At 36.6% G+C, this 57,671-nt stretch carries 57 protein-coding genes, 1 tRNA gene and 2 pseudogenes (2 of these 60 cut by a window edge); 27 read left to right on the forward strand and 33 right to left on the reverse strand.

Annotation, left to right across the window (positions count from 1 at the left end; translation table 11 throughout):
* Positions 1 to 3,014: the 5' portion of a magnesium chelatase subunit H gene (gene bchH, locus LPC15_RS06330; RefSeq protein WP_229234524.1), read on the reverse strand. The gene continues 814 nt to the left of window position 1, outside the view; 3,014 of the gene's 3,828 nt are visible here — the first part of the coding sequence; its start codon is at positions 3,012 to 3,014; its stop codon lies off the left edge, out of view.
* A 194-nt stretch (positions 3,015 to 3,208) separates the two neighbouring features.
* On the opposite strand from bchH (LPC15_RS06330), the gene LPC15_RS06335 reads away from it, so the two are divergent.
* The 5 genes from LPC15_RS06335 (at position 3,209) to LPC15_RS06355 (ending at position 8,346) form a co-directional block, all read left to right on the forward strand.
* On the forward strand, positions 3,209 to 3,370 hold the full coding sequence (locus LPC15_RS06335) for a hypothetical protein (protein WP_229234525.1): 162 nt from the start codon (positions 3,209 to 3,211) through the stop codon (positions 3,368 to 3,370).
* A 64-nt stretch (positions 3,371 to 3,434) separates the two neighbouring features.
* The gene (locus LPC15_RS06340; RefSeq protein WP_267496982.1) at positions 3,435 to 3,716 is read left to right on the forward strand and encodes an AMP-binding protein; all 282 of its coding nucleotides are present in this window, start codon (positions 3,435 to 3,437) and stop codon (positions 3,714 to 3,716) included.
* Positions 3,717 to 3,763: 47 nt separating this feature from the next.
* Positions 3,764 to 4,441 carry a class I adenylate-forming enzyme family protein gene (locus LPC15_RS06345; protein WP_229234527.1) on the forward strand — a complete coding sequence of 226 codons (678 nt, stop codon included), beginning with the start codon at positions 3,764 to 3,766 and terminating at the stop codon, positions 4,439 to 4,441.
* Between the two features lie 690 nt (positions 4,442 to 5,131).
* Positions 5,132 to 7,216, forward strand: coding sequence for an acetate--CoA ligase alpha subunit (acs, locus tag LPC15_RS06350; protein ID WP_229234528.1), 2,085 nt, complete (start codon positions 5,132 to 5,134; stop codon positions 7,214 to 7,216).
* Between the two features lie 65 nt (positions 7,217 to 7,281).
* On the forward strand, positions 7,282 to 8,346 hold the full coding sequence (locus tag LPC15_RS06355) for a DRTGG domain-containing protein (RefSeq protein ID WP_229234529.1): 1,065 nt from the start codon (positions 7,282 to 7,284) through the stop codon (positions 8,344 to 8,346).
* A 57-nt stretch (positions 8,347 to 8,403) separates the two neighbouring features.
* On the opposite strand, the gene LPC15_RS06360 is transcribed toward LPC15_RS06355, so the two are convergent.
* Positions 8,404 to 8,475 (reverse strand) — tRNA-Gly (locus LPC15_RS06360).
* Positions 8,476 to 8,702: 227 nt separating this feature from the next.
* Here LPC15_RS06360 and LPC15_RS06365 point away from each other — a divergent pair.
* On the forward strand, positions 8,703 to 9,152 hold the full coding sequence (locus LPC15_RS06365; protein WP_229234530.1) for an Hsp20/alpha crystallin family protein: 450 nt from the start codon (positions 8,703 to 8,705) through the stop codon (positions 9,150 to 9,152).
* Positions 9,153 to 9,307: 155 nt separating this feature from the next.
* On the forward strand, positions 9,308 to 11,884 hold the full coding sequence (gene clpB, locus LPC15_RS06370; protein ID WP_229234531.1) for an ATP-dependent chaperone ClpB: 2,577 nt from the start codon (positions 9,308 to 9,310) through the stop codon (positions 11,882 to 11,884).
* A gap of 63 nt (positions 11,885 to 11,947) precedes the next feature.
* On the opposite strand, the gene LPC15_RS06375 is transcribed toward clpB, so the two are convergent.
* Complete coding sequence (locus LPC15_RS06375; protein ID WP_229234532.1) at positions 11,948 to 12,334, reverse strand: hypothetical protein; 387 nt, start codon at positions 12,332 to 12,334, stop codon at positions 11,948 to 11,950.
* Positions 12,335 to 12,429: 95 nt separating this feature from the next.
* Between LPC15_RS06375 and LPC15_RS06380 the strand changes: the two genes are divergently transcribed.
* Positions 12,430 to 12,603: a serpin family protein gene (locus tag LPC15_RS06380; protein WP_229234533.1), complete on the forward strand. Its 174-nt coding sequence runs from the start codon at positions 12,430 to 12,432 to the stop codon at positions 12,601 to 12,603.
* A 28-nt stretch (positions 12,604 to 12,631) separates the two neighbouring features.
* Here LPC15_RS06380 and LPC15_RS07100 read toward each other — a convergent pair.
* Positions 12,632 to 12,751, reverse strand: a pseudogene (locus LPC15_RS07100) (hypothetical protein); the annotation flags it as partial.
* 221 nt (positions 12,752 to 12,972) lie between these two features.
* Between LPC15_RS07100 and LPC15_RS06385 the strand changes: the two are divergent.
* Entirely contained in the window at positions 12,973 to 14,235 is a 1,263-nt protein-coding gene (locus LPC15_RS06385; protein ID WP_229234534.1) for a dicarboxylate/amino acid:cation symporter, read from the forward strand.
* A gap of 9 nt (positions 14,236 to 14,244) precedes the next feature.
* Here the strand turns inward: LPC15_RS06385 and LPC15_RS07105 are convergent.
* The 7 genes and pseudogenes from LPC15_RS07105 to LPC15_RS06420 form a co-directional block, all read right to left on the reverse strand.
* A pseudogene (locus tag LPC15_RS07105) lies at positions 14,245 to 14,477 on the reverse strand (KamA family radical SAM protein); the annotation flags it as partial.
* Between the two features lie 45 nt (positions 14,478 to 14,522).
* Complete coding sequence (locus LPC15_RS06395; RefSeq protein WP_229234536.1) at positions 14,523 to 15,311, reverse strand: uroporphyrinogen-III synthase; 789 nt, start codon at positions 15,309 to 15,311, stop codon at positions 14,523 to 14,525.
* Positions 15,308 to 17,299, reverse strand: a complete 1,992-nt coding sequence (locus LPC15_RS06400; protein WP_229234537.1) for a magnesium chelatase subunit D family protein — start codon at positions 17,297 to 17,299, stop codon at positions 15,308 to 15,310. Before LPC15_RS06400 ends, LPC15_RS06395 begins: the two co-directional genes overlap by 4 nt.
* Positions 17,300 to 17,321: 22 nt before the next feature.
* A complete protein-coding gene (gene bchH / locus LPC15_RS06405) occupies positions 17,322 to 21,365 on the reverse strand; it encodes a magnesium chelatase subunit H (RefSeq protein ID WP_229234538.1) in 4,044 nt (1,347 codons plus the stop codon).
* Between the two features lie 77 nt (positions 21,366 to 21,442).
* Positions 21,443 to 22,291, reverse strand: coding sequence for an ABC transporter ATP-binding protein (locus tag LPC15_RS06410; protein WP_229234539.1), 849 nt, complete (start codon positions 22,289 to 22,291; stop codon positions 21,443 to 21,445).
* 2 nt (positions 22,292 to 22,293) lie between these two features.
* Positions 22,294 to 23,292, reverse strand: a complete 999-nt coding sequence (locus LPC15_RS06415; RefSeq protein ID WP_229234540.1) for a FecCD family ABC transporter permease — start codon at positions 23,290 to 23,292, stop codon at positions 22,294 to 22,296.
* A gap of 17 nt (positions 23,293 to 23,309) precedes the next feature.
* Complete coding sequence (locus tag LPC15_RS06420) at positions 23,310 to 24,566, reverse strand: ABC transporter substrate-binding protein (protein WP_229234541.1); 1,257 nt, start codon at positions 24,564 to 24,566, stop codon at positions 23,310 to 23,312.
* Between the two features lie 484 nt (positions 24,567 to 25,050).
* Here LPC15_RS06420 and LPC15_RS06425 point away from each other — a divergent pair, with 484 nt between their 5' ends.
* The 5 genes from LPC15_RS06425 (at position 25,051) to LPC15_RS06445 (ending at position 27,772) form a co-directional block, all read left to right on the forward strand.
* Positions 25,051 to 25,803 (forward strand): ABC transporter substrate-binding protein, encoded by a 753-nt coding sequence (locus LPC15_RS06425; protein ID WP_229234542.1) that lies wholly within the window; start codon positions 25,051 to 25,053, stop codon positions 25,801 to 25,803.
* A gap of 155 nt (positions 25,804 to 25,958) precedes the next feature.
* Positions 25,959 to 26,159, forward strand: a complete 201-nt coding sequence (locus tag LPC15_RS06430) for a hypothetical protein (protein WP_229234543.1) — start codon at positions 25,959 to 25,961, stop codon at positions 26,157 to 26,159.
* Between the two features lie 210 nt (positions 26,160 to 26,369).
* Positions 26,370 to 26,537, forward strand: coding sequence for a hypothetical protein (locus LPC15_RS06435; RefSeq protein ID WP_229234544.1), 168 nt, complete (start codon positions 26,370 to 26,372; stop codon positions 26,535 to 26,537).
* 239 nt (positions 26,538 to 26,776) lie between these two features.
* Positions 26,777 to 27,157: a hypothetical protein gene (locus LPC15_RS06440; RefSeq protein WP_229234545.1), complete on the forward strand. Its 381-nt coding sequence runs from the start codon at positions 26,777 to 26,779 to the stop codon at positions 27,155 to 27,157.
* Positions 27,158 to 27,430: 273 nt separating this feature from the next.
* On the forward strand, positions 27,431 to 27,772 hold the full coding sequence (locus LPC15_RS06445; RefSeq protein WP_229234546.1) for a hypothetical protein: 342 nt from the start codon (positions 27,431 to 27,433) through the stop codon (positions 27,770 to 27,772).
* A 304-nt stretch (positions 27,773 to 28,076) separates the two neighbouring features.
* On the opposite strand, the gene LPC15_RS06450 is transcribed toward LPC15_RS06445, so the two are convergent.
* From LPC15_RS06450 to purN, 12 genes are read right to left on the reverse strand one after another with little or no spacing between them, the layout of a single operon-like run.
* Positions 28,077 to 29,294: a 2,3-bisphosphoglycerate-independent phosphoglycerate mutase gene (locus tag LPC15_RS06450; RefSeq protein WP_229234547.1), complete on the reverse strand. Its 1,218-nt coding sequence runs from the start codon at positions 29,292 to 29,294 to the stop codon at positions 28,077 to 28,079.
* A 3-nt stretch (positions 29,295 to 29,297) separates the two neighbouring features.
* A complete protein-coding gene (locus LPC15_RS06455; RefSeq protein WP_229234549.1) occupies positions 29,298 to 29,933 on the reverse strand; it encodes a 30S ribosomal protein S3ae in 636 nt (211 codons plus the stop codon).
* 4 nt (positions 29,934 to 29,937) lie between these two features.
* Complete coding sequence (locus tag LPC15_RS06460; protein WP_229234550.1) at positions 29,938 to 31,491, reverse strand: serine--tRNA ligase; 1,554 nt, start codon at positions 31,489 to 31,491, stop codon at positions 29,938 to 29,940.
* Positions 31,492 to 31,507: 16 nt separating this feature from the next.
* A complete protein-coding gene (locus tag LPC15_RS06465; protein WP_229234552.1) occupies positions 31,508 to 31,735 on the reverse strand; it encodes a KEOPS complex subunit Pcc1 in 228 nt (75 codons plus the stop codon).
* Between the two features lies 1 nt (position 31,736).
* A complete protein-coding gene (locus LPC15_RS06470) occupies positions 31,737 to 33,101 on the reverse strand; it encodes a single-stranded-DNA-specific exonuclease RecJ (RefSeq protein WP_229234554.1) in 1,365 nt (454 codons plus the stop codon).
* Positions 33,102 to 33,144: 43 nt separating this feature from the next.
* Positions 33,145 to 33,603, reverse strand: a complete 459-nt coding sequence (locus LPC15_RS06475; protein WP_229234555.1) for a 30S ribosomal protein S15 — start codon at positions 33,601 to 33,603, stop codon at positions 33,145 to 33,147.
* Between the two features lie 2 nt (positions 33,604 to 33,605).
* Positions 33,606 to 34,166, reverse strand: a complete 561-nt coding sequence (locus LPC15_RS06480; protein ID WP_229234557.1) for an XTP/dITP diphosphatase — start codon at positions 34,164 to 34,166, stop codon at positions 33,606 to 33,608.
* Complete coding sequence (locus LPC15_RS06485) at positions 34,159 to 34,743, reverse strand: Kae1-associated kinase Bud32 (protein ID WP_229234559.1); 585 nt, start codon at positions 34,741 to 34,743, stop codon at positions 34,159 to 34,161. The genes LPC15_RS06480 and LPC15_RS06485 overlap by 8 nt, the downstream gene beginning before the upstream one ends.
* Positions 34,737 to 35,717 (reverse strand): bifunctional N(6)-L-threonylcarbamoyladenine synthase/serine/threonine protein kinase, encoded by a 981-nt coding sequence (locus LPC15_RS06490; protein ID WP_229234560.1) that lies wholly within the window; start codon positions 35,715 to 35,717, stop codon positions 34,737 to 34,739. Before LPC15_RS06490 ends, LPC15_RS06485 begins: the two co-directional genes overlap by 7 nt.
* Positions 35,718 to 35,725: 8 nt before the next feature.
* Positions 35,726 to 36,670 carry a dihydropteroate synthase gene (gene folP / locus LPC15_RS06495; protein WP_229234562.1) on the reverse strand — a complete coding sequence of 315 codons (945 nt, stop codon included), beginning with the start codon at positions 36,668 to 36,670 and terminating at the stop codon, positions 35,726 to 35,728.
* A complete protein-coding gene (locus tag LPC15_RS06500; protein WP_229234564.1) occupies positions 36,577 to 37,866 on the reverse strand; it encodes a bifunctional folylpolyglutamate synthase/dihydrofolate synthase in 1,290 nt (429 codons plus the stop codon). Before LPC15_RS06500 ends, folP begins: the two co-directional genes overlap by 94 nt.
* Positions 37,838 to 38,506, reverse strand: a complete 669-nt coding sequence (gene purN / locus LPC15_RS06505; RefSeq protein ID WP_229234566.1) for a phosphoribosylglycinamide formyltransferase — start codon at positions 38,504 to 38,506, stop codon at positions 37,838 to 37,840. Before purN ends, LPC15_RS06500 begins: the two co-directional genes overlap by 29 nt.
* A gap of 460 nt (positions 38,507 to 38,966) precedes the next feature.
* On the opposite strand from purN, the gene LPC15_RS06510 reads away from it, so the two are divergent.
* From LPC15_RS06510 to LPC15_RS06555, 10 genes are all read left to right on the forward strand, one after another.
* Positions 38,967 to 39,173, forward strand: a complete 207-nt coding sequence (locus LPC15_RS06510) for a hypothetical protein (RefSeq protein WP_229234572.1) — start codon at positions 38,967 to 38,969, stop codon at positions 39,171 to 39,173.
* 22 nt (positions 39,174 to 39,195) lie between these two features.
* Positions 39,196 to 40,440, forward strand: a complete 1,245-nt coding sequence (locus LPC15_RS06515; protein WP_229234573.1) for an acyl-CoA dehydrogenase family protein — start codon at positions 39,196 to 39,198, stop codon at positions 40,438 to 40,440.
* 7 nt (positions 40,441 to 40,447) lie between these two features.
* On the forward strand, positions 40,448 to 41,722 hold the full coding sequence (locus LPC15_RS06520; RefSeq protein ID WP_229234575.1) for an acyl-CoA dehydrogenase family protein: 1,275 nt from the start codon (positions 40,448 to 40,450) through the stop codon (positions 41,720 to 41,722).
* 9 nt (positions 41,723 to 41,731) lie between these two features.
* Entirely contained in the window at positions 41,732 to 42,436 is a 705-nt protein-coding gene (locus LPC15_RS06525; RefSeq protein ID WP_229234577.1) for a hypothetical protein, read from the forward strand.
* A 15-nt stretch (positions 42,437 to 42,451) separates the two neighbouring features.
* Positions 42,452 to 42,646, forward strand: coding sequence for a hypothetical protein (locus LPC15_RS06530; protein WP_229234579.1), 195 nt, complete (start codon positions 42,452 to 42,454; stop codon positions 42,644 to 42,646).
* Positions 42,647 to 42,698: 52 nt separating this feature from the next.
* Positions 42,699 to 44,207, forward strand: a complete 1,509-nt coding sequence (locus LPC15_RS06535) for an aldehyde dehydrogenase family protein (RefSeq protein WP_229234580.1) — start codon at positions 42,699 to 42,701, stop codon at positions 44,205 to 44,207.
* A 10-nt stretch (positions 44,208 to 44,217) separates the two neighbouring features.
* Positions 44,218 to 44,505: a hypothetical protein gene (locus LPC15_RS06540; RefSeq protein ID WP_229234581.1), complete on the forward strand. Its 288-nt coding sequence runs from the start codon at positions 44,218 to 44,220 to the stop codon at positions 44,503 to 44,505.
* Positions 44,506 to 44,840: 335 nt separating this feature from the next.
* Positions 44,841 to 45,776, forward strand: coding sequence for an SDR family oxidoreductase (locus tag LPC15_RS06545; RefSeq protein WP_229234582.1), 936 nt, complete (start codon positions 44,841 to 44,843; stop codon positions 45,774 to 45,776).
* A gap of 50 nt (positions 45,777 to 45,826) precedes the next feature.
* Entirely contained in the window at positions 45,827 to 46,654 is an 828-nt protein-coding gene (locus LPC15_RS06550) for a MaoC/PaaZ C-terminal domain-containing protein (RefSeq protein ID WP_229234583.1), read from the forward strand.
* A 196-nt stretch (positions 46,655 to 46,850) separates the two neighbouring features.
* Positions 46,851 to 47,138, forward strand: coding sequence for a hypothetical protein (locus LPC15_RS06555; protein WP_229234584.1), 288 nt, complete (start codon positions 46,851 to 46,853; stop codon positions 47,136 to 47,138).
* A 117-nt stretch (positions 47,139 to 47,255) separates the two neighbouring features.
* Here the strand turns inward: LPC15_RS06555 and speB are convergent, their stop codons facing one another.
* The 9 genes from speB to LPC15_RS06600 all read right to left on the reverse strand — a co-directional run bounded on the left by speB (position 47,256) and on the right by LPC15_RS06600 (position 54,719).
* Positions 47,256 to 48,107, reverse strand: a complete 852-nt coding sequence (gene speB, locus LPC15_RS06560; RefSeq protein ID WP_229234586.1) for an agmatinase — start codon at positions 48,105 to 48,107, stop codon at positions 47,256 to 47,258.
* Positions 48,108 to 48,117: 10 nt separating this feature from the next.
* Positions 48,118 to 48,504 carry a translation initiation factor IF-5A gene (locus LPC15_RS06565; protein WP_229234587.1) on the reverse strand — a complete coding sequence of 129 codons (387 nt, stop codon included), beginning with the start codon at positions 48,502 to 48,504 and terminating at the stop codon, positions 48,118 to 48,120.
* Between the two features lie 21 nt (positions 48,505 to 48,525).
* Positions 48,526 to 49,125: a DUF2119 family protein gene (locus LPC15_RS06570; RefSeq protein ID WP_229234589.1), complete on the reverse strand. Its 600-nt coding sequence runs from the start codon at positions 49,123 to 49,125 to the stop codon at positions 48,526 to 48,528.
* Complete coding sequence (locus LPC15_RS06575) at positions 49,113 to 49,916, reverse strand: ROK family protein (RefSeq protein ID WP_229234592.1); 804 nt, start codon at positions 49,914 to 49,916, stop codon at positions 49,113 to 49,115. The genes LPC15_RS06570 and LPC15_RS06575 overlap by 13 nt, the downstream gene beginning before the upstream one ends.
* A 25-nt stretch (positions 49,917 to 49,941) precedes the next feature.
* Positions 49,942 to 51,027: a histone deacetylase gene (locus tag LPC15_RS06580; RefSeq protein WP_229234594.1), complete on the reverse strand. Its 1,086-nt coding sequence runs from the start codon at positions 51,025 to 51,027 to the stop codon at positions 49,942 to 49,944.
* Positions 51,024 to 52,529: a hydantoinase/oxoprolinase family protein gene (locus tag LPC15_RS06585; protein WP_229234599.1), complete on the reverse strand. Its 1,506-nt coding sequence runs from the start codon at positions 52,527 to 52,529 to the stop codon at positions 51,024 to 51,026. Before LPC15_RS06585 ends, LPC15_RS06580 begins: the two co-directional genes overlap by 4 nt.
* Positions 52,530 to 52,619: 90 nt before the next feature.
* The gene (locus LPC15_RS06590) at positions 52,620 to 53,147 is read right to left on the reverse strand and encodes a rubrerythrin family protein (protein WP_229234600.1); all 528 of its coding nucleotides are present in this window, start codon (positions 53,145 to 53,147) and stop codon (positions 52,620 to 52,622) included.
* A gap of 67 nt (positions 53,148 to 53,214) precedes the next feature.
* Positions 53,215 to 54,030: a 4Fe-4S binding protein gene (locus LPC15_RS06595; RefSeq protein ID WP_229234602.1), complete on the reverse strand. Its 816-nt coding sequence runs from the start codon at positions 54,028 to 54,030 to the stop codon at positions 53,215 to 53,217.
* Positions 54,031 to 54,260: 230 nt separating this feature from the next.
* A complete protein-coding gene (locus tag LPC15_RS06600) occupies positions 54,261 to 54,719 on the reverse strand; it encodes a thioredoxin family protein (RefSeq protein ID WP_229234603.1) in 459 nt (152 codons plus the stop codon).
* A gap of 265 nt (positions 54,720 to 54,984) precedes the next feature.
* Here LPC15_RS06600 and LPC15_RS06605 point away from each other — a divergent pair, with 265 nt between their 5' ends.
* Positions 54,985 to 55,443 carry a metallophosphoesterase family protein gene (locus tag LPC15_RS06605; protein WP_229234604.1) on the forward strand — a complete coding sequence of 153 codons (459 nt, stop codon included), beginning with the start codon at positions 54,985 to 54,987 and terminating at the stop codon, positions 55,441 to 55,443.
* Entirely contained in the window at positions 55,440 to 56,246 is an 807-nt protein-coding gene (locus tag LPC15_RS06610) for an SIR2 family NAD-dependent protein deacylase (RefSeq protein ID WP_229234606.1), read from the forward strand. Before LPC15_RS06605 ends, LPC15_RS06610 begins: the two co-directional genes overlap by 4 nt.
* A gap of 14 nt (positions 56,247 to 56,260) precedes the next feature.
* Here LPC15_RS06610 and LPC15_RS06615 read toward each other — a convergent pair whose 3' ends face one another.
* A complete protein-coding gene (locus LPC15_RS06615; protein WP_229234608.1) occupies positions 56,261 to 57,250 on the reverse strand; it encodes a PHP domain-containing protein in 990 nt (329 codons plus the stop codon).
* A gap of 363 nt (positions 57,251 to 57,613) precedes the next feature.
* Here LPC15_RS06615 and LPC15_RS06620 point away from each other — a divergent pair, with 363 nt between their 5' ends.
* Positions 57,614 to 57,671, forward strand: the 5' end (the start) of a protein-coding gene (locus tag LPC15_RS06620; RefSeq protein ID WP_229234609.1) for an FAD:protein FMN transferase. The gene runs 935 nt beyond the window's last position; the window shows 58 of its 993 coding nt (coding positions 1–58); it begins with the start codon at positions 57,614 to 57,616; its stop codon lies off the right edge, out of view.

Genomic DNA, 57,671 nt, shown 5'->3' on the forward strand with positions numbered 1-57,671 from the left:
AGAGGCTCATTCTGCGAAGATACAAGCTTAAATGCGTCATCCAACAGTTTGATTACATTTGGAAACGTATCCCTAAAGAAACCACATATGTTTACTACCACATCTATCCTAGGTCTTCCCAGCTTTTCTAATGGGATTAATCTTAGACTCACGTCCCATGGGTTTTTTCTAACAAGATCCACCCCTATATATCTCAATATCTGTCCTATCGTCTCTCCTTTGGTATTCATCGTTTCAAATCCCCAAAGAATCAGACCAACGCTCTGAGGATAGGAATTATGCATCTGCTTGTAGTGTTTCAGTGTTTCATCGGCTATCTTTGCCCCTCGCATGTATGCAGCATCGCTCGGTACTAATCGTGGATCAAATTGATAGATATTTGATCCTGTAGGAAAGACTTCTGGAGACCTAATAGGATCCCCTCCTATATTTGGAATTATGTATCTACCAGAGAGAGCCTTAAGAAGACTTTCTATTTCGTCGCTTTTTTTAAGATTAGAGGCTATTTCAAGACCAAAAGTTAAACTTTTCTCCAGATCATCTATTGATTCTTGATTCTCCTTTTTGAAAATCTTAAGATGTTTTATGGCCTCTTCTATACCATCCTTTATCAAGATAGATACAGTCTTCTTTGAGATATCTTCAATTTCTACTATCACCTCTGCGTAGGGCTTATTATCTATTGTATTTCCCTGTTCTTGCATCATCCTGTCATAATCAATCCCTTTTAAAGATGCTAACAACCTATGTAGCGATTTTATCTCTCCTCTGTCATAACGAAGGACGAAAGTAATGAAATCGACTAAAGATTCGTATTCATAAGTTTCACCAAATGTATGAAGCCCTTTTGGGATGATCGATCTCTTAATAGCAAAAAGTTCATCGTATATCTTATCTATATCCTTCTCTTCAATATTAGCCTCTTTGGATTTCTCCAAGATTTGATCGCGGACGATCTTTGCTCGGTTCGGATCCTGCAATCTTGCCTCGTTATACTCGTGAATAAGTTCTTCGAGTTCAGCCAACTCATCATAAAGACCCGAATCTGTAAAAATTGGTGGAAGATGGCTTATCATCGTGGCATAACTCCTTCTCTTGGCTATACTTGCCTCAGACGGATTTGATACCATATAAACGTAGATATTGGGAATATCACCGATTAAGATATCTGGAAAGCATTCTCTGGACATACCTACCTCTTTTCCTTTGGTGAATTCTAACGTACCATGAGTGCCAAGATGGACGATTGCGTCTGCTTTAAACTCCTCCTGAATCCATTTGTAGAACGCAAGGTACTGATGATGTGGTGGAATTGTCTTATCATGGTATAACTCAAGGGATCTTTTAATATCTTGATAATCTCCTCCATGAGAAGGTTGAAGTCCGATGAATACGTTTCCTAATACAATACCTGGAATGATGATCCTTCCCTCATAAGTTAATATGTCTCCGGGAGGATTACCCCATCTTTCCAATAACTCTTCTTTAGCACGTTCTGGTAAAGATTCCAGCCATTTTAAATAATCGTCATTCTCTATTAAAATGGAATTTTTGGCGGTTACATCTTTAGAAAGCCAAGTTCCAGCGTTTAAAATACCTTTGTCGATAAATAGATTATCTAAGTTTTGTAAATCATCTGTGGTATATCCCTCATCTTTTAATGTCCTTAAAACCTTTTCAACACTTTTTATAGTATTCAAACAACCAGCGGCTCCTATCCCACTCTCGTCTGGAGGATAGTTGTAAAGGATTATTGCTACCCGCTTCTCGGCGTTCTTCTTTCTTCTAAGCCTCAACCATCCTTCAACCCGACCTGCTATCCTATCTAACCTATCTGGAATCGGCGTCATAGCTTTTAAATTTCCGCCTATATTCGGATCAAATCCAGAGTTTGCATATCCGCAAGATGGAATTGGTTCTATACATCCATCGAGTTCTGGGAGTATAACTTGCATAATTACTTCAATAGGAGAGAGTCCTCTCTCTGATTCTTGCCATCTCTGTGTCTCTTCCAAATACATCGGTGATGCGTTGATGACAGGAACATCCAGTTTCTTCAGGACATCTAACGTTAATTTTGGATCTCCGCCTATTGGACCGCCATTCATCCTGAAGAGAAGAAAACTAACTACTGTATCCACGATCGGTTTCCCATCAAGGAAGAAGAAGTCTTGTATTGCTTCTGGATATCTAAAATTTTGAGAATAGATCGGAATAAAATTCACCTCATCTTCTAATCTTCTCATAATCTCGCTCGCTCCGACAATAGAATCTTCCAAGTTAGAGCCTCCAAGAAGAAGCAATCCTACCGTCTGTTCTTTTGTCTTTCCATATCTTTCTAAATAATTTTTTAACGATGAAAAAGTCTCTCTAGTGATTGGATGATATATACCGGACTCGAAATACTCTTGTGGAGGCTTTAGCCTAACTTTTTGCCCTCCATATTCTTTAACAAGGTAAAGCAGTAAATTTTTGGTATTTTCCTTTCCTCCATACAGCCAATATTCCATCACAGTTGTTCTACGACTTATCTCTTTAAAGAATTTAAATGGAATCTTACCTATAATACCAGTTATTTTCATCATTATTTTCATCATTCCCTGCATCTTTGACATATCAAAATCTTTCTCGTTCCAACCTGCCATATCCTCCATTCGTTTGCGCATCCAGCTAATTATTCTTTGTTGAGATGGAGATTGCTCCCGATCGAGCCATATTGGTCCAATTCCAAAGATATTACCCATACTAAATCCAAGAACAATATTATCCGCGTTTGATAATACATTCTTTATAAGTTCTACGTTGGAAACATCGTTTCTTATATCTAACCACACAATTTCAAAATTTTTAAGAGAAACGACATCTTCTATAACCATATCATCAACGTAATATAACTTTAAATCGATAATATTACCATATTCTTTCTTTATCTCATCCATTGCCATAGAAAAAGATTTTGCACCGGTTATAGAGGTAACTATTGCAATATTAGTAGGTTTTGATTGAGATAGCATTTTATCCTCTTAAATATTTCTGATTTTTTTTAAAGTTTATCTTATTACTATAAAAATTTTGCTATATTCTATATATAAAAATAAAACATTACAAAATCAACCTTAAAAAAGCACAAGATATTATTGATAAAATATCCACTATACAAAATAGATAAACAAAAAAGTTAAATAGAGCTTTATTAATAATTATATTAGTGCTAGAAATAGAGGAAAATAAATATTTAGATAGATCTTGGATGAAGATATGGCAACTGACATGTCAGCCAGAGACGATGGAGCCTTATCCAGAAGATGTAACATATACCGTATTCCATCTTGACGAACCAGCAAAAAATGGCCCGATACTATGGCTTTAATCCAGTTTGATTACGAGATGAAATATAAAGAGCTTAAAAATCACGTAGATCGTTTTGCTACTGCATTGGCAGATTTAGGTGTCAAGAAGGGGATGTGGTCGCGACTTTCCTACCTACTTCTATACAATTCGTCATATGTGATATGGCGATTCCAAAGATAGGGGCAATACATCTCCCTGGGACGATGTTAGATTCTGCAGATGCTATCGTAGATAAACTAGAGAGATCAAACTGCAAAAGGGTGATATCCGTACATACGAATGTGAAAGATAGAGATATAATCGATATGATAAAGGATGTTGCAAAGGTGGAAGAGAAACAGCATCCAAGATCTTTCATCTTTTAGACAAGATCTTAGATACACCCAGTATCATCCCACTCTTAAGAATGGGGATGAATTTGATAGGTCGTAGAAATTTAGGCACGATAGTAAATAGATTGCTACCATTTATCTCTTCTATTATGCCATCTGCAACAGAAAAAAAGAGGGAGCTTACCACATCGGTTGGCTATCCAATTGTGGACGAAGATACGGGAGAGATGATACCGATATCGCGGGTAGTAAAAGAAGGATTAAGAGGTGAGGCGTGCATAAAAGGTCCTCATACAATGCCGGGTTATTGGCCAGAACCTGGATCTGGGCTTGATGAAGAAGGATATGTACATACTGGAGATGTCATAAAGATAGATAAGGATGGAAGGGTCTATATCGTGGACCGTACGAAGGATATGATTAATGTCTCTGGGTACAAGGTCTATTTGGTAGAGATCGACGATCTATTGTACGAGTATCCAGGAGTCTATGAGGCTGCTACAATTGGTGTTCCTGATCCAGAAAGGCCTGGTTCAGAAAGAGTAAAGGTATTCGTTGCATTATATCCAGAATATAAAGGAAAGGTAAAGGAAGAAGATATAATAAACTATCTAAAGGAGAGGGTCGAAAAATGGGCGATTCCAAAATCCGTGGAAATCAGGGATGAACTTCCAAAATCTCCTGTGGAGAAGATATTTAAGAGAAAACTGAGAGATGAAGAGATAGAAAAGATGAAGAAGCAGGGTTTGTTGAGGTAGTTATTATATCGATGCTCTCTATATTATGGAGGTTTTTGTTATGCGTAGGTATACATTCTGTGAATTTTCTTTTAAATGTAGAGAGATATAAGCCAAAGAATAGATGTTTCTCGATGATAAACTTTTTTCCTTTTTATTTAAATAGCTTAATAATCACATCATTTTTATATTAAGCTTGTATCGGAATCAAACACTCAATATATAAAAATATAAAAATTAAATCAAGAATCATGGCAGTATTATTTTACATATAGAAATAATCTGTAAACTCATAAACCAATATGTTCTATATATAGGATAACAGATAAATATCATGCAAAATAATTATTAAAAATATCAGAAAGAATAAAACGATTAAGCATTTTTTGAATGGTGAAGTACCTTTTTTTGGAGTTCCAGTAGAAATATAACCCTCTCTCTCTCAGGGGTTACTTTTATATATTAGATTCTCTTGTTTAAACTAAAATAAGTTTACTTTTAAAGAAATAAACAACAAATGTTTTACTAAATGGTTTCCAGTGGAGAAGTATAATTGCAAGTGGAAAAGTTATCCAGTAATCCAGATCAAAAATAGAATCATTGTTGTAATTACGAAAACCATACAGTTTAATAATAATCTTTTAATAATATAGTATTAATTTTTAACGTTATAAATAACTCTTAAATAGTGAAACAATCTATCTTTGTCTTATGTTAGATAAATTTTTTTATCCAAAATCTATTACTGTTATTGGTGCATCTAACAAACCTTACAAGGTTGGAAAGATTATTATTGATAATTTGACAATGTCTTATCCAGGCAAGATATATCCAGTTAATCCCAATGAAGATGAGATCAATGATTTAAAAGCCTACAAAACAGTGTTAGATATTCCAGATACGGTAGATTTGGCTATAATAGTTATTCCCAATATTGCTGTACCAAAGATCATCGAAGAATGTGGTAAAAAAGGTGTTAAATTTTGTATAATCATATCAAGTGGTTTTAAGGAGACTGGAGTAGAGGGTGCAAAATTAGAAAGAGAGATCGCAGAAATAGCAAAGAAATATAGAATAAGGTTGCTTGGGCCAAACTGTTTTGGAGTGATAAATACTGACAATAATCTCAATACAACCTTTTCACCTATAATGCCTATTGTTGGAAATATTGCGGTATTTTCCCAATCGGGTGCGTTATGTTCTACTCTTTTGGATTGGGCATACAAGGAGCGGATTGGTTTTTCAAAATTTATCAGTCTTGGTAACAAGGTAGATCTGAATGAGAACGATTTTTTAGAGTATTTTGTCAATGATAAACAGACAAACATAGTTTTGGGTTATTTAGAAGGGATTACAGATGGAGAAACTTTTATCAAAGAAGCAAAAAGATTAACCAAGAATAAGGCATTGGTTCTTATAAAATCAGGAAGTACAAGCGCGGGTGCAAGGGCAGCCTCATCTCATACAGGAACTTTGGCAGGGACAGAAGAGGCATACACAACAGCATTTAAAAAATGTGGCGCAATAAGGGCAAAATCTATAGATGACTGGCTCGATATTGCGCGTGTATTTTCTAACCAGCCATTGCCTAAAGGAGATAAGATAGCGATTATAACAAATGCAGGAGGGCCCGGTATCATAGCAGCAGATTCTTGTGAAGAACTGGGAATCTCTTTATCAGATCTATCCTCTACCACGATCGAGAAATTGCGTAAAAAATTACCAAGTAGTGCAAGTATATATAATCCTATAGATGTACTGGGGGATGCTGATCCGAGTAGATATTCTTTTACATTAAAGACGGTACTTAACGATGATAACGTTTATGGTTGTATCGTCATTTTGACGCCCCAAGCTATGTCACGACCGTTTGAGACGGCAAGAGAGATAATAAAAGTTAGTGAGACTATAAATAAACCAATATTGGCATGTTTTATGGGTGGTATTCTTGTAGAAAGTGGCATCAAATATCTTGAAGAGAATGGAGTACCTAACTATCTAGATCCAAAGAAAGCAACAATTTCTATGGCCAGCCTTATTAAACAGTATTATAATACATTGAGGAAAGAAGAAAATCCAATCGTTTTTGAGGATATTAATAAAGAACAAGTTAAGGAGATTTTATCAAAGAATGATGCTTTAAGTTTAGATTTTATAGATTGTATGAAGATATTGGAAGCATATAACATCCCAATCGCAAAATATGGAATATCAAAAACTGCTGATGGTTGTATCAAGATTGCAAATAATATAAATTATCCAGTGGCATTGAAAATTGTATCTTCAGATATTTCTCATAAAACCGAGTTAGGTGGTGTAAGATTAAACGTTAAGAACGATGAAGAAGTTGTTGCTGTTTACAATGAGATAATGACATGTGTTAAGAAGTATAATCCTAATGCAGTCGTCAATGGGATCTGTGTTCAAGAGATGATTAAAACTTCTGATAAAAAAGAAGTGATAATAGGGGTTAATAAGGATCCACAGTTTGGTCATCTTATTATGTTTGGTATGGGTGGGATATATGTAGAAATATTGAAGGATGTCTCATTCAGATTGAGTCCGTTGACGCGTAGCGATGCTTATGATATGATACATGAGATAAAGATGTATCCGTTATTAAGAGGTGTTCGTGGGGAAAAACCGGTTGATATAGATAAAATAGCAAACGTATTGATGCGTGTATCTTCGCTTGTATCAGATTTCAAGAATATTGTTGAGATGGATATCAATCCTTTGATATGCCTTGAAGATAGCTGTAAAGTGGTAGATGCAAGGATAACTATTAAAAGATAATACTTATTATGTATATATAAAAATAAATATTAAAAATTATATAAGATCAAGAGGAGTGATTAAATATGCATAACATTTGTGTGGCATCAACTATAAATCAAGGTGGTAAAACATTTTTCTGTGTGGGTATAGGGCAGATTTTGAGGGAAAAAGGATACAATATAGGTTTTATGAAGCCTATTGGTGGGAATGTTGTAAATATAGAAGGTAAATCGATAGAAAATGATGTGAAAAAATTTAAAGAGCTTTTTAATCTTAAAGATGATTATGATGAGATGAATCCTGTTTTGATTACTGAAACAGATTTTATCAATATTCTCAAAGGGGGGGATATAAAACTTACAGAAAAGATTAAGGGATCCTTTGATCGAATAAAAAATGATAAAGATATAGTGATTATAGAAGGATTCGAAGATATATTCTCTATTTTGCTCTTTGGTATACGCCCTGAAAAGTTAGCAGAGATTACAGATTCTAAGATTATTCTTCTAGTGAATTATAATCAATACGTAGCCGGAAAGATCCTTGAATTTTCTTCACGTATAGATGATGATAAATTAATTGGTATAGTGATAAACAACGTACCGATAAGTTTAGTAGATATGGTAAAACAACTCATGATTCCTTTTTTAAAAAGAAAAAATGCAAAAATTCTTGGTTTTATTCCACGAACAGAGTTGTTAAGATATGTTACTCCATTAGAAATAGCTGAAAATTTTGGAGGAAAGATAATTTGTGGCGAAACCAATGCAGATGAACCGATATACAACTTTATTATTGGAGCAATGACTTATGAGAACGCATTAAAATATTTCAGAAGAGTTAAGGATAAGGCCGTGATTACTGGTGGTGATAGAGCAGAAATTCAGATAGCTGCATTGGAAACTCCTACTAAAGCGCTGTTACTTACTGGAAATTTATACCCAGGTCCAGGAGTTATTTCAAGAGCCGAAGAAAGGAAGATCCCTATTATTATCTTACCTGATGATACTATCACAGTCGTTGATAAGATAGAAGAGATGATGGATATTTCTGTTAATTTGATGGATAGAAGACGAATAGAAAACCTAAAACGTCTTTTAGAAGAAAATATCGATCTGGATACAATTTATAAAGCGATCCAAGTATGATACCTCTTTAGTTTTAATTCAAACTGAAAACGTATACATATAAATAATAAACCAAAATGCGGCAACCGGGGATCGAACCCGGGTTTTGGGCTTGGGAAGCCCAAGTCTTAACCACTGGACCATTGCCGCAACTTAATAATTAAGTTCTCAACTATAAAGATAAAAACTTTTTCTTTGTTAAGATAGTGTGTATCTTATAAAAATTTTTTTATCAAAATTACTAAAATAATCGTTATATAAATACCTTGCCAAATTTATCTCAGATATATATTTTCTTTATCATCCTCTTAACAATACCAAATAATCGAAAACTTTATATATAAGTACTACTAACCTATTGATAGGAGGTGAAAAATATGGCAATAAGAAGATGGGGAATAGGGTTACCAGATGAAATAAAAAGAATAAGAGACGAGATGGATAGAATATTTGAAGATTTTTTACAGCCATTTTCTAGCACTTTAACACCCTCAATAACGGAGGCAGCGATGCCGTTAATGGATGTTATAGATGCTGGTGATAAATTTATAATTAAGGCGGATATACCCGGCGTTGATAAAGAGGATGTCTCAGTATCGTTAGAAGGAGATACATTAGAAATTAAAGCAGAGAAGAAAGAAGAGAAAGAAGAGGATAAGGCTGGATTCTTAAGAAGAGAAAGGGTATTCAAAAGTTATTACCGATCTTTAATTCTACCCGAATCTGTTGATGCAGAAAAAGTAAACGCAATCTTTAACAATGGCGTGTTAAACATCGAATTACCCAAAAAAGAGAAGAAAGAAGGAAAGAAGATCGAAATTAAATAAACAGGTATAGTTCCCAAGTTTAATTTTTTAAGCCTTGTTGAACATTTATATTTTTATAAATTTTATTTTTATGTGTTTTACTTTTTTTAAAGACTTGATTATTTTAATTTTTATCAGATAAGAATTTATAACAATCAAAAGGAGGAGTATTATTTATGTCATCAAGTTTGAGCGAAGAACGCTTCACTGAAAAGGTGCAAGAGGCCTTGATAAATGCAAAGTCTATTGCATCACGATATAATCATCAAAATTTAGATGTAGAGCATTTATTACTTGCATTTCTAGAACAAAAAGATGGATTGGCTCCCAAAATTTTAAAAGAGATGAATATACCTACCGATGTACTTAAAAATGAGATAGAAAGAGAATTATCTAGTTTTCCCAGAGTGAGTGGTGTAGACCAGATTTACATAACTATAAGATTAAAAAATCTTATAGAATCTGCTTCACACGAAGCAGAAATGATGAAAGATGAATATATAAGTGTAGAACATTTTTTACTGGCGATGGTAGATGATACAGGTAACGTAGGAAGACTTTTTGGAAATGCTGGTATAACTAAAGATCGGATAACAAAAGCGCTTCTTAAAATACGAGGAAATCAAAGAATAACATCAGCAAATCCCGAAGAAACATACGAAGCGTTAGAAAAATATAGTAAAGATTTAACTAGATTGGCAAAAGAGGGAAAGTTAGACCCTGTTATTGGAAGAGATGAAGAGATACGACGAGTGATCCAGATTCTCGTAAGAAGAACAAAGAATAACCCGGCACTTATTGGAGATCCTGGCGTTGGAAAAACCGCCATTGTAGAGGGATTAGCTCAAAGAGTAGCAAGAGGAGATGTACCAGAAGGATTAAAAAACTCAAGAGTTATCGCTCTTGATATGGGCTCGTTGCTTGCTGGGGCAAAGTATCGTGGAGAGTTTGAAGAACGATTAAAAGCTGTCTTGAACGAGATTAAATCGGCAGGAAATATAATCTTGTTTATTGATGAGATGCATACTATAGTAGGGGCTGGTGCGGCGGAAGGAGCTGTGGATGCAAGCAACATTTTGAAACCGATGTTAGCAAGAGGAGAGTTACATTGTATAGGTGCTACTACCTTGAATGAGTATAGAAAGTATATAGAGAAAGATCCTGCACTCGAACGGAGATTTCAGCCGGTTTTTATCGATGAGCCGTCTGTTGAGGAGACAATATCAATCTTACGAGGTTTGAAAGAGAGATACGAGGTTCATCATGGTGTTAGAATAAAAGATTCTGCATTAGTTGCTGCAGCTGTTTTAAGTAACAGGTACATAAGTGACAGATATCTCCCTGACAAGGCAATAGATCTAATCGATGAGGCAGCAGCTATGATTAGGACAGAGATAGATAGTATGCCGGCAGAATTAGATGAGGTTAAAAGGAAAAGAATGCAACTGGAGATTGAAAGAGAGGCGCTGAAAAAAGAGAAAGATCCCGCATCTATGGAACGATTAGAAAGATTAGAAGAGGAGCTTGTGCAGACCATAGAAAAAGAAAAAGAGCTCGAAAGTGAGTGGAAAAAAGAGAAAGATGCTGTAGAACGATTAAGAAAGATAAAAAAAGAAATTGATGATACAAAAAAAGAAATAGAGGTTGCAGAGAGAGAATATAATTTAGATAAAGCTGCAGAATTAAAATATGGAACTTTATTCGAACTTGAAAAGATGTTAAAAGAGGCTGAAGAAGAGGTAAAGAATAATATTCTTTTAAAGGAGGAAGTTGACGAGGAGGATACCGCCAAAGTAGTAAGCAGGTGGACAAGGATTCCAGTAAGCAAGCTTTTAGAAGGAGAACGAGAGAAGATTTTAAAATTAGAAGAAAAATTGCACGAAAGAGTTGTCGGTCAGGATGAGGCGGTTAAAGCGGTATCCAATGCGGTCATACGGGCTAGATCTGGTATAAAAGATCCAAATAGGCCAATAGGAAGTTTTATCTTTTTAGGACCGACCGGTGTTGGTAAGACTGAACTTGCCCGTGCACTTGCCGAAGCACTCTTTGATGATGAAAACAACATGATACGGATTGATATGTCCGAATACATGGAGAAACATACCGTTTCACGTCTAATTGGTGCACCACCAGGATATGTTGGTTACGAAGAGGGGGGTCAGCTTACAGAGGCTGTCAGACGGAGGCCATACTCTGTAATCTTACTTGATGAGATAGAAAAGGCGCATCATGATGTATTTAACATACTATTGCAGATTCTAGATGACGGAAGATTAACAGATTCTCACGGTAGAACGGTAGATTTTAAAAATACGGTGATAATTATGACATCTAACATAGGAGGAGAATATATAACGAGTGATAGCGATTATAACGTTAAAGTAACGGAGGCGCTCAGGTTTCATTTCAGGCCCGAATTTTTGAACAGGGTGGACGAAATAATTATATTCCGTTCTCTTACAAAGGATGATCTGAAGAAGATAGTTGATATCCAAATTAAAAGGCTTAAAGAGCGATTAAAGGATCAGAAAATATCTATAAAGCTGACCGACAGTGCAAAAGAGTATCTTATTACTAAAGGATACAACCCGACATATGGTGCTAGACCGCTAAAAAGAGTCATACAAAACGAGATTGAGACGAGGTTGGCAAGAATGATACTAGCAGGCGAGGTTAAAGAGGGTTCTTCTGTATTATTTTCTGCAAAGGATGGAGAGCTTGTGATCGAGGTTATGGATGAGGTAAAAAATTAATATAAAAATTAAAAAAGAATAAGAAAAAACTGGTATTACATAATAAATAAGTATCTTAATCTTTTATTTGAGAGACACTATCTGAGAGAAGACGGGAATAGGTTTGTAAGACCTGAGATTTAAGAATAAATGAGATGGAAATCGTTCCCCCTCCTTCTTTATTCTTTTATTCCTTGAGTAATGGGATATAAGAAAAGGTGCGTCCCGATAGTATAGATCGAGCCTTTTTAATCCCTCCTCAGCCTTCTCCTTTGGCATAATTCCCTTCTCTTTCTCTTCCTCTATTATTTTCTTACAGTCTATTATACGGTATAGATAGATTCCATCTTCGAACTCATCGACCAATCTCGGAATTTCATCTTTGGTCTTTATCCAAGAGCCAACCGTGTTGGGACTTATCCCTAACTCTTTTGCTATTTTGATACGACCCCATCCTTTGTATCTTCTCATGTTAGCTTAAGAATATAAATGCTTAGCATCTATAATAATAATCTGGGAAGCGATCTATCATAATCTCATTGTTTGTGGTGTTCCTCTTTCTCAGCATGATCATTTGTCCATATGCTGGAGCAGATGATTCTGGATGGGCACCAGAAGGGACTGATAGAGTGGTAGATGCAAACAATCTTTTTGCTTTAGACCTCTTCTCTCAGTTAAAGAATAAAAGTAACATCTTCTTTTTACCATACAGCATCTCTGTAGCCCTCACAATGACCTAAATATTATGTAGGGTATAAGAAATGCTCATCCACCATAACGATAAGCGAGATATGGAAAACGCCAGAGATTGCCCAGACCTATGGCTGAACCTATTGCAGCAAAGATGAAAGCACTCCTTGAAGTCCACCTCTCTCTTTCCCTATCCATAGATCAATGGTAGATTTTTGTTATTTTAATAGTTTTTTCTGAGAAAAGTTTACATATATAGTCCCGAAAAAATTTCCTATCTGGAACTCTGATTCCAAAAATGTGAAACTAACAGAAAAGAAGATGAGGTAGTTGATAAGAAAAAAAGAAGAAGGAGAGGATCTAAGATGGAAAATAGTAATAAGAATGGAGTATATATATAAAATGATATAGGAGTTTAGATGCAAGGAGAGAAGGGCCTTTTCACAAAATACTTAGAATTCCCAGTTATATACAAAATTGCTATAGGTTTTGTTCTAGGAATAATAGCTGCCGTAATACTTCAAGAATCTATCTCTTTTATCAAACCTTTAGGTGACATATTTATAAGGCTTTTAAAGATGCTTGCAATGCCCATAATTTTCTTTACTCTGGTATTGGGGAGCTCGAATTTAAATATTAAAAAACTCGGCAAGATGGGGGGAGAGGTAATTGTGTTCTATTTAATTACCTCTTTTTTCGCAGCAGCTATAGGTATTATAATGGGTTTGATAATAAGTCCTGGAGTTGGACTCTCTTTGGAAGGGGCGACTTTTACACCAACTACACCCCTAAACCTAAGTGACACAATAGTTTCGTGGATTCCTGCAAACCCATTTGCGGCATTGGCAGATCCCGAACTTAAGCAAATAGTTCCAACTATAATCTTTGCTCTGATGTTCGGGCTAGCTCTATCCTATCTAAAATCTTCAGAAAAGGAGCATGATAGAAAAATTGCTTCCACTTTAGTGGATGTGTTCGATGCTTGCTCTGAGATTATGTTTAAAATTGTTAGATTTGTTCTCGAGGTCGCTCCATATGGGGTCTTTGCGCTGATAGCTGTAAATATCGGAGGGAAGGGTTTAGGGATATTCGCTCAGTATGGGAAACTTATAGCTGCCGATTATATTGGATGTGCTTTACAGATATTACTGGTTTATTTTACTCTTTTGATGATATTTAAGATTAATCCAGTGAAATTTTTATGGAGAGTAAAAGATGCAATGATAACTGCTTATGTAACCAGAACCTCTGCGGGAACTCTGCCAGTCACCATGAGATGTGCAGATGAAAACCTCGGTATAGACAAACAACTTTACTCTTTCTCCCTTCCTATAGGTGCTACAATTAATATGGATGGAAGTTGTTTACATATAATAATCGTAGCCATTATGGCTGCAAATATTGTCGGTCACCAACTCATAGGAGCAGAGCTTCTGGTTCTGGTAGTGACGACAATTATGGCATCTATTGGGACTGCTGCGTTACCCAGTGCAACCCTGATAATGCTGACAGGGGTTCTTGCCTCGGTTGGCCTTCCTCTGGAGGTCATTGGTCTGATTGCGGGAGTGGATGTAATCTTAGATATGATGAGGGCAACGACTAATGTGACTGGAGACCTTGTATGCACAACGGTAGTAGCTAAAGTAAATGGATTTATGGACGAAGCTAAAGGAAAATGGTAAAACTACTGGTTAGTAGTAGTACCATATACTTTCGTAATCTTCCATCTCTTTTAGATAGTTGTAGATGGGTGTGTCGGTGTACATCCAAAGATCTACCGGAGCAACGCCCTTTTCCCAAGGATGAATATAGTAGACACGGCTGCCATCTGGTTTTATGGCTATAACCTCTCTATCCTGCCAAGCCTAAGTACATTGAATACAGGCTCATCTGTACGGAATATCCCTGGTAAAAGTCTTACTTCGCAGGATGTGAAAAGTTTGACAGAAGAGATAAAGAAAGAGATGGTTTAATACATAAATTTATCCCTTATCTCCCTGATCACATCATCGAATGTGAATCTTTCTGGCATTATATACTCTCTAATATTGAGCCTTTTTAATGATTTAGCAGTCTCTCTTCCTATTACTGCAACTATAACCTTATTATGCCTAAACAGATCGATAATATCTTCTTTGACGCCCATATCCTCGGCTATGCTAAAAAAATTATCGGCGATCATTCTACTTGTAAAGGTAACAGCATCTATTCTCCTTTTTAATATCAAACCAACCAATTCTTCGGCTCTTTCTCGATCAGCCCCTTTAGGTAGATCTGCTGTGTATATGTTGATATCATTGACGATAGCGCCACAATCCTTCAACTCTTTATTCAATCTTAAATTTCCTTTACTGCTTCTTAAAAGCTCTAAATCCTTGCCTTGCACAGAATCTTTCAACAGATCAATAATACCTTCTGAACTAAACTCATGAGAGATTATTATATTAGATACGCCGATCTCTCTCAAGGCTCTCGCCGTTTTTGGTCCGATAGCAACAATATTTGTCCTCTTCAATCTTTTAATAAAATCTAACTCTTCATTTTTTGCCAACTCTAACGTATATTTAACACCGTTTGCGCTTGTAAACACTATATAATCTACCATATCGCTGTAAAGACGATCGATAAAATATTGAAAATCAATCGTCTTAACAGGATGCAACGAGATCATCGGGGCAAAGAATGGTTCGAATCCGTAGGATCTTACTATTTTGGCAGAATCTTCAAGATACTCCTTAGGTCGGGTTATTCCTATCATCGTAAAATCTTGCTAAGTTCCATCTTAACTACATTCTCGACGCTATGCGGTGTCAGATCATCCAATTTATAGTACGTACCTTTGCTCGTCTCTGTAATAATCTTGTTATATCCAAGTCTTCCACTAAACTCATTAGTAACGATCTCTGTATCGATAATCACTAGACGAACTCCTTCACGGTTTATCCTGCTCGATAATTCTATAAGTTCTTCTTTTATCCCATCTCCTCTAAAAGGGACGTTGCTCCGACCATCACTTATTAACACCATCATCGAGACAAGATCAGGATTTCTTCTCTTCTCATTTCTAATAAGGTCTAATCCTTTAGATATACCGGCGGCAAGAGGAGTTTTACCACCAGTAGGTAGATCTCTTAGATGATTTACTGCTTTATCAATACTGGAAGATGGTGGCAGGAGAACAGATGCATCGTTGCCTCTAAATGATACGAGTGCAACTTTGTCTCTTCTTTGATACGAATTTAATAATAAAGAGAATATTGCCCCTTTTGCACTCTCCATTCTTTTATTATTACCCATAGACCCGCTTGCATCGACCACGAATACAGATAGAGTAGAGACTTCTTTCATCCGTACCTTATCTCTTATATCTTGTTTAAGTATTATTAACCCTGAGTCTTTTTCCGCATCTTTTCTTCTCTCTTTTTGATATGCTGCTGCTGCTCTTATAGTCGCATCTATAGCAAGATCATAAGATCTATCTTTAGGTATCCTATATCCTATATACCTCCCTCTCGTCTGATTTAATGAGTTAGAACCTCTCCCTGAAGAGTTACTCGTATATTTCTTTATCTTTTTATTATCCATTAAAACAGACGGATCGATAGAGCTACCTATATCGAAACGTTCCTCTTTAGGCTTCTGGTCTTTTTTATCATTCTTCGCCGGATTATCTTCTTTTTTATCTATATCATAATCTTTTTTTTTATCGTTTTTAGATTTGATACTCTCTTCGATCTTCTCTTTTTCTAATATAGGCTGATCAAACGGCATAACTCTCATTCTATGCGGCAAAACAAACTCCATCGCCTCTTTGATATCGTCTAAACATACATTTTTCCTCCCATCAAAGGCAGAAATAGTCTTTGCAGTCCTGACCACCGTTATCTCTGCCCGATGTGACCTAACGTTAAATTTAATACAAGTCTCTGCTACAACCCTGAGTAGATCTTCGTCTATCTCCACGTAAGGCAGAATCTCTTTTGCTTTAAGAATCTTATCCTTTAATTCTTGCTGTTTAGGTTCGTATCGTCTTATAAAAGAGACAGGATCCTCCTCAAAATCTTCCGCCGTTTTTATTATCTCTATTCTCTTATCTACGTCATTTATACTTTCTACTTCTACATGTAGTCCAAATCTATCTAACAGTTGTGGCCTTATTTCTCCCTCTTCAGGATTCATCGTTCCTACTAGTATAAACTTAGCGGGATGTACAACAGAGACCCCTTCTCTCTCTACCACGTTCACACCCATTGCGGCAGCATCTAAAAGAACGTTTGCAATAAAATCGTCCAACAGGTTGACCTCATCAATATACAATATTCCCCTGTTAGCATCCGCAAGTATCCCCGGCTCTAAAGCTTTTATTCCTTCTTTTATCGCTTTTTCAACGTTTAAAGATCCCACTACTCTATCTTCTGTAGCTCCTAATGGAAGATCTTTAACTATCACTTTTCGCCGCACAACTTCCAATTTTTCGTTATTCTTAACCTTACTATAACATATGTCGCACATCTCGCGCTCATTGTACGGATTACAGTTAAATGGGCATCCTTTAACCACGTCTATATCTGGTAACAATTCTGATAGTGCTCTAACTGCAGTAGATTTAGCAGTTCCTTTTTCTCCTCTAATCAAGACACCACCAATCTTAGGGTTGATTGCATTCAATATCAACGTCTTTTTCATCTCTTCTTGTCCAACAATGGCAGCAAAAGGTAGTATATTCCTTTTTATGTGATGTGTCATCTCAATCACCTCAATATTTTTCTTATTTTAAAAGCCTTGATTTTTTATCCAAATACTCTCTTAATAACCTTGATCTTTCTTTCTCTCCCAACTCAAACGATTTTTCCTCCACTCTATCTTCTCTCTCCTCCACCCAACTTTCGATCTCCAAATATGCTTCTTTGAGTTTTTCTATCTGTTCATCCGTCGCATCCCAGTATCCTCTACTATTTGCCTCAAAAAGACGATCTATTATATCTTTCATTGCCCAAGGGTTGGATTCCTCCATCCTTTCTCTTGTCTCTTCGTTGAATACATATCGATCACATACCTCGTCCCATATCCAATTTGCTACTTTACCAGTGGTTGCTGCAAACCCCATCAGGTTATCTACCCTATCAGAAATGTTCAAAGCTCCATCGTAACCATGTTTCAGCATCTCGTCTATCCACTTTGGGTTCAAAGTTCTGGTTCTCGACCCACGCTCGATCGCATCTTTTACATCCTCCGTCTTTATAATCTCCTTTGTCGTATCTGTGATATACATCTCTGGCATCTTACCTGAAATCTTCCTAACCGCCTGAGCAAAACCGCCTGTGAACTCATAATAGTGATCCAAGTCGGTTATCTCAAAATCAGTAAAATCTCTGATCTGCGAGACTACCTCCACTCTCGAGGCATGAAACTCGAGCATCTTTTTTAAATCTTTTGCGTGGATATTCTTGCCATATGCATACTTCATAGCATATATATATTCATTAGCAAGATCATCTTCCGATCTCCATTCGGATGAATCGATGAGAGCTGGGAGTATCGTTCCGTAATTCCCTGCGTCTGGACCAAACGTTCTTATATGCGCAAGATCAGGATCGATTCCTATCTCATCCGATAATTCTTTTGTATGTTTTGCAACAAGATTTTTATCATGGAGCTCATCGAGCTCCGATACCATCTTGAAAGCCTTGTCTAATAATTCCAAAAGATGAGGAAACATATCCCTGAACATTCCACAGATGTTTATCGTAACGTCTATCCTAGGCCGCCCTAATTCTTCAAGTGGGATAACTCTGAGATCCGAGAAGTAACCCCAACCAGATCTCTTATCGGTTAACGAAGAGACAACTTCCACTCCTATTAACCTCAATATCTCGCCTATCGTCTCACCCTCCGTATTAGAGGTCTCAAACCCCCATAAAACGATGCCTATACTTTCAGGATACCTTCCATTCTTATCCAAGTATCTCTGCACCACTTCTTCAGCGATCTGGACACCTCTCTCATAAGCAGCAGCGGTTGGGACCTTCGTTGCATCAAACTGATAGATGTTTCTTCCTGTCGGAAGAACTTCCGGCGATCTAACCATATCCCCTCCTTTACATGGAAGGATGAATCCGGCATCTAGAGCTTTTAAGATGTTGTTAATCTCATCAGATGTATCTAATCTTTCTATTAGATCTAAAATCGTCTTTTTCATATCTTTTTCCACAGAACCAAGAATCGAAGAATATTCATCTAATCCCTTATTTTTAAGAATATCTCGTACTATCTCTTTAACACCCTTCTCTATCTCATCCAAAATCTGAGAATAAGGCTTATTAGATCCGTTTGGTCTTTTTGTCGGATTCTTAAGCATTATCTCGTAATCGTATCCTCTACTTTCGGCAAAAATCCTGTGCATTGATTTTACGTTCTCTCTATCGTATCTTAATACGAGAGTTATATATTCTATAACCTCATCTTCGTCTAAGTTTCTACCAAGTATATGTAACCCTTTAGGAATGATGCTCCTCTTCATATCGAAAATCTTCTCATGAATATCCTCCACAGATCCTTCAAGATGGACCTCTTCTGCATTCTCCATAATCTTATCATAGACAATCTCTGCCCTCTTTGGATCGCTTGTTTTAGATCTATAATATTCGTTGATAAGATCTTCAAGCTCAGCATACTCATCATATACACCTGATACTGTATAAGCAGGAGATGCATGGCTGATCATCAATGCATAGCTCCTTCTCTTCGCAACGGTAGCCTCAGCGGCATCATCTACCATATAAAGATATATGTGTGGTATGTCTCCGATCAATACGTCTGGAAAACAATTTTTAGACATACCAACCTCCTTTCCCTCTCTAAATTCAAGAAGCCCATGAGTTCCCCAATGAATGACGGCATCGAACTCTTCGTCTATCCATTTATAAAATGCTAAAAACTGGTGATGCGGTGCGGTCTTCTTATCGTGATACGCTTTTACCATCTCTTCTATCTGGTTTGGTGGTACTATCGATGGTTGCGGACCGATAAAGACGTTACCAAGTCTTACACCCGGTATAAGTAGCTTCTCATTATATACCATAACATCGCCTGGAGGGTTTCCTGAAGAATTAATGATCTTCTCTCTCGGTTTTTCAGGTATACCGTTCAACCAGGACTGATATCTTTCTATTGACACATTCGTAGCATGCTTGGCAGTCTCCTCTATTTGATCTGTGGTATTGACCTGTACGTTATCTAAAAATAGATTAAGAAGATCCTCTTTAGTTTCAGGTAAGTCTACTGTATAACCTGCACTCTTCATCTCTTTAAGCAGCTTTAGCAGACTCTCGAATACGTCAAGGTATCCAGCACCTCCCCCTAAACTCCCTTCACCGGGAGGATAATTATATATCACTATAGCAACCTTTTTATCCTTGTTATCCTTCTTTTTTAGATTAATCCATCTCACTGCTCTTCTACAGACTTTTAGACATCTTTCCTCGATAGGTACTGCTCTTGAATATTTAATACCCAGATCTATGTCTTGGCTCTTTTTTAATGCCATTATTGGTATAGGTTCGATTGCACCATCAAGTTCTGGAGCCATAACTGCACAGGTTATATCTATAGGTGCAATAAGGTCCGATCTCTCCCAAGTGTCAAATGGTGTGAATGCCATCGAAAAAGGTGCCAAAACAGGGACGTTTAATCTCTCAAGAACCTTAAAAAGTTTGTCAGGCCCGCCCCATAACGGACCCCCTGTCATACGATGGTATGCTCCTGGCCAAATGAAGAGATCTATCAATGGTTTATCTCGAATCTTCGATTCGAGGTTCGCAAATCTTTGATTTGCGATATCTCCTCTCAAGAAAAATCTATTCATTATATCATGAAAAGCAAGAGATCTGTTCATAACAACACAAATCACGTTTGCAAATCTTTCAAGTTCTCTTATCAAAAGATCAACAGTCGGACGGTACATTTCGTAGAATTGAGTACCATAGAAGATCATACCGATTGTAGAATCTTTGTCCATTCGCTTCCATCTTGCATAATCATCGATGCTATAAAAGTACCGTTCTGCATCAGGATGATATATCGCATCATCTTCCATCAATCTCGGTGGCTCGATCCTGACACCCATTGTAAGGTTTCCGTATTCTTTGGATAAGAGCAACAAGAAATTTTTCATATTCTCTTTAGATGCAGACCAGAAATAATAATTTATCAAGAACATATTTTTATAATCTCTAAAAATCCCTTTTTTTGGCAAATAATCAACCAAAGGACTTATCTTCCAGATTATATTCATAAACTTTTGCGGATCTTTTATAGACGTCATATCAAACCTGTCGAGTATCGCATCGATATCTATATCTTTATCAAAAAACTTGATAAGGATTTTTAATATACTTCTGAAAAATTTAGAATTTAATAATTTTTTAATTGTGGTATCGGTCCCAAATTTTCTAACAAGGTCCTTAGATCTGATAGATCCCATCCTTATAAGTATTCCATCAAGAGAAGAGGCGTAATAAGTACCGAAATTCATAGATGGAGGGATTGTCAAGACCGTATTATCCGTCTGAGATAGAGTTTCTTTGAGTATCTGGCTCAATCTATCTCCTCCTCTACCATCTATGAAGACGATATGGCTGGTAGTTATATCATCTTTAAAGTCTTCGATTACAGACCCCTCTTCTATCTCGGTTGTACTATATACTTTTAAATCGATAATCCTACCATAATCTCTGTTTATCTCTTTAACCGCATCTATCAGTTCAGAAAAACCCAAAAACGAGACATAAGTTATTTTTGTAATCTCATTCATTTTATATCATTGCAGAACTACGTTCCTGCACCTCCTTGTGAAGAACATCACAAATCTTTGATTCGTAACATTTGTTTTCATGCAGAACTACGTTCCTGCACCTCCTTGAGCAGTCCAGCCTTGTGCTGTTTTGTTTTCGGAGAGACGTATAATCCTCCGTTATGACTAATCAGTTCTACCTCAACCTCGAAGACTTCTTCTATAATTTCAGGTGTCAATACAGAGGCAGTCTCGCCGATTTTATATATAGTCCCATCTTTCATCATTGCAATCTTATCAGCATACTTCAATGCAAGATTAAGATCGTGTATTGCCATTATTACTTTTAGATTATTCTTCGATACCAAATTTTTGATGATCTCCATAACCTCCAACTGATGTTTTATATCAAGATTGGCCGTAGGTTCATCCATCAAGACAAAATCTGGATTCTGGACCAAAAGACGAGCGATAAGAACTTTTTGTTGTTGTCCGCTACTAAGCTCGCTATATTTACGCATCGCCAGATTCTCTAAGTCCAATAAATGCAAAATTTTTACTACCTTATCGATATCCTTATCCCTGCTAAACCATGAAAAATAAGGGGTTCGTCCTGCTAAAACCAGATCAAATACGGAAATATGCATAAAATTAAATGGTTGTGAGATGTATCCGATAAATTTCGCCATCTCTTTCCTCTCAATAGACCATATATCCACTCCGTTTAGCATCACTCTTCCTTTTACCGGTTTTAAGATTCTACTTATACAGCGAAGTAAAGTCGTCTTTCCAGCACCGTTCGGGCCAACTATTCCCAATATTCCGGGTGAATCCATCTTAAAAGAGATATCTCGAATCGAAGATTCGATGTTCGCAAATCTTTGATTTGTGACGTTACGATTTTTATACCTGAATTCTATATTTTCTACCTCTAATCGTGATACCATTACTATAACCACCCCTGTTTTTCCTTTTTTATAGCCAGATAGAGAAGGACAGGACCTCCAAGAAACATCGATAGGATACCTGCAGGTAATATCATAGGTGCCATTATCGTCCTACCTAATCCATCCAGCATCAATACTAAAGATGATCCAACGAAAGCAGTAGTAGGTATTAAAAACCGATTATCGTTACCAACGATCGGCCTGCATAAGAAAGGAGCAACCAATCCGATAAAAGGTATCATACTCGCGAAAGATACAACAATAGCGACGATAAGCGCAGAAATAAGCAAGGAGATAAACTTTACCCGATCTACCTCGATACCAAGAGTCTTTGCAGTGGTATCCCCCAAACTTATCATATTTATATTCCATGCGTTAAAGATTAAGATGAAAAAACAGGCAATCAGAAAGATAGACATAATAAGGACATCGGTCCATGAAACCGCTTTTATGCTACCAAAACCGCTTAACAGGGATAAAGGTAGCAATGTAAAGACCAATGCGATGCCTATCAGGACCATAGTCTCCGGACCGATTTCTCTGTATCTCGAAAGGTAATAGTAAAATAGAAAGGGCAAAAATGCAAGTAGAGAAGATAAGAATACTATAAAAGGAGTGCCAAGATTTAAAGAGCTTCCTATAACCATACCTACTGCAGCCATCGAGAATATTCCAAGAGTAAAAGGCGACGCAAATTTGTTCCTTAAGATACCCTGCATGGTAGTCCCAGATATAGCCAATCCGGCACCTATTAGAAGTCCAACTATACATCTGTTGACCCGTTCCAAGACGATATCGTTGACAAGCTCGTCTTCTTCTGGAGAAATTTTGTTTAAAATAACCGTATATATGTCGGATACCGATACATCCACAGTACCGATGGTTGGATAAACGCTGATCAAGATTACAGTTACAATTATGGATAATAGAAGGAATATAACTTTTATCTTGTTCTTCTTCTTATATTCTTTCTTAATCTGATCACCAGATTCTTTTTTCAATCCATACCACCTAATTATTAATTTGGATAAACAAAGACACCTTGCTCTTTTACATCAAAATCTATCTTCATAAATCTGTCTATATACTCTTGATGCATAACTTCAGGATCTATATCTTTCATTTCATGAGGATATGCCCATTTGGCATAATACGCTACCGCAACAGGAGACGCCGGACCGCATGCAATCGTGTGATGTATCACATGAACTTGACCATTCTTTACCGCAGTTATATGATTGAATCCGTTTAAACCGATGATTTCATCATAATAAGACTTCATAGATATTTTTTTTGGATCTAACATCGAATTACCCATTGTTTTTATGCTTTCCGGTAGATAAAATTTTTTAACATCGTTTTCTTCGGCATCATCCGTTTCATACCCGCCTACTCTCATATTGAAACCTAGTGCTCCACCAATTATAATATCTGGATCTTTCATTACTATCCATTTCGAATCAACCGTAGAGTAACCCTTCATTATCTCGATAGGTTCTCCGCCTATATTATAAAATTTTAAAGAGGAGAGATCATCAGCAATATTTTTTACTTTAATCTTATCAAAGTAGGAAACCATCTCGTTATCTCCATTGAAAACAAACCTACCAGGTATCTGAAATGTACTCATTCCTCTAATAAACGAAGGCGGTAGAGTTCCCATCTCCATATAAACTCTCGGTTGTTTGTCATAAGAAATATAGCTTAGATTATGCTCGATCTTTTCCATCCACTCTTCGCACCATTTGACGTATTCCTCTGCTTCTTCTTCCGCATCTAATATCTTACCTAATGTTAGCATCTCATCTTTCAAATCTGGTAACGAATATAGATCAAGCCTAATAACCTGTATCTCCGGCTCTAATTTTGCTTCTAAACTATCATATCCAGGATTGTATATACCAGGAGAATAAGCAATAACCAAATCAGGATTTAGTCGCTTTATAGCTTCAATATTTATTATAATAGGGGCTGCTATTCCTATTGAGGGTAGTTTTGATATATTAGGAAATAATGTGGGTTGTACTTCAATACTAGCATCTATACCAACGATTCTATCTTCTTTACCTAGAACCTTCACAGCCTGGGCAGCATCTGGGTTTAACACTACGATCCGATTTACAGGTTTAGTGATAGTTTTAATATTGCCTGTTGAGTCAACCACTTGTATATCATCCTTTTTATTATCGTTTGCATAGGATATCATTGGCAACAAAAAAGAAAATACTATAACCGATATGATTATACATGTAAATAATCCTTTTTTTTTATCCATTCACATACACCTTCTTTGCTTCTTGACTGCATTCTAATATTATTACTTTCTTATTAATTTTTCTGATTTTGTGTTATCAATAACAAAATTTGTAATACTTTATAAACATTCTCTTTTTAAATTTATATACTAAAATAAACTTAAAAATAGCACAAAAAAATGGAAAGGTTTATAAACACGTAGTATCTATGATGGTTTATATTTTTTATAAGTAAAAGTATAAACGTTGTTAAATATAAGATAAAAATAAAAAAGGAGATGATATAAGATAGCAGCATGCATTAATGTAACAATAGAGCAGATTTGCGGAACATTTACCCAAGGATGTTTATCAAATCCCCATCTTTTCTGGTAGAAGTTAGTTTTTTTCCAAAATCCTAACAAAAGTAGGAGTTTTTATCAAAACCGAGCTTTTTTAGGGCAGATTATTTATATACCCAACGATAAAACGGATGCTTGAATAATTGGGAGGTAAAAAAAAAGGATGAATAAAAAAATTATAGAAGCGATGCTCGCCTGTCTGATCGTCTGTACCATGTTTTTGGCTCCGGTAACGTATGCTGATAAAGGAAAGGCTGATAAAAAAAAGATCGTTACTATCATAGATTCGTTGGGAAATAGGGTTGAGATACCGTATCCTGTGGAGCGTGTGGTAAACGTGAACCTCTTTGCGGATGAGGTAATCGTCGCATTGGGGGGAGAAGATAAACTCGTCGGTATCGATCTGATACCTCTGGCAGAACCAGAGTTCTATCCGACATTACAGAATAAACCTACAGTCGGACTCCACCACTTTCCAAGCTACGAGAAGATCATCGATCTGGAACCAGATGTGGTGATCGCCGCAAGTGATCTTATGTTTCTCCCTGGATTTAAAGAGAAGATGGAAGCCGCTGGCATCAAGGTGGTCTATCTGAATCTGTGGAAACCGGAGACTTATGATCGTGATGTGAGAAATCTGGGGATAATACTCGGAGAAGAGAAGAGAGCAGAGGAGTATCTCAAGTTCGTCCATTCGTACATAGAGATGGTCGAAGATCGAGTGAAGGATATACCTTCAGGTGAAAGAGTGGGAGTTTATTGGGAGGTTCACTTTCCATACATGACGATGGGCAAACTTCCGCACGGTATGAAGACATTTTGCACACCTTTGGTTGGCGAAAATCTTGAAAAATTACTTGTAAGTAATATCGCAGAATTTAACAGACGGCATTACTACATAACCAAGAGTTTATGAATTTTTATATATATCAATAATTCATGATATATATATAAAATATATATATATAAAAAAGTTTATATATGGATAAAAAGCAAAAAATTTATATACCCAGCCGATTAATAATATAGCATGAAAGATAAAAAATAAAAAAAGAGGTGAAGAATATGCTTATGAAAAAGTTGAAAAGGATGCTCAGAGAAGAGGATGCAATGGGATGCGTGACGGAAATATGCGTGGGTCTCTGCACTTGTGAAGCCTGGAGTATTTTTATAGATACCCTGATCTGTGGTGGTCAGGGAATGCTTCGGGGAGCCGCTGTCCCAATAATCAATGAGTGTATAAAGCAGTGTGCGGGACTCTTGGGAGCATAAAACGCCGGTGATACTTAGGAATTTTTTGTTTTATTTTATATGATCTCAAAAATTGAGGTGGAGAAATGGAATGCTTAATGGCATGCACGAGGGACTGTCTCGTGCCTATGATAACCGATTGCATAAAGAGCTGCATCGGGAGACAGGGATGTATCGGCATCATACCCGATTGTTTAGGGGCGTGTTGTGGGAAATAAGTGAGGTGAAGAAATGAATATTAGAAAGATAAGAAGAATGTGGAAGGATGAAGAGGCCTGTAATCTTATTCTTTGTTCTGAGCCGATAGCATGGATGAGCTGTGGGGCGTTATTGGAGTGGGCCACAGGATGTATTTTTGGAACTTGTGGGAAGCTCTGCCTACTATGCTTTCCTTCGTGAAGGTGAGTTGAATGGATGTAAGCATAGCGATTTGTGGGATCTGCGGCGGTTCGACGTTGGGTGGAATCTTCTCAGGATTGGCAGATCTGATACCTGTGTTAGGAGGTGAATAAAAGATGGAATGTGCATTTAGTTGCATAGAGACGTTCGTAGACGTCCCCGTAGCCTTCGTCAAAGGTGGGATAGGTGAGTTCTTCCACTCGAACGCGGAGATGATCTGGAAACTGATGGGTTGGTAGATGGATCGATATCGTCTGATCGTCTTCGCTGTATTAGTAATCACCGTCGGATGCGCCTTCCTTACGAGTGCCCAGATCTTTCCGTGCATACCTGAGAAAGAGGAGAAGCCCCCGGAGAAGCCCCCGGAGAAACCGCCTGAAGAACCCTGGACGAATGAGGAGTTGACGGAGAAGGTCTGGAATTTAACGAAGCAGTATAACGATCTTAAATTAGAGAATGATAAATTAAAAGAGGAGAATGCCGATCTTAAGGATAAGGTAGCCGATCTTGAGGATAAGGTAGCCGATCTTAAGGATAAGGTAGCCGATCTTGAGGATAAGGTAGCCGATCTTAAGGATGAGGTTGCCGATCTTAAGGATGAGGTTGCCGATCTGGGATAAAATTGAATTTCGTAAAGCAGAGTGGAGTGATGATATGTTAATAACCAACTGTATCTTCGACATAATCGCGCACGTCTTGGAGCAGGACATTTTGGTCTCCTGCCCCACCCTTGCGATGTGCTGTGGATCTACTATACTGTGTATTATCGGATGTATCTTTGCCCCGATCGGAAAGTGCTTAAAATTCTGGTTTGGGTGATATAAATGGATTGTTTATCCTGTCTCGATTGGGTAAATTCCTGTGTTTGGGGGAATTTCGTTTCGACAATTTTAATGATTATTGGTTTTATTGGCGGCATCTTTGCTACCACGGGCGCTCTTCTCGGGTGGTTCTGTCCTCCCTGGCTCGGGCGCTACTTCGCTACCTTAGGAGCTTTCATTGGGTGCATTTCCTCTATCCTGCTCAACTATCTCGCCGGTTATTATATAATAGACTCTTTCATAGACTCTTTCGTTCCCTTCGCATCCTTCTTTGAGAGCTTCTTTCACAACCTGATATGGATATGCGGCGCTCCCGTCGTCGTCCGGGCGGCATACATGGAAGGTTGTATGGAGGAGTTTTTAAAAGCGTGTAGGGATCTGATCAGCCACCTGTTGGGTATGGGTGATGAATGAGAATCGATGACGGGAGAAATAGCTTAATGATATGGGGGAGAAAAAGAGATCGCGAGGTATTGTAAATCGCTTGGGTATCTGAATAAAGAAGATAAGCTCTTTACCGTCTCTTTTCTGAAAAATAAGAAGTGGGAAGAAGCAGAGAGACCTTTAACGGTATATATTACCACAGAAAAGAGAGATCCACCACTCTGCTGTTTTTAACCTCTTCTGGCGCCCCCATCATCGTCCGGGCGGCATACATGGATGGCTGTATGAGTTTTTAAAGGAGTGTTATGAGCTGATTCGGCACCATATAAGTATATTATGCACCGAACTTCTTACCTCTGCCTACAAGATCGAGTAAGATGAGCATCAAATCTTTTCCTCTAATCCTACCCAATCCACCATTTGCGCATTCAAACTCGTTAAACCTCTCTACCTCATCAGTTCGCACGCCTTCGCCAGATATACAGATCGGTACAGGATCACCTGTATGGTTTCCTACCGATACAGGAGTCGTATGATCTGAAGTAATAGCAATGATTGTATCCTCCAACCCAACCAGCTTTTCGAATGCAGCATCTATCCTCTCTAAAAATCTCCTCTTTTTTGAAAAATCTCTATCGTGTCCTGCCTCATCAGCACCTTTTATATTCATCAATACAAAATCATGAGTATCCAGTAACAGAAGTGCGCTCTTCACCTTATTATCTATATTAGTATCAATACCCCCTGTTGCACCCTCTGTAAAAGTAAAATCAAGCCCACATAACCTAGATATGCCTATGACCAATCCTGTTGCAGCAACTGCAGCACCTTTTAATCCATATTTTTCTTCGAATTTTTCAACAATAGGTACAATACCAGCACCACGTGGAAGAATCACGTTTGCTATTGGCAATCCTCTCTTTTTTCTCTCCTCGTTTATCGGATGGTTGGATAAAATCTTGATACTCTGCTCGACAAAATCGTTCAAAATCTCGGCTGTTTTTTCTGCTGTCTCATCCAAAGGTTCAGCCTTCTTTAACGGTAGATTATCATCCCCAGGATCGACATCTGTAATTTTATAACTCAATCCATCACCTCTAAGGACCAATGCAGCCCTATGACCCGCCGATCTTTTAAACAAAAAATCAACCTTTAGTTTTACATTCTGTTCTATAGCTTCTGCCAACCCGTCGGTATCGTTGATCCTTCCTGCCCGCCTATCTAAGATTATACCATCTTTATACGTAGCAAAATTGCATCTAAACGCTAAATCTCCTTTTTTAACGCTTATTCCGGCACCTATAGCCTCTAATGGTCCACGACCGGTATAAATCCGATAAGGATCGTATCCAAGAAGGGATAAATGCCCAACATCTGATCCTGGAGGTATTCCAGGAGATATTACATCCATAATACCGTTTATGCCATCTCTTGCTATCTGGTTTATATTCCTAAGATTAGCGTCGCTAAACGGCGTCTTTTTTTCTCCATCGATTAAAACAGGCCGATCGGCAGCACCGTCTAAAACGATAAACAGTATCTTTTTCTTCATATATTAAACGGTTATACCTTTAACGTCTTCTGAATATGTGTCTTGGTTTAAATTACCCATAGGCATAGAGATTAACTGAGTCTTTCCAATATCTACTCGTCTTAATGGAGATATAAATCTCGCCTCTTTATATATATCAGATGCAAGCTTTCCTAAAACAACTGCCTGGATAAATTGATTGAATTCCAATTTTTTTGCGGTGTTTTCGGTTATATTTTCCATGATCGACCTAATTTTTTTCTTTTTTGTTGTTTGTATCCTTTTTAATGTAAAAGCACAAGGTTTTATCCTGATCTTATATCCATCACTCGTCGTTACCACAAAATTACTTGCTATTATAGATGTCCTTCGCCTTACAAGACTTCTTAGATAATCTCTGGTTAATTCGTGAGAATCAAACCTAGTATAAGCCTTATCTCCCTCAATTCTATCTATTTTAAAGAATAATTTAATATTCTGCTTGCTCCAATCATTTATTATATCAGCCAAGGTTATTTTAACCTTTCTTCCTATAAGTTTGGTTTGATCGTCTGCTAAAGTCTCCTTCAGCTCAGTGTTGCCGAACGCTTCAGGAGCTACTAACGTGTACCACTTTTTTTGTTTCCATTTATCGATAGATTTTCTAACTTTTTTAGCCATGATATCACCTTTTTTTAGGCCATTCTAATGTTTTTGTAACTTTAGGTAATTCTCTAACCCTCTCTTTAATTATAGAGGGCCATTTTTCAATATCAAACCCATAATGAGACAAGAATACAGCCACCCACCTTGATATGCCAAATCCTATACAACCTGTCCATATAGGCTTTGGTGAGCGGATAGAGAAACCTGTAACAAAATGCGTACCATGTAGATTTACAGATCCGATAGATACCGTCCTTCCTCCAACAGTTTCCACTCTTACCTCAAATTTAGGGATTTCTGGATACTCTATATCTCTTTTCTCCTCTCTCAACCCTTCTAAATAAAATGGATCGTCACCAACCTCTACATGCCAATTCAATCCCATCAAATCCATAACATCCATATATGCCTTAAGACAATCATCTGCGATCTCCTTAACTTGATCTAACGTACCTAAAAAGACCATCTCGATCCTTTGAAACTCGTTTACTCTATCCAACCCTTTTGTAGCTCCGCCTTCCCATCTATACGTAAACCCAGATCGATCAAACATCTTTATCGGTAGTTCATCAAGATCTACCATCTCGTGTGAGAATATTTGATAAAAAGGTTCGCATTGTGCGGGTGCTAAGACATAAGACGGATCTTTAAGCCCCTCTTTTAATATCTCAATAGGTATCTCATCTCTGATAGCCAGTTCTTTCTTGAATCGTTCATATATATTAGGATCCCTTTTCGGCGAGGATACATAATACATCCCTTCAGGCAATCCTTCCAGATACCTCATCTTCTTCATAATCTCGAGAGGTATCAATTTTGGAAATAACGCTTCCGAAAAACCTAATTTTTCAGGCACCTCTTCGACTATTATATCTGATATCGCTCGAAACAACTTGGCATACGGTGGCAGATATATCCATTGTCCTTTTCCTGGAAATCGTTTAATCCAACCGATCTCTTCTGCTATCTCGGTTGGATCCCTATCTAAAGCCAGTTTTACCCTATTCTTACATCTGTAAAGGATGGTTCCAGGCTCGATCTTTGCAATCTTATAAACCAGATAATCTTTATCAGCTGTTTTAAGCGATTCATCTTTTAATAGTCCTATTATTCTATCGATAGAATGAGACCTAAGATCGCTCTCAGAGAGCTCTTTAAGATAAATCTCTATTTTTCCTTCATTATTGTTAACATCCTTGATCTCGGGTATATCATTGAGAACAATCTTTATATCATCTAAATCTACATTTTTATCGAGTTTAATACAGTAATACTCGGTGCTTATCCCTCTAAGTCCTATCTGATATTTTTTTCCGAGCAACTTTCTCAATGGATTGTAAAGCCGTATGAGTGCATCATGCGCCCGTACATATCTATCTGAAAAAATTTCTAACGAGATCTTATCATTCGAGACGTTGATATTCGATACTTTTGCACCTTTGCCCTTTGGTGCACCTTTTACCAACAAACTCTCGTTTGCCTCTTTTATAAGATTATATATATCCTCTTTTGCATGTTCTACATTTCTATTCGTTTTAATTGTCCCTTTCAAATGAAACTCTAAATCGTTCATCTTAAAATCCCATTTTTCATATTTTAGTATCGAGAATGTTATATATATCCATTGTAACCTTTATGTTTATCAATAGATCATCTAAAGTAAGTAAGAGAGATCCGATACTGGAAGAATCAACCGAGATCTCTAATCCTTCATCGTCTATATATCTCTTGATGCTGGGTATGTTATCCGGAGATATCGCCTTATCAATGAGGGATGAATACTTATCTCGTATATAAATTCTTCCTTTAATCTTCATACTACAAGCCCATCTGCCTTTTTATAATATCGTCAGCAATGTCCAAAAACAGATCTTCTTTATCCGAAGGAATACTTGCCCCGGATGCAATATTATGCCCGCCGCCACGTCCACCCACTTTTTTGGCTGATATTTTCGTTACTTTTGCCAGGTCGACCCCTTTTTTAACCAGAGATCTTGTCCCTCTGGTAGATATCTTTATCTCACCATCGCCGTTTGCTTTATTAATAACAAAAATAGGTAAATCTGGAGAGATATACCTTATAATAGTGCTTGCAACTTCTCCAGTTATCCCTTCCTTATCTATCTCGATATATTGCAAATTTTTTCTCTTTTTTAATCTCGTCTTAGCGTTTTTAACCTCTTTTATAACGCTAATTTTAAAATCTGATGTATATCTTTCCGCCTCTTTTAAATTATTTAAAAACTCTTCTGAATTATGGTATGGTATGATAGTTTCATCTTTAGATTTATATTTCCCTTTCAAGCATAAAGATAAAGCTAATCCTGATTTACCCATCTTTCCGCAAGAGTTTAAAATATCCACCAAGAATAAAAGATTTTTGATATGCCCCTCCTTCATAAAGAAAGTATCTCCAACAATGCAATTTTTAACCTCATCAGGCAGATTATCCGGCAACATCTTAATCAAGGATTTAAATAAGAGCTCTATCTCTTCCTTGGATAGATTATAAATTTTTTTATCGTGTTTTATATTTAATCGATCCAAAAAAGATTTAACACCAGTCTCATCACCTGAAAAGTCAAAATAAGGATCGATAGAATGAACCAGTCCGGTTAAAAGATCTTCTCCACTAAGCTTGATGTTTCTCCTCTTCTCGATAAGATTGTGTTTTAATGCCTCGTTCAAAATAATCTCGTTTGCCTTTTCTAAGTCTTGTTTATCTCCAATAGCTCCTACAATCGCAAGATATGACAGATCCTCATTTTTACCTAATTTTTTAGATAGAAAATAAGAGACACCCGATGCAGATAACTCTTTACTTCCATCTATACCATAAAAATAGGGATTTATATGAACTATGTTATCGTAATCGTCTTTCTTATCGAAGATATGATGATCCAGGATAACAGCCTTCAAACCGGTTGATGAAATATCTTCAATATCGTTGCTTCCCATATCACAGAAAACTACTAACTCGTCTTTTGAAACGCCGTTTAAGATATTTTTATCGAAAGATTTAATGATTGTGATCTGACACCGTTTATTTTTTCTTAAAAGAGCGTTGCATAGTATCCCTGCAGCAGATATACCATCAGCATCGTTATGAGAAAAGATACGTATCCTCTCAGCCAGTTTTATAAACTCTACTGCATTATCCAGATCTTTTGCTAATTTCTCCATACATAAAGATGATTACAATAAGAAAAATTTTAACATTTTAAACCTACTTGGAGACCATCATCTCTGCCTTCTCCCTATCGTAAACCCATGTCTCTGGCAGAACTTTCTCTCGTTTATAATACTTCATAAGTCGTCTTATCTTAGATTCAGTCAATTGCAAGGCACGTCTATTATGTAAATCTTTCTTATTAGCATCCAAATGCTTTTTTAATCTAATTGCCTTTTTTATAAGGTTTTCTAAATCTTCAGGAATATTTGGAGCTTTATTTTCCTCTTTTAAAACCTTTGTTATCTTTTTATTAAGTATAAGTTTAGTACTTGGCACGCCATAAGAATCTCTTAAGATCATACCGATCTCTGAGGTGGAGAATCCTTTCGATGCTAGATTTAATATAATCTCTTTGATCTCCTCTTTATCTCTTAAAGACCATTCAGGAGCGCTTGTTCTGTATGGACGTGTAGAACCAGCCTTTCCCTTTCTCCGTGCATACATTCTTGCCATTTTTATAACACCTCTTTAAAATTATTCTCTAAAAATTTTTTAAATTTACTCACAGCAGATCCTCTATGTGATTTTTTATTCTTTTCATCGAGTGATATCTCTCCAAACGTCCTTCCATTATATAAAAATATTGGATCGAAACCAAACCCATTCTTCCCCCTCTCTTCATGGAATATAAATCCATCTACTCTTCCACTGAATAATTTTATATCTCCTTTCTTGTTACAATAAGATATAACCGATTTAAAATAAGCTCTTCTGTCTTTTTCACCGGATAACAATCTTAGAATTCCTTTATTTCCTATTGTATCGTGGACGTAAGAGGAGAAAACTCCAGGAAATCCATTTAATTTATGTATAAATAGACCAGAATCTTCTAAAAAGATATCCCCTCCATAATTATTCCAGAGATACGTTATTCCATAGTATGCTACATCCTCCAAATCGGATGCTTGTATCTCTGGATAACCCACGTTAAACATCTCTATATCATAATCGCTTAATAGATGTTTAACCTCGTAGAATTTTTCCTTGTTAGATGTAACAAACCGTAATCTACTCATGCTTATATCTGCCTCTTTTTTCTATCTTTTTTACTCTATCGAGTACTTCCTCTGCCTTATCAAAGACTTTTTTATACCCTTTAATAAAAGACTCTTCGAGTTTATCATAATTATCATAGATATGCAACATTTGAAATAGGACATGGATATCTACTCCACGCCCTTCCACCTCTTCATCGTATCTTGACAGTCCAAAATCTATCAGGTATATCACGTCCTCTTCTGGGGAATAGATCATGTTTGCTGTTGTAAGATCACCATGTACGATCCCTCTCTTATGCATCTTGCCAACATGTTCACCAACCCGCTCTATAAGCCTTTCATCTATCACCTCTTTGAGAGTAACTCCATTGATAAGTTCCATCTTTATCGTATCATGGGTTATATCAAGTATTATAGGTGTAGGAACTCCTACTTTTCGAGCGTCTGCCATTATTTTTGCCTCTATCTTTGTTCGCTCCTGCCTTATGATATCATCGAGTTGTTTTATCCTATATCGTTTAGGAAGACGTTTTTTAATGACTATACCGTTATCTTCATCAAATTCTACATCTGCCTCGGCACCCTTTATTACCACTTTATCTCAACCTCATCAGGTCTAAAATTAGGTTTGACCGTGGAATCTTCTACTTTTATTGTAATACCGCTTTTTAACATTAAAAGACCAGTATAAGCGATCATTACTCCATTATCTCCCATATACTTCTTATCTGGAACAAAAAATCTCACATCTCTATCTTCGCACATAATCTTTAACATCTCTCTCAACCGAGAATTTGCCCCAACGCCACCGGTTAATAAAAGTTCATGTGTATCGGTATACGCAAGGGCTCTCTCCGTAACCTCTACAAGCATAGAAAATGCGTTCTCTTGCAAACTAAATGAGACATCATAGATCGAAAATTCCTCTCTATTAACGGCATTTATAGCAGCGGTTACAAGACCTGAAAACGAAAAATCCATTCCTTTAACGACATAAGGCAGTTTTATATACCTTTCTCCTTTTTTAGCCAATTCTTCTATCTTTGGGCCACCAGGATGTCTTATATTGAAGGCTCTTGAAAATTTATCTATGGCGTTACCTATACCAATATCTAAAGTCTCACCATAGATATTATATCGTCTGCCTCTAAGTCCAATAACTTGGGAGTTAGCCCCACTCACATAGAGTATCAACGGATTTTTTGCACCGGTAAGCCATTTTCCAATCTCTATATGGGCTATACAATGATTTACACCGATTAAAGGAATATCTAATAGTAAAGACAACGCTCTTGCCGCTGTGGCAACAGTTCTTAAACAAGGTCCCATTCCAGGTCCTATAGAGAAAGCAACACCGTTTATATTTTTTGGGTCGATATCTGCCTTATCTAACACGGTAGAGATTACCTTCTTGATGTTAGTAGCATGGCTTTGAGCAGCATCTCTTGGATGAATCCCACCCCCTACAGGTTGATATGGTAGACTATACTCGGATAAGATTTTATCTTCCTCGACGATGGCTGCACTCAAATTCCATGCAGTCCCTTCTATCCCTAAAACAATATTCATGATCTCCACTATCTTCGACAGATGTTGGATACCACATCGACAACGTCTTTCGTCTCTCTTACATCATGAACTCTCACTATGTCAGCCCCATTCGCCACTGCTATTGCTACTGTGGCAAGACTGCCTATTAACCGATCTTCAGGTGATGATTCATTGCATATATTGCTGATAAACGTTTTTCTGGATGTACCAACCAATATAGGCTTATTCAAAGATTTAAGCTCTCTTAATCTCTTGAGAATGGTACAGTTATCTTCTATTCCATCCCCAGTTCTCTTTCCAAAACCTATTCCGGGGTCTATGATAATCTTATCTTCAGATATTCCTTTTTCAATTGCAAAATCCATTCTTTCTTTAAAAAAATAGATTATCTCCTGCATAATATCTCTATACTGTGGATTTACCTGCATATCTCTCGGTATTCCTTGCATATGCATTAGAGATATTGGAAGGTCGTATTCTGCCGCGATATCTCCCATATCTTCATCAAAACGAAGAGCACTTATATCGTTTATCATCGTTGCACCGTATTTTATCGCTGTCTCGGCAACCTCGCTCTTATAAGTATCGATAGAGATCGGTATATCTGTTATCTCACCAAGAATCTTTATAACAGGAATAACCCGATCGATCTCTTCTTTTGCATCTATAGGTATCGATCCTGGGCGGGTAGATTCTCCACCAATATCCAATATATCTGCACCTGCATCGATGAGTTCCAAACCATGCATAACAGCCAGATCGACATTGAAAAATCTTCCTCCATCATAAAACGAGTCTGGTGTCACATTCAATACTCCCATAATAGCGGTCTTGCTCCTTTCGTGATTTTCATGCGAACAGATATCTAAAGTCCTCATTAACCGTTTATAGACAAGAGAGTATCCTTGGTTCGTCTCTGTATCAATATCTCTCTCGCCTCTCCTACCAGATAAAGCGATCCTGTAATACATATAATATCCCTTTTAGACGCAATTTTTTTTGCCATATATATTGCATTCTTAAGGTCTTCCATAACAAACAATCTTGTATCCTTATGAATGTTTTTAAATTTTTTTGATAGATCTTTAGGATTCTCGCTTCTCGGATTTTTTGATCGTGTTATTATCGCTAAATCTGCTTTCATCCTCTCAATCATACCGTCTATATCTTTATCTCCCAATATCCCTATAACCAGAATAAGCTTATCGTATCTATAATCTCTTAAAGATTTAAACAGATATTCTATTCCTTTTACATTATGTGCTCCATCAAGAATGATATTATCCTCAATAAACTCCATTCTTCCTTTTATATCAGATTTAAAAACTCCTTCCAATATATTTTTATCAGAGATGTTATATCCCAAATCTCTTAAACAATTGATAACAGCTATTACCACGGATAAGTTTTCTCCTTGGTATCTACCCATTAGTCTTGTATTCAATATATAGTTATCGATTAAGAAGGTCTGATAGTCTTTGTTTAATGATATCCTTTTATATTTTGCTCTCTTCACTACTTGAGCGCCTTTTTCAGATGCTACTCTCTCTACAACCGATAAAGCCTTTCCTGTGCATCCTGTAACGATAGGAACACCTTTTTTTATAATACCTGCCTTTTCGTAGGCTATATCCTCTATTTTATCACCCAGAATGTTGGTATGATCTTTAGAAACGTTCGTTATTACCGAGACTACAGGTAGTACCACATTTGTAGCATCCAATCTACCACCAAGACCTACCTCTAAAATAGCAAAATCAACTCTTTTAAATTGAAAATAGCTTAATGCAATAGCCGTCTCAACCTCGAATATTGTTGCATTAATCTCTTCTGCATAAGGTCTTACCTCTCGTATCAAACTTAAAAATTCATCCCGCTTGATATATTCACCATCGACAGAGAATCTTTCTTCCCTTCTACCTAAATCAGGAGAGGTATATATTCCTGTCTTATATCCTGCCTCTTTGAGGATAGATCCTATATAAGTACAGGTAGACCCTTTTCCGTTTGTACCTCCAACATGTATTATCTTGTAACTCTTTTCAGGATTACCAAGACATTTTAACAATCTTTCTATCCGTTCTAATCCTAATTTAGTCCCAAACTTATTTAATGAAAGAAACCAGTCTAAATCTTCTCTAATATCCATAGCTATATAATACATCATCAATTACTGGATATTTAAGTCTCCATGAATCTCCAGGCAATATTTTTACTCTTCGTCCCTCGATAACTATTCTGTTCTGTTCGAAGAGGTCTATCGTTCGTGGTAGTATCTGATGCTCAACTTCTAAAATTCGTTGAGTCAATGTCTCTATCGTATCATCATCTCTTACCAATACAGCCGCTTGTAATATTATAGGCCCACTATCCACGGTCTCACTCATAAAATGAGTAGTGCATCCAGTTATTTTCACTCCATACTCCAACGAATCCTTTTGACCTGAAGTACCGGGAAAAGATGGCAATAACGAAGGATGTATGTTTATCAATCTTCCTCTCCATCTTCTTACAAAGAATGGAGTGAGAATTTTCATCCATCCTGCACCTATTACCAAATCTGCTCCATAATTTTTTAAGATTAAATCAATATCTTTCTCGTAATCCTCTCTCTCTCTTCCTTTAGTCTCTATATATATTCCGTCGATATTATGTTTTTTTGCTCTCTCTAATGCATAAGCATCTTTGTTATTACTTATAACTACTCTTACCTCTGCGTTTATCTTCCCTTCTTCAGACGCATCCAATATCGATTGTAGATCAGTCCCTCGTCCAGAAACAAGTACTCCTAATTTTAATTTCTCCATCGTGATGATAAAGTAAATTCTATGCTATAATCTTTTCGTTTTATGAGTATGCTAAAAATAAAAGTATAGTGCTGGATTTCATTCTTAAGAAGATAAAGGTAGAGAAGAAGTTGAACGTAGATGCCACGTACTCGGTTCTTCTGTAATGGATACAAACCGTGAATTACTGCACATTATGGAGTACATAAAGGATGCATTCAACGAAGGATTCGACAGCAGGATAAAAGAGAGGGGTCGTAATGTTGCCCTAAACTGTTATCCGGTTAAAGGTACTGGGTCGAGGAGATAAAGTAGGCTTTTGTTTTATAGAATTGCTTAGCATTCCTATTCTTAATTTGACATTATAAAATGAGATATTAATGAATATATTTAAATATTAGAAAATATACTAAAAAACATAGGTAAATTAAGAATGAACTGGTCAAAAATAAAAATATAAATTTTGGAGGAGGAGATTAAAATGAGTGAAGAAGAAGGTTTTTCCGGAGGAAACATCATACAAACAGTGATAAATCTGCTTAAAGCGGTTTGGTCCATGATAAAACCGATAATTAACGCGTTAATAAGTACTTTCAGATCTTCTATGGAATCTTTGTTTAAAGGCACTTTTCTTGAGACAATAGTAAAAACATTTTTCGATATAATTGCTAGATTCACATCAGCGTAATTAAAGATAAAGAGGCAATAAGATGGTAAAAAAAGATGTTTTCCTTTATCCAAAGGAGTGGGTGACCGAGGAGGACGAGACGCTTGCCGATAGTGTCAGGGATTGGGCGGATAAGGAAGTAATGCCGAATAGGCAGGAGTTCGATGAAGATTATGAAGACAAGCTCGTCGGACCTGCGATGAAGAAGCTATTCGTAGAAATTGGGCTCCAGAAGATGGTGTGGCCCGAGAAGTATGGTGGAGAAGGATTGAATACTCCTGCTGTCTCGAGTATGTTAGTCAGGGTACTAGAAGAGATATCAAGAGCAGATTCTGGGATAGGATTCATTTTTGCCAATACTTTTTGCTCTCTTTTGCCTATAATATTGGAGCCAGATATCAATGATGAGCTTTGTTCGGAGCTTGCACCGTTGTTTTGTAAATCAAATGATATTAAGACGGTATCATTAATTTTGCCTGATTTTGGTGATCCTGAAATAAGAACGGATGATGATTTTTATGGTTTGACCGCACAAGTAACTGCTGAATTGAGAGATGATGGAGTTATCCTAAATGGTAGGAATGTACGTCCAATAAATTCTGGTAGTACGGCAAATATGTTTGGCGTTATATCTTCAGCAGGCGATGGAGATTTACTCTATGTACTGGTTCCAGAAAATACTTCAGGAATCAAGCGTGGCAAAACATTTTTTAAGACGGGTTTAAATTCGGATAAGAATGCAGATCTTTCGTTTGATAAGATAAAACTTCCGAAGAAGTATGTAGTATGGAAAGGATCCGATATGAAAGTTATCAAAGAGATATTGTCATGGAAGGCACTATGTGATAGCGCTTTGTGCGTTGGTTCTATAATGGATGTATACGAGACAGCTAAAAGATGGGGAACCGATAGAGTGATTCATTATGATCAAACTTTGAAAGAGAACCCTTTGGTTGCTGCTGTCTATGCTGATGTGTCGAAAGATATCGTATCTTCCAGATTATTAACACATAACCTTGCCAGAATTTTAGCTAAGCCTGAAATTTATGGAGAAAGCTGGAATGATGATGTCTTTTCGACTGCAAGGTCGATATCTTTAACGGTTATGAATGCTTCATGTGAAGCAATAAATAAAGCAATGGAGACCATGGCATCGGAAGGCTATGCAAGAGAGGGAAATATTGAGAAACATTGGAGAGATGTTAAATCTATAAAAAATATGATTGGGGGAGAAATACCCGCAAAGATGGATGTTACGAGATACTTTTTTGAATGTAAAAACATATAGGTGATAAATGAGAACGATAGACGATTTTACAGTTCCTAAAGAATATGAGGCACCTATTGAAAAATTGTTGAAAAAAATAGTTAGAAGCCTTGTAGATAAAGAGATTATGCCTTATAGAAGAACGTTCGACGAAGAATGGAGACATAACCCACGTATAGAATCCTTTTATCAGAAGTTGTTTGTAGATATAGGTGCGCAAAGGTTTCTATGGCCAGCAGAGTATGGAGGATGGAATGTTGGCGGATCAAATTGGATAGGTACTGCGGCTTATGTGGTAATGGAAGAAATAGCTAGAGCTGATACCGGATTAGCTGTCGCATTTGGTTGTGGAATTGGTTGGTCAAATTTTATGATAGCATTCTTGCCGATGAGAAGGAACGAGAGGTTGCTTGAAGAGATCTCTAATCTATATACAAAAAGCGATAAACCTGTAATAGCTTGTATGGCCATGACCGAGCCACAAGGAGGATCTGATATAGAAAATACTGAGATAGAACATGGAAGAACCATACAGACGACAGCAGAATTGGATGGTAACGAATGGGTAATAAACGGGCATAAGCTCTGGCCTACAAACTCTGCAGAAGCAGATCTCTATGGTGTTATCTGTACAACAAAAAGAGGATCGACGGACGATCGTGATTTAGCTGTAATAATGGTTCCGGCAGATAAACCGGGGGTTAAAAGGGGAGAACCATATCATAAAGCTGGTATGGCGGCTGATTTGAATACAGATATCTGGTTTGATAATGTAAGAGTTCCTGATTATTATAGAGCTTGTGGACCTGGAGAGGATATGGTATTCTTCAAGTCTACTTTAGATAATATAGGCGTCCTTGGATCTATAAGTTATTGTGTAGGAGCAATGAAGAATGTTTATGAGATTTTGAAAGAGTACGTTTCTAAAAAGACGTATCATGGAAGACCGTTGAAAGAGAATGATGCGATTGCAGGCGTCTTGTCAGATATTACAGCAAAAATAGAGGCATCCCATTTAATGGCTCGCCAATTTGCCCGAATGATCGATAGACCTGATCAATATGGGTCTTATTTTAGTTCAGAGATCCGTGCAAAATCAAGAGCAACAAAACTTTTCGTATGTGAGAGATGTAACGAAGTTTGTAGCGAAGCTATGGATATTTTAGGGATACACGGATACGATAGAGATCATGATATAGAAAAACAATGGAGAGATGTAAAAATGATACAGCTCTGGATGGGGGGCAAACAAATTTGTGAGATGGAGACTGCAAGATGGTTCTATGAGTGTGAGACTTTGTAAGTGATAAAAATGGATGAAAAAGAGATAGAAATAAAAAAAGGAGAGAAAGGGATTATCGATTTGGTAGACAGAATTTTAGCAGATATAATAGCTACGCCTTTCGTAAAACAGATATTAAGAGAGATTTTAAGTGAGATAGATCCAAAATCCGCATCAAAATTGATTAGAACACTTATATGGGGAGATATAGAGGTTCTTGCGGATATAGGAGGAGCGATTATCCCGCTTGTAAATACTATCGGTGAGGTACTCAATGAATTAGGTAAAACTCTACAAAGAAGTCTTCCTACTACGATACTTTCAAGTATAGATATAGGAAGTATAATAAGGGAAATAGATATAGACACAATCGTTGAAGGTATAAATAGCATATTGACTTTCCTTTCATCTCTTCTCGAAAAAGATACAAAAATGCTTTCTGATATTATATCTGGTTTTGTTTATGATCTTCTATCTTCAATAGATGATGAAACATTGGGAAGAACGATCGGAGATATTATAAAAATTGGAATTCCTGCTCTGGTTAATCCGAAAATGATAGGTTTATTATTTAATAATCTCTTAAAATTAATAAAAGGATTGCTTGAGAGTGTGAAGATAGGTGATCTACTATCCGGTCTTATAGAGTCAGTTCTTCCAAAGGACAAAGGATTCAGTCCTTTACTTGAGGCTCTAACCAAGATGTTTGATTCTTTATTCGGCACTCCCACTTAAATAGGAGGTGATAAGATGTCAAAAAGTCTTATATCAGTATTGGACAAGATTTTAGAGATCGCAGAGAGGATAAGAGACATGTTGATAGATTTGCTTCCGCCTATGCTTAAAGATCTGCTGAAATCCTTGGTGGAGGCTGGACTCTGCCCGATCAGTTTGACAAGAAGGGTTGTGAACTCTTTGGGTGGATTGATGGGGGTAAATCTGTAATGCAAATTTTAATCTTGAAAGTAAAAGAGAAGTAAAAACATGAGGTAATAAGATGGTAAAATATAAAGAAAGATTAGAGGAACAAAAGGTATTCATCGATGGGGAATGGACGACTGCTTCTAAAGGAGATACTTATAGCATAATAAACCCGTCTACCGGAAAAACGTTCGTAGAGTGCCAGAAATGTGATGTTGAGGATACAAAAAGAGCGATAGACGCAGCAAGGGATGCTTTCGACAACGGACCATGGCCAAACATGTCGATTAAGGAAAGGAGTGAGATTCTCTATAAGGTATCTGATATGGTAGCAAAGAAGACTTGGGATCTTTCCAAAATGGATGCTTGTTGCAACGGAGTTCCTGTATTGCAACACATCGTAACGATTTTGGATATGAGTCCAAATTTCAAGTACGTCTGCACAAGGGCAGAAGATCTAGCTAAGCCGAATAGAATATATGGCGAATTTCCGATCGATCAGATAGTTTTGAGGGAACAAGATGGAGTTGTAGCTCTAATAACACCTTGGAACGTTCCATTTTGGCAGATGGCACTGAAATTGCCGGCGGCATTGATAAGCGGAAACACTGTTGTCTTCAAACCAGCAAGCCAGACTCCTTTATCTGCCATAGAGATCGCAAGAATGTTCGAGAGGGCGGGTCTGCCGAAAGGTGTATTCGACGTGGTTACAGGTCCGGGATCTGTAGTAGGAGCTGAAATGGCTAAGAGCGAGAAGGTAGATCATATAGCATTCACTGGTGAGACAACAACTGGAAAGGATATCGTAAAAAACGCGATCGGTAATCTTAAGAAGGTGACGTTGGAGCTTGGAGGAAAGTCTCCAAATATAATCTTCGACGACTTTCCGGTTGAAGAGGCGGCAAGAATGGCAGCGATGGGCGTATCTCTTGCAAACGGTGAAGAATGTTTTGCAGGAACTAGAGTCCTTGTACAGGATAAAATATACAAAGAGGTTGCAAAGAAGACTGCAGAGATATATGGGTCTTTGAACGTCGGTAATGCCCTCTCCTTAAAGACGAACATAGGACCACTCGTTACGGAAGAACAGATGAATAAGGTTCTTGGATACATAGAATCAGGTAAAGAAGAAGGTGCGACCTTATTGTGTGGTGGTTATAGGTTAAAAGAGGAAGAATTGAAAGACGGATTCTTTATTGCCCCGACGGTATTCAGCGACGTTAGGAACGATATGAAGATTGCAAGAGAAGAGATATTTGGTCCTGTCATATCGATAATACCTTTCTCGACCGAAGAAGAGGCGATAAAGATTGCGAACGATACGATATACGGTCTTGCTGGTGGAGTAATGACTAAAGATAAAGAGAGAGCGATAAGAGTCGCCAGAAGAATAAAGGCAGGTAACATATTCGTGAATACGTGGCACATGACATCTTCTGATATGCCTTTTGGAGGATATAAGCAGAGTGGATGGGGAAGATTGGCATCTGAGGAAGGCATTAAAGAGTTCACGCAGATAAAGAGCATATATGCCGATTGGCACGGTCTGACAAAATGGCTTATGAAGGCGATGTTACTGCATTGAGGTGATCTAAATGAGAGATGAGAATTTGTTAAGGGATGAGTTGGTCGTTCCTTTTTTGAATAGTCAGCAATTGATGGATCTCGTGGGTGCTATATATAAGACAAGTCTGACACAAAAAGCACTAGAACCAGTACTCGAATTGCTCGTTCCATTCATAGAAGCAATCTTATCACCGGAAACAGTAGGATATCTGCTTGAATGGCTGGATTCCCCAGATTATGATAAGGTAATGGATGATATACTCCATATAGTAATCCTTGCATTCAATAATCTAGCACCATCGAAAGGAATTCTCTAATATACATCAATATCTATTATAGTATTATTTCCTTTTTTATATTTTAAATTTGAGATTTGATGCTGTATTTTAATAATCAATTTTAAAGATCGTTATTTTTCTCCTTTTTATAATCAAAGGTATATAAAATGCTTCTCTAAGCATGTTTCTTTAGGTTTTCCATGAATATTCAATACAGCATTTATCCTTAGCTTGCTCGCTGTGCTCAAAAATAGAAGATTTGCGTCTATATTCATTAAAATATAAAGATTTTATTATTATAAATAACGAAATCTTTATATAAAATAACGAAATTTTTATATAACATATAAATAAAAAATAAAGGAGGATAGATAATGGGTTTATTAGATGGAAAGGTTGCCATTGTGACAGGTGCAGGAAGAGGTATTGGAAGAGAACACGCACTGGCTTTGGCGAAAGAGGGGGCAAAGATAGTAATTAACGATGTTGGCACGGCGAGAGATAAGATGACGGAAGATAAAACGCCTGCAGAAGAAGTTGTAAATGAGATAAAAAAGATCGGTAGTGATGCCGTACCAGATTATACAAACGTGGCAGATTATAACGCTGTTAAAAAGATGATCGATAACACTATTGCTACATTCGGTAGATTGGATATTCTTGTCAATAATGCAGGAATATTAAGAGATAGAATGCTGGTTAATATGAGCGAGGAAGAATGGGATGCTGTTATAGCAGTCCATTTAAAAGGGACGTTCAATTGTACTAGACATGCTGCAGCTTATTGGAGAGAAGAATCCAAAGCAGGAAGACAGGTATCTGCAAGCGTGATCAATACTGCATCTGATGCAGGATTAATAGGAAATCCAGGACAGACAAACTATGGGTCTGCAAAAGCTGGTATTGCTGCTTTCTCTATAATAGCCGCGGCGGAACTTGGAAGATATGGAGTAAGAGTAAATTGTATCGTTCCTCAGGCAAGAACAAGGCTTACAGTGGAGACACCCGGGGTTATAGGTGCAATGATGGCAGAAAAACCGGAGGAGGGAAAACTGGATATATTCGGTCCTGAGAACGTAGCTGCCTTGGTTGTTTATCTGGCAAGTGATGAGGCAAAGGATATAACAGGCCGAGTCTTTCATGTGATGGGAGGAAGGATAGATCTGTTGGAAGGATGGCATCCAATAAAGACTATAAGGAAAGAAGATACAAATTGGAACGTTAAAGATATGCTATCCAGAATGAAAGAACTTATGGAAGGAGTAGAGCCAGAGGATCTTGGAACGAAGATGGCAATGTTCTTAATGTAAGATCTCAAAAGAATAAGTATTTAGATATAAAAGAAGATAGTGTGATAAAAATGGTAAATTTAGATGCTCTTGGAAGAGAGTCCGAACCTATCGAGTATGAATATACATGGAAGGATGTGGTTCTCTACGCTCTCGGAATCGGTGCTGGCAACGAAGATCTAAATTTTGTCTATGAGACAGATCTAAAGGTTTATCCGACATTCGCAGTGATACCGCCATTTCCTGCAATGGCATGGTGTTTTGGCGAGGCAGACTTGAATCTTGTTATGCTTCTTCATGCAGGACAGAAGATCGTGCTTCACAAGGAGATCCCAACGGAAGGTAGACTTACTACGATTGCTAAGATCTCTAATATATACGATACAGGAAGACACTCTATAACATATGCTGATGCAGAGACAAGAGATAGTAATGGCGATCTTATCTTTACAAACACATTCTCCATCTTAGTTCGAGGTGATGGGGGATTTGGCGGTAAAAAACCACCAAAAGCTGGTAATATTCCACCAGAAGGAGTTGAGCCTGATTTCAGAGAAGAGATGCATATACCACCGAATCAGAATTTGATATATCGTCTATCTGGAGATCTTAATCCATTACATATAGATCCGGAGTTTGCAAAGGCAGCTGGATACGATAGGCCGATATTACATGGATTATGTACATATGGCTTTGCAGGAAGAGCTGTTCTTAAACACCTTTGTGATAACGATCCTAATAGATTTAAGTCGTTTGAAGTGAGGTTCTCGAATGTAGTTTATCCTGGCGATACGATCGTAACTGAAGGCTGGAAGGTAAGTGATAAAGAGTATATAATTCAGACCAAAAATCAAGACGGCGTCGTTGTTCTCTCGAATGCTATGGTAGAATTATGGTAAGATAATCTTTTGTTAAACTTAAATCGGATTTAGGTTGATACCGAAGCATGGTAAACGGTAATCTTCCACTCTTTCTATTTTTTGTTTATCAATATATTGTTTTATATCGATAAAATTTAAATATTTGAATATAAAATATAAAAATTAGAAAGTTAAAAATATTGGGAGGTTAAAAATCAAAAATTAAGATGATCGTATGGATGATGCTATAAGAATCGAGTTAAAACCTAATCGGGATTGTTGTATCGAATGTATGGCAAAAAAGATCTATTGGAAGATCGTAGATGAGTATATTTTATCCGAAATAGACGATCCATATATCGAAAGGAGGATAGAATTACTAGAAAAATTTTTAGAGACTGCAGATATAGGACATCTAAGATCTGTAACAGAGAAAATATTTGCAGATGGAAGGCAGCCTATTGTTGTATTGAAAAAAGAGAACGGTGAAGATGATATAAAGATAGATATTATATCAAAATAAAAGTTTATTCAAAAAGGATGACAAAAGAAAGATAGATGGTTTTTATATTATTTGCCCATTCTTCAAAAAAAAGATGTTTTTAGCAATTTCGATATTATGGCACAGCCTATGCAAAAATTATCCAAAATATTTTTCCATTATAAAATCCCTTATTATTTTAGCGGCTAACATTGCTGTCTCACCATTAGAATCGTATTTAGGAGACACTTCCACTATATCAAATAGATAGACATCTTTAGAGAAACTCGAGACTATCTCTCTTACTTGGTTCGGATTAAGCCCATAAGGTTCTGGATTCCCCACACCTGGCGCCAGCATACAATCTAACGCATCCATATCGAGCGACAAATATATCTTCTTTCCTTCAGCCTTATCTTTGATATCCGATACAATCTCTTTTAGATCACCATTCTTTAGATCGTCAGAAGAATATAATGGTATGTTATTCTTTTGTATAAACTTGTATTCATCTTTTGATCCGCTTCTCTGTCCTATGAGTGCGATATCATTATTAAACTTCTCGAATACTCGCCTAGATACACAAGCATGGCTAAACTTGTTATCTTTATATCGATCTCTCATATCTAAGTGAGCATCGACCACTATAAAAAAGGTGTCATCTTTGAATTTTTCTTTAAATACGCCAGAAGAGTAGATTGTTATAGAATGTTCTCCTCCTATTATTATAGGAAGTTTATCGTCATATAAAATCTGGTTTGTAGATTTTCTAACCTCTCTTGCGACATCTTCTACCGTAGATACATTTAGATCTCCCAGATCACATAAAGATACCTCTGTGATCTCTGAATCGTACTCAAGATAATACGTCTCGAAGTTATAACTTGCCTCTCTTATGTAGACTGGTGCTTCTCTTGTACCATCTCTGAAAGAGACAGTCTTATCAAAAGGAACACCTATTATTACGACATCTGCATCTTCATACTTGTGATCCGCATCTGCAAAGTTCATAGTTACCACTTTATTGAATATCCAATTTGCGTTTTCCTAAGGATTCTAGATACATAACCTCTTTTCCTTGCTCAATCTTCTCTTTATATTCATCTTTTAATGGTAATTCGAACGTCTCATAGGTTTCCATGTCCATCAGCTGGACCGTATCCTTAGTTACGGATAAAACCTGTGCAGTCTTTCTTTCAACGATCGGTACATATATTTTAGCAGTTACTGGTTGAACAATCGATCTTTTTTGACCGTCGAATATTCCAATAACATCCATTCTTGCCTTTGCAGCACCGTGTTTTCCAGGTTTAGATGATGTTATATTCATAATAACACAAGGTTCGTCATCCACTATCACGTATCCACCTTTTTTTAATGTTCTTACCTCTGTCTGTCTTTTATCCATATGATCCCTCTTATTCAAGTTTCAAGATATAAAACTAATCATCTTGTGGTATAAAATATATCCTTCGACGGCTTTTTTTAATGCAGAAGGATATTTTTTTGATAGGTATATAAGAAAATCATTCGCTGTCGAGTTATTAACCGCATTTAATACCTCTAAGAGTTCTCTTCTCGACTCTCTGCTGTTTTTTGCCACCTCAAAAGATAGATGAAGAGATTTATCAGAAAGATGATCGATTAAATATGGCGAAACGGATCCTATTAATAGACCGTTTCCAAGTTCTACATAAGAAGGAACACCTTTTTCTGATAATCTATCTTTACTTACCAAATTTTTGAAATATTCTCTTTTATAAGAATGTAATTCGATATATATGTCTGGTTTAATCTTTTTGATCAGTTCTATAACTATCGAACCTTCCGATTCGTAGTATCTATGATTTAGAGTACTAATATATCTGCCTTTGCTTATTACAGGAACTTTATATACAGATCCAATATCAGGATTGCTTAAACGAAAGAGAAGATCGGATGTATATCTCCATTCGTCACCATGCAATCCAGCTATAAACAATCTTCTCGGTCTGCCAAATCCAACCTGATACAAATTTATATCAGCCAATAAAAAGTCTCCTTTGCTAGAAAGATTGCACCTTTTGCCACCATATCTTCATCTTTTAAAATTATCACTTCGGTATCAAACTCTGGCAAGATATAATCCCTCAACATCTCTTCAACAACTTTTTTATCGAAGTTCATGCCGATACCCCCACCAAAAACGATTGCATTCGGATCGAGAACCAGTATGAGATTTGCAATACTCTTTATAAAGATATCGACCTCTCTCAATCTATAAAATTCTTCTATATTCTCTCTCATTACCTCTTTAATCGGTTTTTTAAATTGTTCTTCTAAAGACCAGCCTGAAAAATAAGATTCAAGATGTCCTCTTCCTCCGCAAGAGCAGATTCTCCCTTTTTCAATGACTATATGTGCTAGTTCTCCCGCCAATCCTTTACCTCTATATATCTTTCCATCTATTACGATTCCACAGCCTATTCCTGTCCCTACAGTTATACATACGATATTTTTTATTTTACTATCTGCCAATAACTTATAAAAACCGTATGCAAAACAATTTGCATCGTTTTCCAATATATAAGGAGCTGTAAGATCAAATTTAATCGTACCGTTTATATTAGGTGTTTTTATAATTCTACCATCTTTAACCCAACCGGCTATTCCTATACCTATCGCGTTTATACCGTAAGATTCAACTATCCTATTTATTCTTCCAGATAATCCTTCTATGTTCTTCTGGCTTGATAAAATTTTATCCAAAACTCTAAAGTCCTCACAATCGTATAAAACAAGTCTTGTATTAGTTCCGCCTATATCAATCCCTAAAATCATAACGTTATATTTGTTTGTACTATTCTTATCTAAAACAGCTCCAATAATCTTTTAATATACGTTTTAATCCTCTTACAGTCTCTTTTGCACTATCCAGCACGTCTCTTCTCCTTCGTCTTAAAACTTCTTCGTATATCTTCGGTTCTCGTATATTCGTTATATCTATATCGGCCATCGCAGCTATGATGCCAAGATTTACATACGGTAATCCTCCCTCTACTCCATATCCTCCCTCTAAAAGAGCAACTAATCTACCTTTGCATAATTTATCTGATAATATAACAGCATCTTTCATCATTTCTGCATAACCTCTCGATGTAAGCGCTAAATTTGTCAAAGGGTCTGTAAAATGATTATCCTGCCCTGCAGATATAGCAATAAAATCTGGTCTGAACTCTTCCACGAGAGGGATATAGATCTCGTCGAGGGCTAATCTGTATACATCATCCGATGCGCCAGGGAGGACTGGAATACATATATTGTATCCTTTTCCTTCACCTACACCTATCTCATCTATAAACCCGCTACCAGGATATAGAGTCCTGCCATCCTGATGGATCGATATATACAAGACGTTTGGGTCATCATAAAAGATCGCTTGAGTGCCATCCCCATGATGTGCATCCCAATCTAATATAGCGGCTCTTTTAATCGTTCTTCTCTTTATCATATTCTTTATCATAATCGCCATATTGTTCAAATAACAGAATCCTGCTCCGTTATCAGGCTTTGCATGATGTCCTGGGGGCCTTATCAATGCAAAAGAATTTTTTACGCTCCCATTAAATACTTTCTCCGCGGCGGTTAGTGCTCCACCAGCAGACCAGATCGCACTATCGTATGACCCAACAGGAACACTAGTATCGAGATCTATTATTCCTCCCTTCTCAGACATACTCTTCAATCTTTCTATGTATCTTGTTGTATGAACGGAGAGTATCTCTTCCAAAGTTGCTCTTCTCGGGTTTATAATTTCTATTTTTGGGTCTTCTAAGATTCCTTCTTCTCTCAGTTGATCTATAGTATACTCCAATCTTTCACGTCTTTCGGGATGTGTAGGACCCTGTTCGTGCTTTAAATAATAATCGTGATAGACGATTCCTGTCTTCATGATTTGACCTCGCTCGATATTCCAGGGTTTATTTGGACTATACAATCTGATATCTGACCAGATTTATACCATCCTCTAATTATATTATAAGAATTAAAGTAGAGAAGATCTACGTCTTTAACATCCTCTTCAACCGCTCCGTATCTTAGCGCTAGAGATCTGACTTTATTCTTCGCAATATCTATAATCTCTTCTCTAGATAAAGATCTGGCATCGTCTTTTATCCTCTCAACCGTACCGTTCCAGATTATTCTCCCTCTTTCTGTATCTATCCGCTGATATAGCATAAGAGATATCCTAGATACAGCGGCACCGATCGCGTTAGCAACTTCTGCAAATTTAGGAACAATATAACTACAATTAAGTCTCTCACTTATCATTGGTGCCAGATATTTTCCAAGATAACCTGTACAGATGATCTTAGACGGATTTCCAGATTCTTTAGATATCAGATCGATGGCTTTTTCTACTAAACTCTCTGCAAGGTTTCTATAATTGTTAGAGATCATCTTCATAGCGGATATAGATCGATTATAATCACCTATCTTTTCACCTATACAGTTTAAAAGATCGGTCAAGGTTATATACTCCCCCTTAAACGCTACTGCGTTCCCTTTTCTCTTTAGACCTATTCTATTCGAGCTAAAATCTATATACGAATCACCGCCGATAGGTACTACCCATGTATCTACGCTCCTTATAAGCGTCTTGTACCCGCATAATTCTATATTTTCTACTAATTTGGGTTTCCCATCGATTAATTCAATAAAATCCGTAGTTGTTCCGCCTATATCTATAACCAATCCATTTTTCTCCCCTGTTAGATAGTATGCTCCCAATGCAGCTGTTGCAGGGCTTGAATTTACGAGATCCAAAGGGTTTTTGATCGCTAAATTATGAGGAATGATGCCACCATCTCCTTTGAAATAATAAAAGGATGACGAATAATTTTCTATAGCTTTGGTAAGGTCTTCAATAGATCTTTTAACCTTCGCGTTCAATATAGTCGTGTTTATACGTCTTGGAAATGACAATCCTTGAATATCGCTCCCAAGAGCAATATTTGTACTATCATAATAGTTTAATGCAATATTTAGAATTTTTTCTTCCAATGAAGGGTTTCTATTCGAAAATTTTCCTACTACTGCAAGATTGTCTTTTTTATTTAAAAGTTTTCCTACGACCTCTTCTACCACGATATCCTCGACAATATCACCACGGTGGTTTATGCATCCTTCTATATTTGTACCGAAATTTGAAAAATTTAAACCAGGACCTGCCATGATAAGAGTCTTTGTCTCTCCTCCTTTTTTTTCATACAACAAGTTCAGTGGTAGAGATGAACTAACCACAGTTCTACTCGTTTTAGCAACACCCAGCTTCTTCAATGCTTCTATTATACTGCCCCACTCGTTTGGAATTTTAAAATAGTCTATAATTCCATCCTCTATCTTGACCGCATCAGTATTTGTCCCGCCGACATCTATTCCAATAAACTTCATTTATACATCCTTTTTATGTTGAATCTTATTCTTAGTTTTTGATATGTTTTAATTAAATTTATTAAAAATTGGAAAAAATAAGTTGGTATCCTATTTTAACGTTGTTTTAAAAACGGCAAATTTTTTTCCAGATGTGCCACAGATTGGGCAACGGTCTACGGGCTCTCCTTTGACGGTATAACCACAAACAGGACAGATAGATATCGTATCCACGTCTATATCTTTATTCTGTTTTACTGAATCTTTAGACTCTTTATATATTATTTCATGAATTTTTTCCGCCTCAAGCGCATAATAGGTATTTTTTTCGGCATCTTTCTCGTTTTGTAATTTTGCTGTATTGTTGAATACAGGATACATCTCGTTTACTTCATAATTTTCACCGTTGATACATTCCTGTAAGTTTTCTTCTGTCTTTTTCACATTGCCAAGGGATTTATAATGATTTCTGGCATGAACCAGTTCTGCAAAAGATATAGCTCTGAACAGATTAGCAATATTCGGAAAACCTTCCTTCTCTGCAACCTCGGAAAAGATCTGGTACTTCATATGTGCCATCGATTCTCCCGCAAATGCCTCTTCTATAAACTTTTTTGTCATCTCTCTCTCTATCTTCATTCAATTAAAACCTCCTTTAATCTTATTATGACCGATATTTAAATAAGTTTCTATATTTTTTAGACCTTTAAATATTGTCACCTGCTTTATTTGATTTATCATTGGTTAATGGTCTCTCAATAGATATCTTATTGCACTCTTCTACACATTTAAGACATCTTATACAATTGGGAGAATTAGGGCTTTTGTATACTTTTATATTCATCGGACAGACTCTTTCACATCTGCCACACTTTGTACAACCGTCATCCACCCTTAATCTGAAACCACTTATCTTATTAAAAAGACCTAAAATAGCTCCAAGTGGACAAAAAAGTTTGCAGAAAGGCCTACTAAATATGAACATCGTTAAAATTATTGCAATTAAAATACCTATCTTTATCCAGAAGAAGAGGTTTATATCGAGATTCAATAACAGGACTGTTGGTATTCCAGCCTCTAATGTTCCTACAGGGCAGATCATACAGAAAAATGGTACAGCCATAAAAATAGGCAGCAAAATAACAATTCCTAAGAATATATATTTTATAATACCGTATCTCTCAGGAATAACCCTTTTTTTAAAGAAGGGTATCTTTATCTTATATAATAAATCTTGGATAAATCCAAAAGGACATGCCCATCCACAACTAAATCTGCCAAACAATGAGCCAATGCTTCCTAAAACTCCTACTGTATAGAAAGGAACTGCACCAATACCTATAAAATATTGGAGAGTCCCGATTGGGCAGGAAAAAACGGCTAATGGGCATGAATAACAGTTCATTATAGGAAACGGAAAGAACATGAGGTGTTTTAGAAACAAAGAGTTCGCCAATATCATGAAAGATATCTGCACTTTTGTTCTTAGCGAACCGATCTTCTTCCCGATATTTTTTAACATTTCACATATTATAATAATTTTATTGTTATCTTATGATCTGTCGTATAGAAATCACTTTATTCCGATACAGTAGGTACATAACACCTGGGCATGGTTGAACACCATAATATGCTCCTCTTGAATCATTCCGTATACTAAAAAGATTAAAAATAGAGGTAATCCAACCATCCAGTACTTTTTATTGCTGAGATTCATGCGATCTTTAACGATATTTAGATTTTTTGAAAATTTTAAAGCATGTTAAGTAAGTCATCCACTATTTTGTTAAAATCCTCTATACTTCTCTCCCCTTCAATCCTATATACCTCGTTGCCTTGAGAATTTGCAAATATTACTGTTGGAACTGGCATAGGCATAAAACCCCCTAAAAATCCACCTTTTTTATATTTATCAACTATATCTTTCTCTTTATCAGCATCTACTTTGATACAGACAAAATTATTGGCTAATTTTTCTGCCATCCTCTCATCCATAAATACGTTCTGTTCTAAATTTCTACAATGAGGGCACAAATCCGTCGTAAAATAGATCATTACAGGTTTATTTTGGTTTTTAGCTAATATCATTCCTTCATCATAAGTATACCAATTGATTGATTTGTTTGATGCTGTTTCTGCCACAGATGAGACAAATATACTACCTGACAATAACAACAAAAACAAGGATACTACTGCTATCTTCTTTATCATTTCAACCCCTTTAATATGGATCAACATTAGACTTAAATATAAATTTTCCCTTTAATAAGACAAGAATATTAAAATTTAACTTACCGCCGAGAAGTCCCCTTGCGAAAGCTGGGAATAAAGGGAAAAGTATATAAGTAGTAGAATAATATATTATGTATGTACCGATGGGATAGAGGGAATTTACGCTTGTGGAGATCGAGAATTGCAATAGCGAGGGGTAGTTCACATACTCTAATTTTCATATAAATAATAAAGGAGGTATCTTATGCTTATAGGTGTAATATCGGATACACATGCGGATACAATAAGAGATGTCGATCATAGAATTATAGATGCATTGAAAGATGTAGATCTGGTAGTTCATGCTGGGGATATAACATCTATCGATGTCTTAAATGAGTTAAAATTAGTAAAAGATGTTGTAGCGGTAAAAGGTAATATGGATTCTTTAGATATAAAAAAGATCTTACCAGATACGGAAAAAATAGAGATAGATGGCAAGAAGATACGTGTTATACATGGTTGGGGAGCACCGTTTGGATTAGAATATAAACTACTGAAACGGTTTGATGATGTCGATGTAATAATTTATGGGCATACCCATATACCTATGAACAAAATTATAAACAATACCCTTCTTTTCAATCCAGGAACTGCAAGAAAATCTTACGGATTGCTAAACATAGATAATGGTGAGATACGAGGTGATATTATCAAATTATGAACGATTTTAATAATAATTCTTTGGATAAAACGCTCGATGAAAAAATAAAAAAGACCGCAGAGTTAATCAAAGATTCAAAATCTATCGTTGCCCTAACTGGTGCAGGAATGTCAACAGAATCTGGAATTCCAGATTTTAGAAGCCCTGGAACAGGTATATGGGAAAAAATCGATCCAATGAAGTTTGCAAGTATAGACTCTTTTATAAAAGGATTAGATCTTGATGAATTAATAAATCTTATCTCTGATCTGGATATCACAAGTATATTTACCTCAGAACCTAATGAAGGACATAAAGCATTGGCAGAATTAGAAACGATAAATAAACTTGAGGGGATCATCACACAAAACGTGGATATGCTACATCAAAAAGCAGGATGCAAGAATGTCATAGAGATACATGGATCGATGAAGACCGCAAGTTGTCTTCGTTGCAATAAAAAGATAGAATTTGATGAATTTTTGGCAGAAACAATAGAACAACAGAAGATTCCACCAAAATGCCCTTGCGGAGGCATAATAAAACCAGATGTCGTATTTTTTGGCGAGATGTTACCAAAAAAAGCCCTTTCAAGATCTATCGAATATGTAAGCAGATGTGATATGTTACTTGCTATCGGTTCTTCATTAGTAGTCTATCCTGTATCGAGCCTTCCAAGGTTGGCAAAAGAGCATGGAGCAAAACTTGTAATAATCAACATCGAGAAGACACCATACGATAACGTTGCGGATGTAGTGATTCATGGAAAGATAGGTACGGTTCTGCCAAGGGTGGTAAAAGAAGTAAAAAGATTGATGAAATAGCTCATTTTATATTATTATAAAGATGTTACCTTATTCGTTACTTCTCGCCATTTTTTATGCCCATTCCAAAGAGTCCATCCGTCCCCTATCATACCACATAACAAAGGTAATGGTGTTCCGATAAATGTTACACAGCCGCATCCAACAATTATCTTTTTAAAGATACTCAGGTTATCGATCAATGATAGAGGATCTGCAAACCAATCCGTATCTTCACTGATTTTTTTGTTGTTAGGTGGTCTTATCAGCCTCTCAAAGACACCATAAGCAATTTCCATCGTCCAATATATCCAATGTCTCAACGGTGAAGATCTACCCTCTGCTTTGGTCTCTTTATGTATTATTGCATTATAAAGCTCGTCTGATGTTTTTCCGTTGAATATTGTGAATGCGTTACCAATCATTTTAGGTGAATGCGCATCACTTCCACCAACATTTGAAAAATAGTTGGCAAACAATTTTTTAGCCAATTTATTTACGTATGGATCGATATGTGCTCCGTTTAATACCTCTACGCCATCGATAGGCAGGCCTCTTGCTCTCCAGCCAATACTTGGGCAAAAATAACTGAAAGGGTGAGGTACAATAGCTAAACCACCTTGTTCATGGATCAGATCGATTGTCTCCTCCACTTTAAGCTTAGGTGGGATTCGCTCATTTAAAAAAATTCCAAGAATCTCACCAGATGCGGTAGTGATCTCTTCCCCGATTACGACATCTATATCTAACTTACCAGTTTTAGCATATTTTTGTCCTCTGATCGCGCCATCTATCTCATTATGATCTGTGATACATAAAACATCTATATTTTTTTCTATTGCCTTATCTACCATCTTATCCGGTGTAGCAACCGACTCTGGATATTTTAAAAAATGAAATAATTGGCTGAAACCAGAATAACATGTGTGGGAATGAATATCTGCTATACCGATCTTATCTTCACAAATCTTCGGTTTGTGAGCTACGAACCTTTGATTCGTAACTTTACTTTTACTCAGTCTCATTTGATATACAATCTCAATAGGCAATCAATAATATATAAAGATTTCTAATTTGTATATAAAAAAAAAGAGATTTTTATATTTAATGATTTGATATATAAATAACTGCCAAATTTTACGAACTCTTATATATCTTTTATAAATAGTTATATATCATCAAAATAAGCCATATAACTGATCTAAAGATTTAAAAATACTAAAATTAATCGATAAATTGATGTGATAAAGATTATGTAACAAATAGATATGATACCTATGAATAAAAGGAATACATATATTATTATATTCATTATTTTAATCATTTTTATATCTATTTTATCCACACTATTTGTTATACCGGTCAAAACCACAGAAACAAGGAGCTATATGGATACTTTTGTAACAATAAGTGTAGAAAGTACTCTTTTTAACAAAAAAAATGCAA

The sequence above is a fragment of the Candidatus Methanoliparum sp. LAM-1 genome, assembly GCF_020885915.1.
Classification (GTDB): Archaea; Halobacteriota; Methanoliparia; order Methanoliparales; family Methanoliparaceae; genus Methanoliparum; species Methanoliparum thermophilum.

Excerpts from the sequence above, each read along its gene's own strand:
- LPC15_RS06345 (WP_229234527.1), top strand. The coding sequence starts at position 3,764 with ATGAATTTGATAGGTCGTAGAAATTTAGGCACGATAGTAAATAGATTG.
- acs (WP_229234528.1), top strand. The coding sequence starts at position 5,132 with ATGTTAGATAAATTTTTTTATCCAAAATCTATTACTGTTATTGGTGCA.
- LPC15_RS06355 (WP_229234529.1), top strand. The coding sequence starts at position 7,282 with ATGCATAACATTTGTGTGGCATCAACTATAAATCAAGGTGGTAAAACA.
- LPC15_RS06365 (WP_229234530.1), top strand. The coding sequence starts at position 8,703 with ATGGCAATAAGAAGATGGGGAATAGGGTTACCAGATGAAATAAAAAGA.
- clpB (WP_229234531.1), top strand. The coding sequence starts at position 9,308 with ATGTCATCAAGTTTGAGCGAAGAACGCTTCACTGAAAAGGTGCAAGAG.
- LPC15_RS06375 (WP_229234532.1), bottom strand. The coding sequence starts at position 12,334 with ATGAGAAGATACAAAGGATGGGGTCGTATCAAAATAGCAAAAGAGTTA.
- LPC15_RS06380 (WP_229234533.1), top strand. The coding sequence starts at position 12,430 with ATGATCATTTGTCCATATGCTGGAGCAGATGATTCTGGATGGGCACCA.
- LPC15_RS06385 (WP_229234534.1), top strand. The coding sequence starts at position 12,973 with ATGCAAGGAGAGAAGGGCCTTTTCACAAAATACTTAGAATTCCCAGTT.
- LPC15_RS06395 (WP_229234536.1), bottom strand. The coding sequence starts at position 15,311 with ATGATAGGAATAACCCGACCTAAGGAGTATCTTGAAGATTCTGCCAAA.
- LPC15_RS06400 (WP_229234537.1), bottom strand. The coding sequence starts at position 17,299 with ATGACACATCACATAAAAAGGAATATACTACCTTTTGCTGCCATTGTT.
- bchH (WP_229234538.1), bottom strand. The coding sequence starts at position 21,365 with ATGAATGAGATTACAAAAATAACTTATGTCTCGTTTTTGGGTTTTTCT.
- LPC15_RS06410 (WP_229234539.1), bottom strand. The coding sequence starts at position 22,291 with ATGGTATCACGATTAGAGGTAGAAAATATAGAATTCAGGTATAAAAAT.
- LPC15_RS06420 (WP_229234541.1), bottom strand. The coding sequence starts at position 24,566 with ATGGATAAAAAAAAAGGATTATTTACATGTATAATCATATCGGTTATA.
- LPC15_RS06425 (WP_229234542.1), top strand. The coding sequence starts at position 25,051 with ATGAATAAAAAAATTATAGAAGCGATGCTCGCCTGTCTGATCGTCTGT.
- LPC15_RS06430 (WP_229234543.1), top strand. The coding sequence starts at position 25,959 with ATGAAAAAGTTGAAAAGGATGCTCAGAGAAGAGGATGCAATGGGATGC.
- LPC15_RS06435 (WP_229234544.1), top strand. The coding sequence starts at position 26,370 with ATGAATATTAGAAAGATAAGAAGAATGTGGAAGGATGAAGAGGCCTGT.
- LPC15_RS06440 (WP_229234545.1), top strand. The coding sequence starts at position 26,777 with ATGGATCGATATCGTCTGATCGTCTTCGCTGTATTAGTAATCACCGTC.
- LPC15_RS06445 (WP_229234546.1), top strand. The coding sequence starts at position 27,431 with ATGATTATTGGTTTTATTGGCGGCATCTTTGCTACCACGGGCGCTCTT.
- LPC15_RS06450 (WP_229234547.1), bottom strand. The coding sequence starts at position 29,294 with ATGAAGAAAAAGATACTGTTTATCGTTTTAGACGGTGCTGCCGATCGG.
- LPC15_RS06455 (WP_229234549.1), bottom strand. The coding sequence starts at position 29,933 with ATGGCTAAAAAAGTTAGAAAATCTATCGATAAATGGAAACAAAAAAAG.
- LPC15_RS06460 (WP_229234550.1), bottom strand. The coding sequence starts at position 31,491 with ATGAACGATTTAGAGTTTCATTTGAAAGGGACAATTAAAACGAATAGA.
- LPC15_RS06465 (WP_229234552.1), bottom strand. The coding sequence starts at position 31,735 with ATGAAGATTAAAGGAAGAATTTATATACGAGATAAGTATTCATCCCTC.
- LPC15_RS06470 (WP_229234554.1), bottom strand. The coding sequence starts at position 33,101 with ATGGAGAAATTAGCAAAAGATCTGGATAATGCAGTAGAGTTTATAAAA.
- LPC15_RS06475 (WP_229234555.1), bottom strand. The coding sequence starts at position 33,603 with ATGGCAAGAATGTATGCACGGAGAAAGGGAAAGGCTGGTTCTACACGT.
- LPC15_RS06480 (WP_229234557.1), bottom strand. The coding sequence starts at position 34,166 with ATGAGTAGATTACGGTTTGTTACATCTAACAAGGAAAAATTCTACGAG.
- LPC15_RS06490 (WP_229234560.1), bottom strand. The coding sequence starts at position 35,717 with ATGAATATTGTTTTAGGGATAGAAGGGACTGCATGGAATTTGAGTGCA.
- folP (WP_229234562.1), bottom strand. The coding sequence starts at position 36,670 with ATGTATTACAGGATCGCTTTATCTGGTAGGAGAGGCGAGAGAGATATT.
- LPC15_RS06500 (WP_229234564.1), bottom strand. The coding sequence starts at position 37,866 with ATGATGTATTATATAGCTATGGATATTAGAGAAGATTTAGACTGGTTT.
- purN (WP_229234566.1), bottom strand. The coding sequence starts at position 38,506 with ATGGAGAAATTAAAATTAGGAGTACTTGTTTCTGGACGAGGGACTGAT.
- LPC15_RS06510 (WP_229234572.1), top strand. The coding sequence starts at position 38,967 with ATGAGTGAAGAAGAAGGTTTTTCCGGAGGAAACATCATACAAACAGTG.
- LPC15_RS06515 (WP_229234573.1), top strand. The coding sequence starts at position 39,196 with ATGGTAAAAAAAGATGTTTTCCTTTATCCAAAGGAGTGGGTGACCGAG.
- LPC15_RS06520 (WP_229234575.1), top strand. The coding sequence starts at position 40,448 with ATGAGAACGATAGACGATTTTACAGTTCCTAAAGAATATGAGGCACCT.
- LPC15_RS06525 (WP_229234577.1), top strand. The coding sequence starts at position 41,732 with ATGGATGAAAAAGAGATAGAAATAAAAAAAGGAGAGAAAGGGATTATC.
- LPC15_RS06530 (WP_229234579.1), top strand. The coding sequence starts at position 42,452 with ATGTCAAAAAGTCTTATATCAGTATTGGACAAGATTTTAGAGATCGCA.
- LPC15_RS06535 (WP_229234580.1), top strand. The coding sequence starts at position 42,699 with ATGGTAAAATATAAAGAAAGATTAGAGGAACAAAAGGTATTCATCGAT.
- LPC15_RS06540 (WP_229234581.1), top strand. The coding sequence starts at position 44,218 with ATGAGAGATGAGAATTTGTTAAGGGATGAGTTGGTCGTTCCTTTTTTG.
- LPC15_RS06545 (WP_229234582.1), top strand. The coding sequence starts at position 44,841 with ATGGGTTTATTAGATGGAAAGGTTGCCATTGTGACAGGTGCAGGAAGA.
- LPC15_RS06550 (WP_229234583.1), top strand. The coding sequence starts at position 45,827 with ATGGTAAATTTAGATGCTCTTGGAAGAGAGTCCGAACCTATCGAGTAT.
- LPC15_RS06555 (WP_229234584.1), top strand. The coding sequence starts at position 46,851 with ATGGATGATGCTATAAGAATCGAGTTAAAACCTAATCGGGATTGTTGT.
- speB (WP_229234586.1), bottom strand. The coding sequence starts at position 48,107 with ATGAACTTTGCAGATGCGGATCACAAGTATGAAGATGCAGATGTCGTA.
- LPC15_RS06565 (WP_229234587.1), bottom strand. The coding sequence starts at position 48,504 with ATGGATAAAAGACAGACAGAGGTAAGAACATTAAAAAAAGGTGGATAC.
- LPC15_RS06575 (WP_229234592.1), bottom strand. The coding sequence starts at position 49,916 with ATGATTTTAGGGATTGATATAGGCGGAACTAATACAAGACTTGTTTTA.
- LPC15_RS06580 (WP_229234594.1), bottom strand. The coding sequence starts at position 51,027 with ATGAAGACAGGAATCGTCTATCACGATTATTATTTAAAGCACGAACAG.
- LPC15_RS06585 (WP_229234599.1), bottom strand. The coding sequence starts at position 52,529 with ATGAAGTTTATTGGAATAGATGTCGGCGGGACAAATACTGATGCGGTC.
- LPC15_RS06590 (WP_229234600.1), bottom strand. The coding sequence starts at position 53,147 with ATGAAGATAGAGAGAGAGATGACAAAAAAGTTTATAGAAGAGGCATTT.
- LPC15_RS06595 (WP_229234602.1), bottom strand. The coding sequence starts at position 54,030 with ATGTTAAAAAATATCGGGAAGAAGATCGGTTCGCTAAGAACAAAAGTG.
- LPC15_RS06600 (WP_229234603.1), bottom strand. The coding sequence starts at position 54,719 with ATGATAAAGAAGATAGCAGTAGTATCCTTGTTTTTGTTGTTATTGTCA.
- LPC15_RS06605 (WP_229234604.1), top strand. The coding sequence starts at position 54,985 with ATGCTTATAGGTGTAATATCGGATACACATGCGGATACAATAAGAGAT.
- LPC15_RS06610 (WP_229234606.1), top strand. The coding sequence starts at position 55,440 with ATGAACGATTTTAATAATAATTCTTTGGATAAAACGCTCGATGAAAAA.
- LPC15_RS06615 (WP_229234608.1), bottom strand. The coding sequence starts at position 57,250 with ATGAGACTGAGTAAAAGTAAAGTTACGAATCAAAGGTTCGTAGCTCAC.